The organism is Nocardiopsis synnemataformans (assembly GCF_965343085.1).
In the GTDB taxonomy this organism is placed as follows: Bacteria; Actinomycetota; Actinomycetes; order Streptosporangiales; family Streptosporangiaceae; genus Nocardiopsis; species Nocardiopsis alborubida.
Genome location: NZ_CBDRFA010000048.1, coordinates 1 through 56980, shown reverse-complemented (window position 1 = coordinate 56980; position 56980 = coordinate 1). Strand labels below are relative to the sequence as shown.

The 56980-nt window shown below is 71.9% G+C and carries 49 protein-coding genes (1 of these 49 cut by a window edge); 25 read left to right on the top strand and 24 right to left on the bottom strand.

Annotated elements, in window-relative coordinates; all coding sequences use genetic code 11:
• Both ACSIH6_RS25065 and ACSIH6_RS25060 read left to right on the top strand, forming a co-directional pair.
• Positions 1-659 carry the 3' end of an RHS repeat-associated core domain-containing protein gene (locus ACSIH6_RS25065; protein ID WP_435110762.1) on the top strand. 2569 nt of this gene lie to the left of the window's left edge, so the window shows 659 of its 3228 coding nt (coding positions 2570-3228); its start codon lies off the left edge, out of view; it ends in the stop codon at positions 657-659.
• Between the two features lie 1052 nt (positions 660-1711).
• Positions 1712-3100, top strand: coding sequence for an FG-GAP repeat domain-containing protein (locus tag ACSIH6_RS25060; RefSeq protein ID WP_435110761.1), 1389 nt, complete (start codon positions 1712-1714; stop codon positions 3098-3100).
• A gap of 102 nt (positions 3101-3202) precedes the next feature.
• Here the strand turns inward: ACSIH6_RS25060 and ACSIH6_RS25055 are convergent, their stop codons facing one another.
• Both ACSIH6_RS25055 and ACSIH6_RS25050 read right to left on the bottom strand, forming a co-directional pair.
• Positions 3203-4588 carry an LCP family protein gene (locus tag ACSIH6_RS25055; RefSeq protein ID WP_435110760.1) on the bottom strand — a complete coding sequence of 462 codons (1386 nt, stop codon included), beginning with the start codon at positions 4586-4588 and terminating at the stop codon, positions 3203-3205.
• A gap of 168 nt (positions 4589-4756) precedes the next feature.
• Positions 4757-5656, bottom strand: coding sequence for a helix-turn-helix domain-containing GNAT family N-acetyltransferase (locus tag ACSIH6_RS25050; RefSeq protein ID WP_435110759.1), 900 nt, complete (start codon positions 5654-5656; stop codon positions 4757-4759).
• Positions 5657-5751: 95 nt separating this feature from the next.
• Between ACSIH6_RS25050 and ACSIH6_RS25045 the strand changes: the two genes are divergently transcribed.
• From ACSIH6_RS25045 to ACSIH6_RS25035, 3 genes are read left to right on the top strand one after another with little or no spacing between them, the layout of a single operon-like run.
• Positions 5752-7236 (top strand): FAD-dependent oxidoreductase, encoded by a 1485-nt coding sequence (locus ACSIH6_RS25045; RefSeq protein WP_435110758.1) that lies wholly within the window; start codon positions 5752-5754, stop codon positions 7234-7236.
• A gap of 44 nt (positions 7237-7280) precedes the next feature.
• Positions 7281-8465, top strand: coding sequence for an MFS transporter (locus ACSIH6_RS25040; RefSeq protein ID WP_435110757.1), 1185 nt, complete (start codon positions 7281-7283; stop codon positions 8463-8465).
• A 50-nt stretch (positions 8466-8515) separates the two neighbouring features.
• Positions 8516-8764, top strand: a complete 249-nt coding sequence (locus tag ACSIH6_RS25035; protein WP_435110756.1) for an NAD(P)-binding protein — start codon at positions 8516-8518, stop codon at positions 8762-8764.
• 100 nt (positions 8765-8864) lie between these two features.
• On the opposite strand, the gene arsB is transcribed toward ACSIH6_RS25035, so the two are convergent.
• Together arsB and ACSIH6_RS25025 are read right to left on the bottom strand one after the other, a co-directional pair.
• On the bottom strand, positions 8865-9947 hold the full coding sequence (arsB, locus tag ACSIH6_RS25030; RefSeq protein ID WP_435110755.1) for an ACR3 family arsenite efflux transporter: 1083 nt from the start codon (positions 9945-9947) through the stop codon (positions 8865-8867).
• On the bottom strand, positions 9947-10231 hold the full coding sequence (locus tag ACSIH6_RS25025; RefSeq protein ID WP_435110754.1) for an ArsR/SmtB family transcription factor: 285 nt from the start codon (positions 10229-10231) through the stop codon (positions 9947-9949). The genes arsB and ACSIH6_RS25025 overlap by 1 nt, the downstream gene beginning before the upstream one ends.
• Positions 10232-10489: 258 nt before the next feature.
• Between ACSIH6_RS25025 and ACSIH6_RS25020 the strand changes: the two genes are divergently transcribed.
• Complete coding sequence (locus ACSIH6_RS25020) at positions 10490-10909, top strand: arsenate reductase ArsC (protein ID WP_435110766.1); 420 nt, start codon at positions 10490-10492, stop codon at positions 10907-10909.
• Between the two features lie 36 nt (positions 10910-10945).
• Here ACSIH6_RS25020 and ACSIH6_RS25015 read toward each other — a convergent pair whose 3' ends face one another.
• Both ACSIH6_RS25015 and ACSIH6_RS25010 read right to left on the bottom strand, forming a co-directional pair.
• Complete coding sequence (locus ACSIH6_RS25015; RefSeq protein WP_435110753.1) at positions 10946-12379, bottom strand: glycosyltransferase; 1434 nt, start codon at positions 12377-12379, stop codon at positions 10946-10948.
• Entirely contained in the window at positions 12376-12537 is a 162-nt protein-coding gene (locus ACSIH6_RS25010; RefSeq protein ID WP_150256259.1) for an LPXTG cell wall anchor domain-containing protein, read from the bottom strand. The genes ACSIH6_RS25015 and ACSIH6_RS25010 overlap by 4 nt, the downstream gene beginning before the upstream one ends.
• A gap of 493 nt (positions 12538-13030) precedes the next feature.
• Here ACSIH6_RS25010 and ACSIH6_RS25005 point away from each other — a divergent pair, with 493 nt between their 5' ends.
• Positions 13031-14191, top strand: a complete 1161-nt coding sequence (locus ACSIH6_RS25005; RefSeq protein WP_435110752.1) for an undecaprenyl-diphosphate phosphatase — start codon at positions 13031-13033, stop codon at positions 14189-14191.
• A gap of 169 nt (positions 14192-14360) precedes the next feature.
• On the opposite strand, the gene ACSIH6_RS25000 is transcribed toward ACSIH6_RS25005, so the two are convergent.
• Positions 14361-14615: a hypothetical protein gene (locus ACSIH6_RS25000; protein ID WP_435110751.1), complete on the bottom strand. Its 255-nt coding sequence runs from the start codon at positions 14613-14615 to the stop codon at positions 14361-14363.
• Between the two features lie 719 nt (positions 14616-15334).
• Here ACSIH6_RS25000 and ACSIH6_RS24995 point away from each other — a divergent pair.
• From ACSIH6_RS24995 to ACSIH6_RS24970, 6 genes are all read left to right on the top strand, one after another.
• Positions 15335-15559: a hypothetical protein gene (locus tag ACSIH6_RS24995; protein WP_435110750.1), complete on the top strand. Its 225-nt coding sequence runs from the start codon at positions 15335-15337 to the stop codon at positions 15557-15559.
• A 505-nt stretch (positions 15560-16064) separates the two neighbouring features.
• Positions 16065-16868, top strand: a complete 804-nt coding sequence (locus ACSIH6_RS24990) for an ABC transporter ATP-binding protein (protein ID WP_435110749.1) — start codon at positions 16065-16067, stop codon at positions 16866-16868.
• 14 nt (positions 16869-16882) lie between these two features.
• Positions 16883-17728, top strand: coding sequence for an ABC transporter permease (locus ACSIH6_RS24985; protein ID WP_435110748.1), 846 nt, complete (start codon positions 16883-16885; stop codon positions 17726-17728).
• 9 nt (positions 17729-17737) lie between these two features.
• On the top strand, positions 17738-18847 hold the full coding sequence (locus tag ACSIH6_RS24980; RefSeq protein WP_435110747.1) for an ABC transporter substrate-binding protein: 1110 nt from the start codon (positions 17738-17740) through the stop codon (positions 18845-18847).
• Positions 18848-18989: 142 nt separating this feature from the next.
• Positions 18990-20084 (top strand): LLM class flavin-dependent oxidoreductase, encoded by a 1095-nt coding sequence (locus ACSIH6_RS24975; RefSeq protein WP_435110746.1) that lies wholly within the window; start codon positions 18990-18992, stop codon positions 20082-20084.
• Between the two features lie 269 nt (positions 20085-20353).
• Positions 20354-20689: a DUF2795 domain-containing protein gene (locus tag ACSIH6_RS24970; protein ID WP_150251172.1), complete on the top strand. Its 336-nt coding sequence runs from the start codon at positions 20354-20356 to the stop codon at positions 20687-20689.
• A gap of 74 nt (positions 20690-20763) precedes the next feature.
• Here ACSIH6_RS24970 and ACSIH6_RS24965 read toward each other — a convergent pair whose 3' ends face one another.
• Both ACSIH6_RS24965 and ACSIH6_RS24960 read right to left on the bottom strand, forming a co-directional pair.
• Positions 20764-21021 (bottom strand): type II toxin-antitoxin system RelE family toxin, encoded by a 258-nt coding sequence (locus ACSIH6_RS24965; protein WP_435110745.1) that lies wholly within the window; start codon positions 21019-21021, stop codon positions 20764-20766.
• Positions 21018-21284 carry a type II toxin-antitoxin system Phd/YefM family antitoxin gene (locus ACSIH6_RS24960; protein ID WP_435110744.1) on the bottom strand — a complete coding sequence of 89 codons (267 nt, stop codon included), beginning with the start codon at positions 21282-21284 and terminating at the stop codon, positions 21018-21020. The genes ACSIH6_RS24965 and ACSIH6_RS24960 overlap by 4 nt, the downstream gene beginning before the upstream one ends.
• A 113-nt stretch (positions 21285-21397) precedes the next feature.
• On the opposite strand from ACSIH6_RS24960, the gene ACSIH6_RS24955 reads away from it, so the two are divergent.
• The 3 genes from ACSIH6_RS24955 (at position 21398) to nhaA (ending at position 26123) form a co-directional block, all read left to right on the top strand.
• Entirely contained in the window at positions 21398-22894 is a 1497-nt protein-coding gene (locus tag ACSIH6_RS24955) for a PucR family transcriptional regulator (protein ID WP_435110743.1), read from the top strand.
• A 427-nt stretch (positions 22895-23321) separates the two neighbouring features.
• A complete protein-coding gene (locus ACSIH6_RS24950; protein ID WP_435110742.1) occupies positions 23322-24638 on the top strand; it encodes an MFS transporter in 1317 nt (438 codons plus the stop codon).
• Positions 24639-24854: 216 nt separating this feature from the next.
• Positions 24855-26123 (top strand): Na+/H+ antiporter NhaA, encoded by a 1269-nt coding sequence (gene nhaA, locus ACSIH6_RS24945; RefSeq protein WP_435110741.1) that lies wholly within the window; start codon positions 24855-24857, stop codon positions 26121-26123.
• 307 nt (positions 26124-26430) lie between these two features.
• Here the strand turns inward: nhaA and ACSIH6_RS24940 are convergent, their stop codons facing one another.
• Positions 26431-27981, bottom strand: a complete 1551-nt coding sequence (locus ACSIH6_RS24940) for an SLC13 family permease (protein WP_435110740.1) — start codon at positions 27979-27981, stop codon at positions 26431-26433.
• A 245-nt stretch (positions 27982-28226) separates the two neighbouring features.
• Between ACSIH6_RS24940 and ACSIH6_RS24935 the strand changes: the two genes are divergently transcribed.
• Positions 28227-29171, top strand: a complete 945-nt coding sequence (locus ACSIH6_RS24935) for a TAXI family TRAP transporter solute-binding subunit (RefSeq protein ID WP_435110739.1) — start codon at positions 28227-28229, stop codon at positions 29169-29171.
• Positions 29172-29174: 3 nt separating this feature from the next.
• Here ACSIH6_RS24935 and ACSIH6_RS24930 read toward each other — a convergent pair whose 3' ends face one another.
• A complete protein-coding gene (locus ACSIH6_RS24930) occupies positions 29175-30560 on the bottom strand; it encodes a sensor histidine kinase (RefSeq protein ID WP_435110738.1) in 1386 nt (461 codons plus the stop codon).
• 4 nt (positions 30561-30564) lie between these two features.
• Positions 30565-31242: a response regulator transcription factor gene (locus ACSIH6_RS24925; protein WP_435110737.1), complete on the bottom strand. Its 678-nt coding sequence runs from the start codon at positions 31240-31242 to the stop codon at positions 30565-30567.
• An 817-nt stretch (positions 31243-32059) separates the two neighbouring features.
• On the opposite strand from ACSIH6_RS24925, the gene ACSIH6_RS24920 reads away from it, so the two are divergent.
• Positions 32060-32257, top strand: coding sequence for a DUF397 domain-containing protein (locus tag ACSIH6_RS24920; protein ID WP_435110736.1), 198 nt, complete (start codon positions 32060-32062; stop codon positions 32255-32257).
• Between the two features lie 43 nt (positions 32258-32300).
• On the opposite strand, the gene fxsT is transcribed toward ACSIH6_RS24920, so the two are convergent.
• The 6 genes from fxsT to ACSIH6_RS24890 form a co-directional block, all read right to left on the bottom strand.
• Complete coding sequence (gene fxsT, locus ACSIH6_RS24915) at positions 32301-36848, bottom strand: FxSxx-COOH system tetratricopeptide repeat protein (RefSeq protein WP_435110735.1); 4548 nt, start codon at positions 36846-36848, stop codon at positions 32301-32303.
• Entirely contained in the window at positions 36845-38023 is a 1179-nt protein-coding gene (locus ACSIH6_RS24910; RefSeq protein WP_435110734.1) for an ATP-binding protein, read from the bottom strand. Before ACSIH6_RS24910 ends, fxsT begins: the two co-directional genes overlap by 4 nt.
• Positions 38020-39657 carry a hypothetical protein gene (locus ACSIH6_RS24905; RefSeq protein WP_435110733.1) on the bottom strand — a complete coding sequence of 546 codons (1638 nt, stop codon included), beginning with the start codon at positions 39655-39657 and terminating at the stop codon, positions 38020-38022. Before ACSIH6_RS24905 ends, ACSIH6_RS24910 begins: the two co-directional genes overlap by 4 nt.
• Positions 39654-40589 carry a trypsin-like peptidase domain-containing protein gene (locus ACSIH6_RS24900; RefSeq protein WP_435110732.1) on the bottom strand — a complete coding sequence of 312 codons (936 nt, stop codon included), beginning with the start codon at positions 40587-40589 and terminating at the stop codon, positions 39654-39656. Before ACSIH6_RS24900 ends, ACSIH6_RS24905 begins: the two co-directional genes overlap by 4 nt.
• 242 nt (positions 40590-40831) lie before the next feature.
• A complete protein-coding gene (locus ACSIH6_RS24895) occupies positions 40832-41272 on the bottom strand; it encodes a DoxX family protein (RefSeq protein ID WP_435110731.1) in 441 nt (146 codons plus the stop codon).
• 188 nt (positions 41273-41460) lie between these two features.
• A complete protein-coding gene (locus tag ACSIH6_RS24890) occupies positions 41461-41967 on the bottom strand; it encodes a MarR family winged helix-turn-helix transcriptional regulator (RefSeq protein ID WP_435110730.1) in 507 nt (168 codons plus the stop codon).
• 430 nt (positions 41968-42397) lie between these two features.
• Between ACSIH6_RS24890 and ybiA the strand changes: the two genes are divergently transcribed.
• On the top strand, positions 42398-42967 hold the full coding sequence (gene ybiA / locus ACSIH6_RS24885; protein WP_435110729.1) for a riboflavin biosynthesis intermediates N-glycosidase: 570 nt from the start codon (positions 42398-42400) through the stop codon (positions 42965-42967).
• Between the two features lie 195 nt (positions 42968-43162).
• Here ybiA and ACSIH6_RS24880 read toward each other — a convergent pair whose 3' ends face one another.
• Positions 43163-44782, bottom strand: coding sequence for a serine/threonine-protein kinase (locus ACSIH6_RS24880; protein WP_435110728.1), 1620 nt, complete (start codon positions 44780-44782; stop codon positions 43163-43165).
• A gap of 546 nt (positions 44783-45328) precedes the next feature.
• On the opposite strand from ACSIH6_RS24880, the gene ACSIH6_RS24875 reads away from it, so the two are divergent.
• Positions 45329-45571, top strand: coding sequence for a hypothetical protein (locus tag ACSIH6_RS24875; RefSeq protein WP_435110727.1), 243 nt, complete (start codon positions 45329-45331; stop codon positions 45569-45571).
• A gap of 45 nt (positions 45572-45616) precedes the next feature.
• Here ACSIH6_RS24875 and ACSIH6_RS24870 read toward each other — a convergent pair whose 3' ends face one another.
• Complete coding sequence (locus ACSIH6_RS24870) at positions 45617-46375, bottom strand: SDR family NAD(P)-dependent oxidoreductase (protein WP_435110726.1); 759 nt, start codon at positions 46373-46375, stop codon at positions 45617-45619.
• A gap of 128 nt (positions 46376-46503) precedes the next feature.
• Between ACSIH6_RS24870 and ACSIH6_RS24865 the strand changes: the two genes are divergently transcribed.
• Positions 46504-47457, top strand: a complete 954-nt coding sequence (locus ACSIH6_RS24865) for a helix-turn-helix transcriptional regulator (protein WP_435110725.1) — start codon at positions 46504-46506, stop codon at positions 47455-47457.
• Positions 47458-47837: 380 nt separating this feature from the next.
• Positions 47838-48488, top strand: coding sequence for a TetR/AcrR family transcriptional regulator (locus ACSIH6_RS24860; protein WP_435110724.1), 651 nt, complete (start codon positions 47838-47840; stop codon positions 48486-48488).
• Positions 48489-48584: 96 nt separating this feature from the next.
• On the opposite strand, the gene ACSIH6_RS24855 is transcribed toward ACSIH6_RS24860, so the two are convergent.
• The gene (locus ACSIH6_RS24855; RefSeq protein WP_435110723.1) at positions 48585-49889 is read right to left on the bottom strand and encodes a L,D-transpeptidase; all 1305 of its coding nucleotides are present in this window, start codon (positions 49887-49889) and stop codon (positions 48585-48587) included.
• Positions 49890-50199: 310 nt separating this feature from the next.
• Here ACSIH6_RS24855 and ACSIH6_RS24850 point away from each other — a divergent pair, with 310 nt between their 5' ends.
• A complete protein-coding gene (locus ACSIH6_RS24850; RefSeq protein ID WP_435110722.1) occupies positions 50200-50523 on the top strand; it encodes a DMT family transporter in 324 nt (107 codons plus the stop codon).
• Positions 50520-51134 (top strand): TetR/AcrR family transcriptional regulator, encoded by a 615-nt coding sequence (locus tag ACSIH6_RS24845; RefSeq protein ID WP_435110765.1) that lies wholly within the window; start codon positions 50520-50522, stop codon positions 51132-51134. Before ACSIH6_RS24850 ends, ACSIH6_RS24845 begins: the two co-directional genes overlap by 4 nt.
• On the opposite strand, the gene ACSIH6_RS24840 is transcribed toward ACSIH6_RS24845, so the two are convergent.
• The gene (locus ACSIH6_RS24840) at positions 51073-51894 is read right to left on the bottom strand and encodes a DUF6597 domain-containing transcriptional factor (protein ID WP_435110721.1); all 822 of its coding nucleotides are present in this window, start codon (positions 51892-51894) and stop codon (positions 51073-51075) included. The two genes, ACSIH6_RS24845 and ACSIH6_RS24840, sit on opposite strands and share 62 nt — an antisense overlap.
• A gap of 120 nt (positions 51895-52014) precedes the next feature.
• On the opposite strand from ACSIH6_RS24840, the gene ACSIH6_RS24835 reads away from it, so the two are divergent.
• Positions 52015-52566, top strand: a complete 552-nt coding sequence (locus ACSIH6_RS24835; protein ID WP_435110720.1) for a TIGR03086 family metal-binding protein — start codon at positions 52015-52017, stop codon at positions 52564-52566.
• A gap of 210 nt (positions 52567-52776) precedes the next feature.
• On the opposite strand, the gene ACSIH6_RS24830 is transcribed toward ACSIH6_RS24835, so the two are convergent.
• Positions 52777-54780, bottom strand: a complete 2004-nt coding sequence (locus tag ACSIH6_RS24830) for an ABC1 kinase family protein (protein ID WP_435110719.1) — start codon at positions 54778-54780, stop codon at positions 52777-52779.
• A 286-nt stretch (positions 54781-55066) separates the two neighbouring features.
• Positions 55067-56704, bottom strand: coding sequence for a D-alanyl-D-alanine carboxypeptidase/D-alanyl-D-alanine endopeptidase (gene dacB, locus ACSIH6_RS24825; RefSeq protein ID WP_435110718.1), 1638 nt, complete (start codon positions 56702-56704; stop codon positions 55067-55069).
• Positions 56705-56980: the final 276 nt, after the last annotated feature.

The window sequence follows — 56980 nt, the reverse complement described above, 5'->3', positions numbered from 1 at the left end:
CCAACGGCGAGCTGATCTCCATGGTGGCCTGGGACGGCAACGAGCGGTTCCACTTCACCACCGACCACCAGAACACGGTGCTCGCGATCACCGCCGAAGGATCCGAAGCCGAGAGCCCGGACGTGGTCTATGACTACACGCCCTTCGGTGAGCGGTCCGTGGACGCCTCCGACCAGAGCCGGGCGGCGTCGCTGAACCCCTTCGGGTTCACCGGCGCGTACCAGTTCCAGGACGGCACGGTGCATCTGGGATACCGGTTCTATGACACGAACACGCTCAACTTCACCCAGCCGGATCCGTCCCGGCAGGAGATGAACAACTACGCCTACGGCATGGGCGACCCGATCAACAACACCGACCCTCTCGGACTGATGTCGGCCTCCGAGGCGGGCAACCTTGGCGCGGCGCTTGCCGGGCTCGGCTTCGCCGCCGTCGCGGTCTCCTGTGGCATAACCATCGCGTGCGCCGGAGCGATGATGGCAGCCGGTGCTGTTGTTGGCGCCGCAGGAGGAGCCGCAGGTGCTGGTCTAGCAGGAGGGTCAGGCAGCCAAGTCGCGCAGTCCGCTGCCTGGGGAGCCGCAGGTGGCGCCCTTACCGGGCCGCTCCCGCCTGGTCCTGGTATGTGGGGCGGGCTGGCTTTCAACCTTCTTACGGCATAGGTGCCTCTGGAGCGGGGAGGCTGGTAGAAGACTCACTCGAAAACCAGCCTCCCCGCTACGGACATGAAATGGATGCGTACATGCAACAAGAGCGATCAAGGTTCGGTCGTATGATGACGGCGCTCGCTACCAGCCCGTTTCTCACACCGAAAGCTACTGGCGAGCGCCTGACCGAGAACTCCTCCATCAAAGACGTGCGAACCATGGCTGTCATCCCCTTGATGGCTGTACCCCCGCTCGCGGCGCTTGGGCTGATGTCTGTCTACTGGAGAGACAGCATCGCAGGCGGAGTTCTGAGTGTCGTCCTTATTGCATTCTGTGTTCTCTTGATGTCTGCCCCAAAATGGTATCTACTTTTCAAAATGAAAAGAAGGCGGAGATGATAGCTGGGACTTGGAGGGCTTCTGCTTTCAGGATCGGCAAGGCGAATTCTGGGCGGACGCGCAAGGGGTCGCATGCCTCGTATTCGTGAGAAAGTCCAGATGATGGGCACTGGCTAAGCCAGAGGCGCGAACGGAGGGACGCGTGTTCCATCGGTCATCACCTGATTTCATCGAACGATTGGCCAGGGCCAGGTTTCTCCTTCCAATGGGGTACAAGGAGTTTCCGGGAAATCCCACCAGTCACGACTAGCGAACTCTCATCATCGGTCTGATCTTGGTTCCGTTGATGATGCTTGCGGTGGCTGTGTGGACTGGGCTGTCCGGCCAGGAGAACCCGGCGATCGGGTTCACCGTAATGGCTGCCGTCTTCTCTGTTATTTGGATACTTCCAAAAGTCATTCTCTGGGCGCGTGTGCGCAACCGTGGCCAAGGAAACGAAGTGCCAAGTAGATAAAAAATCTTGCCTCCACTCTGGCGCAAACCTGGATATATCTTTGGAGGCGCCAGGGGAAGTGATTGTGCGATTTTGGCGTCATTTGGTTTTCTCTGTCTTTCTGGTGGGCATTGAATTAACCTCCATGGTCGGGCAATGGCTTTGGAATGTGATCTAATTTTTAGCGTATTGGGATTGTCCGTATCCGAGTTCTCGTGTCTGCATTAAGGAATACAATGAGGAAAGTTCTTCCTTCTGCTGCTGCGGCCTCCACCGTGGCCGCTTGTACCGCACTGGTCCTCCCCCTGGCCGTCAGCGTCGCGCATGCCGGAACCGCTCTTCCCAACGATGTGGACGGGGACGGTTACGCGGACCTGCTCGTCGGCGCTCCCGAAGGAGTGGGCGGCAACGGTGTACGTGGCGGCTACGTCGCGGTGGTTCCCGGCGGGTCGGGCGGTGTGGACACCGGCGCGGGCTCGCGGGTCGACCAGGACTCGGACGGAGTTCCCGGCTCACCGGAGACAGGCGACCGGTTCGGCGAGGTGCTGCGCTCGGCCGACGTGGACGGCGACGGCTACGCCGACCTGATCGTCGCCGCCCCGGACGAGGACGTCGAGGAACACACCGACGCCGGTCTGGTCCAGATCGTCTTCGGCTCCACTAACGGGGTATCCGAGACCGCGATCGGTCTGCACTCGCCCCGCCAGGAGCGGGGTGACACCGGCTTCGGCCATGCCCTGGCGGTCGGTGACCTCGACGGCGACGGCTACGTCGACGTGGCCATCAGCGCCCAGGACCACGTCGTGGTCCTGTCGGGCCGCGCCGACCTGAGCGAGGCCGATGACCCCTCGGTAAGCGCGTTCTTGGCCACCCCCAGCCCCGGGGACACCGTCCAAGCGGTGGAGACCGCTGACATTGACGGCGACGGCCACCTGGACCTGGTGGTCTCCAGCTCCCGCCAGGGCGAGGACGAAGCGGGAGATGTGTCGGTGTTCTCCGGTTCGGCCGACGGCCTGACCCCCCGACCGCTCAACGAGCCCCTCACCCTGGACGATTCCACCGCAGTGATCGCAGCCGGAGACGTCAACGCGGACGGCTACGCCGACGTGGTAGCTGCACCCGGCAACGGTCATACCACCCGGATCCTGGCGGGCTCGGCTGAAGGCCTGGCCACGCAGGGCACCGAACTGGACGAAGAGCTGGGCTCTGACGCGGTCGCTGTGGGCGACATCGACAACGACGGCTACGCCGACATCGTGCTGGGAGACACCACCGTGCAGGCCTCCGGCGGCGGGGCTGACGCGGGCGGGGTGGACGTGCTCTACGGCGGCCCGAACTGGCTGGACGGGCGCGAGCAGTCCCTCACCCAGGACTCCCCGGACGTGGCGGGGGTGTCCGAGGCCGGGGATGAGATGGGTGCGGAGGTGACGTTGATCGACGTGAACGGTGACGGGTACCGGGACCTGGTGGCCGGAGTGCCGGGGGAGAACACCGGCAACGGTGCCATCACCCTGCTCTACGCCACCGCCGACGGCCTCACCGGACAGGGCTCGCTGACCTTCGGCGGCGCCACACTGGGGTTGGACGGGACCGGCGCCGAGTTCGGGCGGGGGCTGTCTCAGTAGACCTCTGTTTGCTGGAGCAAAGTGAGTTGTGGCTCCTTGCCCCGAGTCGCTGCCAGAGCTTTTGCCGACGAGGAGCACCTCACCCGACGGTGAGAGCACCCCTCAGCACACGGCTCCGTCCTCGGCCGCGGACGCGGTGTCCAGTCCGGCCAGCGCTCCCGCGTCCCCGTCCTCACCGGAGTGGGAACCGGAACCGGAGTCGGCGAACCCGTCCCAGTCCTGCGGCACCATCACCAGCTCCAGTTCCCCACCGAGGCCAGCGGCCTCCTCCAGCCGGGCATTGGCGAGTACCGAGGCCAACTCCTCGGCATGCGCCCGCTGGTCGGGGCCGTGGTAGACCGTGGTGACGGCGGGAACGCCCTCGGCGGGGTCGCCGACGCCGGTGACGTCGAATCCGCGTTCTCCGAGGAGCGACCCGACCTGGCCCGCCAGACCGGTCACGCCCGTGCCGTTGACCACCCGCACGGACACGTCCGCGGGCTCCACGGCGGGCTCCTCCGGGTCGGCGGGCCTGTCCTCCTCCGCGGGCTCCTCTGCGCCGTCGTCGCCCTCCTCCCCGGGCAGCACCTCACCGGCGGCCACCGCGGCGAAGAGCTCACCGGCTTGGGGTTCCTCGGGTTCCACCTTGTACTCGTGGGTCAGGGAGTTCACGACCGGCACCATGACCATGGTGACCCGGCTCAGGTCGACCTCGCGCATGGCGATGGCCAGCTCCGCCATCTTGTCCACCGTGAACCCGTCGTCGGTCACCATGCTGTCGGTGACCGAGCCCAGGAAGTCGTAGAGGGTGGTGGGGCTGGACAGGGTCTCACCACTGGTGACCTCGCGCAGGATGGCGCCGATCAACCGCTGCTGGCTCTGGATGCGCCCCATGTCGTCCTTGAACTCGGTGCTGTCGCGGGAGCGGGCCAGTCCGAGCGCCTCCCGGCCGCCGAGGGTCTGCACTCCCGCGTCCAGTTCCAGGTGGGCCTTGGGGTCGTCGATCGGCTCGGGAATGCACAGTTCGACGCCGCCGAGGGTGTCCACGATGGTCTCGAACCCGGCGAAGTCCACCATCACCATGTGGTCCAGGCGGATGTCCGTGGTCTTCTCCACGGTGTTGCCCAGACAGTCCAGACCGCCGTAGGACGCGGCGTGGTTGAGCTGCTGCGGACCGCCGGGCCATCCGGAGGACCCGTCCACCGGCTCACACGGGGGGATGTCCACGATCAGGTCACGCGGCAGGTTGACCATGGTCACGGCACCCCTGTCCACGTTGACGTTGACGACGACCAGGACGTCGGGACGTCTGCCCTGGGACTCGTTGTCCCCGCCGAGCAACAGGATGTTGTGGACCCCCTCCACCTGGTCGGGGCGCTCACCCCAGGCGTCGGTGTCGACCTGCTCGGTCTCGATGCCCAGGGCGTCGCGGTAGCCCGCGTAGGCGGTGAGGCTGCTCGCGATGAGCAGACCGGTCGCTCCGCACGCCGCCCACTGGCCGAGGGACATTCCGCTGTTCCCGAACCAGGCCGGAAAAGCTTTTCTGGAAACCACGAGCAACCCGGTATTCGTTGTGGACGAGGGCGAGTCCGACCAGCGGGGTGGGGTGCGCTGCCGGGGCCAGGCGGGCGAGCAGGTCGGGCTCCGCATGCCGCGGTCGGCGTCCGGGCCCCGGGGTCAGGCGGGTGAGCAGCCCGAACCGTCGGCGCAGGGGACCTCGCCGGGCTCGACGCCCTCCTCGGGACGCCGCCGCTCCAGCAGAACGGTGTCGCGCCAGACCCCGTGGTGGCGGGCGACGCGCTCGCGCACGCCCACGGTGCGGTAGCCCGCCTGGTGGTGCAGGGCCAGGCTGGCGCGGTTCTCGGGGAAGATCGAGGTCTGCAGGGTCCACAGTCCGGCAGTGTCGGCCTCGGTGACCTGCCGGTACAGCAGCGCCTTTCCCACGCCCCGGCCGCGCGCGCCCTCGGCGACGTAGACCGAGGTCTCGGCCACCCCGGCATAGACCTCGCGGACGGAGACGGGTGAGGCGGCGGCCCAGCCCACCACGGCCCCGTCGAGTTCGGCGACCCAACGGTGCCCCGAGACCCACTTGTTCTCCAGGTCCTCGACGGCGGGCGCCTCGGTCTCGAAGGTGGCGTGGCCGGTGGCGATGCCCTGGGCGTAGATGCGGTGCACCTCGGGCAGGTCGGCATCGGTCATGGCGCGGGTGGTGACGTCGGCGGGCAGGTCGGTGGGGCAGCACGGCCGCGCGTTGAGCATCCCCATGACGGCGTCGGCGGCGTGCGGCAGGCCCGTGCAGCAGGCCGGGTTGACCGCCACCCGGGTGGAGGTGCCCACCTTGGTGAGGGTCACGAACCCGACGTCGGCGAGCTTGCGCAGGTGGTGGGAGACCGTGGGCTGGCGGACCTCCACCATCTCGGCGAGCTGTCCCACGCTGACCGAGCCGGGGGTGGTGGCGATGGCGTGCAGGAGCTGGACGCGCATGGGTTCGGCCAGGCAGGCGAACCAGGCGGCGTAGGTCTCGGCGTCGGACTGGGGCAGTGCGGGTGCGGTGTGCTCGGGCTGCGTCACGGTCATGCCTCACATTATCGACCATCATCTATGGTTGCGTCCATCGGTGGGTATCGATAGAGTCCCGTTCCATAGACACCAGTCGATGAAAGAGGTGTGTCATGGGCGATGAGCGTCCCGTCGTGGTGATCGGAGCCGGACCCGCAGGACTGGCGGCAGCCGCGGAGCTGGTCGCACGCGACCTTCCGGTCCTGGTCCTGGAGAAGGGGGACTCCGCCGGGGCGGCGGTGGCTGAGTGGGGGCACGTGCGCCTGTTCTCGATGTGGCGCGACCTGGTCGCCCCGGCGGCGGAGAGGCTGCTCACCACCACCGGCTGGCAGCGCCCGGACGACGCGGGCTACCCGACCGGCCGCGAGTGGGCCGAGGCCTACCTCGCTCCCCTGGCCGAGGCCCTGGGAGAGCGGGTCCGCTTCGGCGCCGAGGTGACCGGCGTGAGCCGCCTGGGCCGGGACCGGGTCGTGGACACCGACCGCGAGAAGCAGCCCTTCACCGTGCGCCTGCGCACCGACCGGGGCGAGGAGCGGGTCCTGGCCCGCGCGGTCGTGGACGCCTCGGGCACCTGGGCCTCACCCAACCCGATGGGCGGCGACGGCCTGCCCGCGCTGGGCGAAACCGCCGCGGCCGCACACCTGACCCACCGTGTCCCCGACCTGGCCGACCCCGTCGTCCGCGCGCGCCACGCGGGCCGCACCACGGCCGTGGTCGGGCGCGGGCACTCGGCGCTGACCGCCCTGGCCGACCTGGCCGCGCTGGCCGGGGAACACCCGGGAACGAAGGCGGTGTGGGTACTGCGCCGCGAGGAGATCGGTGACGCCTTCGGCGGCGGCGCGGCCGACCAGCTGGCCGCACGCGGCGCCCTGGGACAGCGGGCGCGGGCGGCGGTCGAGGCCGGGCACGTCGAGGTGGTCACCGGATTCCGTACCGCCGAGGTCCGCACGGAGCGGGACGGGCGTCTCGTGCTGGTCGACGAGGACGGCCGGGCGCTGGAGCCCGTGGACGAGGTGGTCGCCCTCACCGGGTTCCGCCCCGACCTGTCCTTCCTGTCCGAGGTCCGTCTCGGCCTGGACCCCGCCCTCCAGGCGCCGGTGGAACTCGCCCCGCTCATTGACCCCAACCAGCACTCCTGCGGCACCGTCTACCCCCACGGCGCCGCCGAGCTCTCCCACCCGGAGGAGGGGTTCTTCCTGGCCGGGATGAAGTCCTACGGGCGCGCCCCGACCTTCCTGGCCCTGACCGGCTACGAGCAGGTGCGCAGCATCGCCGCACACCTGGCCGGGGACCACGAGAGCGCGGCACGGGTGGAGCTGGTCCTGCCCGAGACGGGGGTGTGTAGCGGCGGAGGCCTGTCCGAGGCGCCGGACGCGGCGGCCGGGAGCGGCGGTTGTGGACCCGTACCCGAGACCGCGCAGGAGCCCGCGAAGCAGGAGGGCGGCTGCTGTGGTGACCTGGCGGTCTCCTCGGCTCCCCTGCTCTCCCTCGAGCGGCAGGCGCCCTGCGCTGAGGAACCCGCCCAGGTGGATGGTGGTTGCCGCGGAGGGGCCAGCGCCCAGGAGGCCGAGCTGACCGCTTCGGCCCGGCAGCAGTGACGTCATCGACCGATCGTGTCCTCAGCGGTGCCCCGGCCGCGCAAGTGGCCGGGGCTCGCCGGGGCCTGGTGGCCCTGTGCGTCACCGTCACCACCAGCTACGGGGTGCTGTTCTACGCCTTCCCCGTCCTGGCTCCGTCCATCACCGCCGACACCGGATGGTCCCTGACCACGGTGACCGCGCTGTTCTCCGCCTCTCAGGTCATCGCGGGACTGGTGGGTATCCCGGCGGGGCGCTGGCTCCAGGCCCGGGGCCCGCGCCCGGCGATGACGGCGGCGGCCCTGCTCGCGGCTCCCGCCGTGGCCGCCATCGCCCTGGCCCCGAACCCGTGGATCTTCGCCGCCGGCTGGCTGGTGGCCGGAGCCGCGATGGCCGGACTGTTCTACCCTCCGGCCTTCGCCGCCCTGACGCACTGGTTCACCGAGGGCCGGGTGCGCGCCCTGACCGCGTTGACCCTGGCCGCCGGGCTGGCCAGCACCGTCTTCGCTCCCCTGACCGCGTTCCTGGAAGGAGCCTGGGGGTGGCGTGGTGCCTACCTGGTGCTCGCGGCCGTGCTCCTGGTCGTGGTGGTGCCCCTGCACGCCTTCGCCCTGCCACGAGGCTGGAGCTCAGGAGGTGTCGGACACCGGGGCGACCGGGGGCAGAGCGCGCGTGCCGTCGTGCGCGGTCGGGCGTTCTGGGCTTTGACGACGGCTCTGGCCCTGGGGTCCTTCACCGTCTACGCGGTCGTGGTCAACATCGTTCCCCTGCTGGAGGAACAGGGCTTCGGCACGACGGAAGCGGCCTGGGCGCTGGGTGTGGGCGGTGTGGGACAGGTGCTCGGCCGCCTGGTCTACGCGCCCCTGGAACGGTGGGCCGGCCCGGTGGCGCGCGCCGTGGCCGTGCTGGGTGCCTGCGCGGTGACCACCCTTCTCCTGGCACTGGCACCGGGACCCTTGGGGCTGGTCCTGGCCATCGCGGTGCTGGCGGGTATGGCACGCGGCATCCTCACCCTCCTCCAGGCCACCGCGGTGTCCGATAGGTGGGGAACGGAGCACTACGCCGCCCTCAACGGCCTCATGCACACCCCGCTCATGCTGGCCATCGCGGTCGCGCCCTGGGCGGGCGCCGCCCTGGCCGGTCCACTGGGCGGCTATCCGGCGGCGTTCGCGGCGCTGGGAGCCCTGGCGGCACTCGGCGCGCTGACCGCCCTGGCCACCCGCGCCGAGCGGGTTCCCACCCCTTCCTGAACCTCCCCCTGTGATGGGTGCGTCCTCACACGAACCAGGGAACCCTCGTCATGGAAGACGTTCCCCTCGCCGTCATCGGCACCGACCAGGCGGGCCTGGCCACCGCCTGGGCCGCCAACCGGCGCGGTCTGCGCCCCCTCGCCTTGGAGGCGGCCGACCGGCCGGGTGGCTCGTGGCCGCACTACTACGACAGCCTGCCCCTGTACCCACCCCCGCTTCTCCTCGGCCGCCCTGCGCGGAGTCGGCCGGGACGGGACGCCCGTCACGTCGTGCGGCGGTTGCTCGGCCGGTCGCGGTGACCGGCCCCGGGTCCGTCCCCGACCGGACGGATCCGGGGCCGGAGCGCCGGAGTCCGTGCGGGTCCGCGGTCAGGGGCGGGCCCGCGCGCTCCGGCGACCCCTACCGCCGCGCCGGCGCGAACCGCCTGCGCCAGGCCAAGGACACGTACACCAGCCCCACCAGCACCGGCACCTCGATCAGCGGACCCACCACCCCGGCCAGGGCCTGGCCCGAGGCCACCCCGAACGTGGCGATGGCCACCGCGATGGCCAGTTCGAAGTTGTTGCCCGCCGCCGTGAAGGCCAGCGTGGTGGTGCGGCCGTAGTCCATCCCGATCGCCTTGCCGAAGGCGAAGGTGCCGAACCACATGATGACGAAGTAGGCCAGCAGCGGCACCGCGATGCGCACCACGTCCAGCGGCTGGCTGGTGATCCGGTCCCCCTGGAGGGCGAAGAGCAGCACGATGGTGAACAGCAGGCCGTAGAGCGCCCACGGGCCGATCCGGGGCAGGAAGTTCGACTCGTAGCGCTCGCGGCCCATCCGCCGCTCGCCGATCCGGCGGGTGAGGAACCCCGCCGCCAGCGGGACGCCGAGGAAGATCACCACGTTGAGCGCGATGAGCCAGGGGGAGGCGTCCAGTCCACCGGTGTCCAGACCCAGCCACCCGGGCAGCAGGTCCAGGTAGAACCAGCCCAGCAGGCCGAAGACCAGCACCTGGAAGACCGAGTTCAGCGCGACCAGCACGGCGGCGGCCTCGCGGTCGCCGCAGGCCAGGTCGTTCCAGATGATGACCATCGCGATGCAGCGCGCCAGGCCGACGATGATCAGGCCGGTGCGGTACTCGGGCAGGTCGGCCAGGAAGATCCAGGCCAGCGCGAACATCACCGCGGGGCCGACGACCCAGTTCACCACGACCGAGGAGACCAGCAGCCGGGTGTCGCGGGTGACGGTGTCCAGGCGGTCGTAGCGGACCTTGGCCAGCACCGGGTACATCATGACCAGCAGGCCGAGCGCGATGGGCAGGGAGATCCCGCCGACCTCCATGGCGGCCAGGAAGGCGTCCAGTCCGGGGACCAGGCGCCCCAGGCCCAGGCCCACGGCCATGGCGAGCAGGATCCACACCGCGAGGAACCGGTCGAGTGTGGACAGCCGACCCGCGACCGGGGGGTCGGTGGTTCCGGCGGCCCTGTCGGCGGCGGACATCAGCAGGGCCTCCTGTTCGCGGCGGCACCGCTGGAGCGGGCGGTGGCGGCGAGCCCGGCCAGGGTCTCGGAGAGGTCCTCGATCCGGTCCGGGCACAGCCGGTAGTAGGTGAACCGGCCGCAGGGCTCGGTCTCCACCACCCCCGCCTCGCGCAGGATCCGCAGGTGGTTGGACAGGTTGGTCTGGCGCGCCCCGGTCTCCTCGACCAGGTGCGTCGTACACAGGGTCTCCTGGGCGAGCAGGGTCACGATCCGCAGCCGGAGCGGGTCTCCCAGAGCCCTCATGAGGTCAGTATCGACTGATATCAGCATCCACTGATAGTATCCCATCAGTTGTTGCTGATAAGTCGTCGGCCTCCCTCCCCCTCCCGGGGAATCGGTTGACATCCGGGCCCGACGCCTTTTCCTTCCCCGCACGCACACGCGACCGCGGCGGGCCGCCCGGGCGGCCCCGAGGGAATTCGGGTCCTCTCCTCCGGCCGCGCGGGATCCGGTTCCCGGCGGCGCACGTCCACCACCGAGAAGAAGCAGAGGCGAATGACCATGTCCAGTCCCGCCAAGCCGTCCGTCCTGTTCGTGTGCGTCCACAACGCGGGCCGCTCCCAGATGGCCGCCGCCTGGCTGTCCCACCTGGCCGGGGACCGCGTGGAGGTCCGCTCCGCCGGGTCCGCGCCCGCCAACGCGCTCAACCCCGCCGTGATCGAGGCCATGGCCGAGGTCGGCGTCGACATCACCGGCCAACAGCCCAAGATCCTCACCGTCGAGGCCGTCGAGGCCTCCGACGTGTGCGTGACCATGGGCTGCGGCGACACCTGCCCCATCTTCCCCGGCAAGCGCTACCTCGACTGGACCCTGCCCGACCCCGCCGGACAGGGCGTGGCTGCCGTCCGCCCCATCCGCGACGAGATCAGGGAGCGCGTCGAGGAACTGATCGGGGAACTCTCCCCTGGCGCACGGCCGTAGACGTGTCCGGCGGACCCGCGCCCCGCGGGCCCGCTCTCACGCCGGGCGGCCTCGGAGGGCCACCTCGACGCCCTCCCTGGTCCCCCAGCGGGCGATCCTGCGGCACGTCAGCATCGCGTAGAGGTACAGGGGCCGCAGGACGACCAGGCGCCACAGCGCGGCCAGCGGCGAGAGCAGGTACAGCAGGAGCAGGTAGCCCCCGGACTCATCGCTCCTGCGGACGGTGAACAGCCGCAGGGCCATGATGTAGTTGATCGCCAGGCCGATCTGGAACGCGGCGGCGGCGATGGTCCCCCACTGCTGGCGCAGGCCGTCGTCCAGCAGGATGAGCAGCGGGAGCGCGTAGGACAGGACCAGGTGGAGGTACTCGGTCACCGTCCCCCAGAACACCACGCCGCCCACCGGCATGTACCGCAGCCACCACAGGTGGCGCACCGTCGTCCCTCGCATCCAGCGCAGCTGCTGGCCGAAGTAGTGGCGCAGCCGCTCCGGGACGAGGGTGAAGACGATCGCGGACGGCTGGTGCACCGTGTCGCCCCGGAGCAGCGCGTAGAACGTGAGCATGGAGTCGTCGTTCATCTGCATGGGACGGCCCCAGAAGTGCTCGTTCTCGTACGCCCCCGCGCACGCGCGGACCGTCTCGGCCCGGTAGAAGGCCAGCGTGCCGGAGTTGATCGTCACCCGGCGCAGGACCGACTGGGCGCTGCGCAGGCCGCGGGTGAACGGCAGGTAGAGCACGCACGTGAGCCTGGTGAGCAGGCCCGCCGTCCTGTTGAGCACCAGGACGTGACCCGCCACCGACTGCACCTCCGGCCGGGCGAAGGGCGCCAGCCCCTCCCGCACGGCGCGGCGGTCGAGCACCGAGTCGCTGTCGAGGGTGACGAAGACGTCCGCGTCGTCCTCGGCCAAGACGTGCATCTGGGCGAACCGCTTGCCGCGGTTCTCGGTGCGGTCCCAGGTGGCCTCGACCCCCAGTTCGGCCGCCCGGGCGAGGAACCAGTCGCGGATCCCGTCGTAGTCCACGGGCCGCCCGGTGGACTCGTCCACGGACCCGTCGTCGACGACCCGCACGCGGTCCACCCGGCGGCTCTGCGCGAGGACCGAGCGCAGGCACGAGCGCAGGATCAGCGGGTCCTCGTTGTAGACGGGGATCTGGACGGTGACGGTCAGCGCGTCCAGCGCCTCGTGCTCCTCGGGCGTGGCCCGGATCGGCCGCTCCAGCCAGGCCAGGGGCGCCCACCACAGGAGCAGGAACGAGGCGAGCCACACCACGGCCAGGCTCGCCTCGGAGCCCCCGGCCACGCCGACCACGTGGAGCAGCCCCCAGACGGCGAACCCGCAGAGCGCGATCATGCCCAGGAACGCCGTCACGCCGGGTCTGGCGCACCTCGCGGTGGGCAGTGGTGGATCGTCCCGCGAGCCCTCGGCCCACGGGTCCCGGTCGTTTCCGGTGGCGAGGGCAGGACTCATCGCTCCAGCGGCCCCCGGTCCCGGCGGAAGGAAACACGGACGAGCAGCGCTCCGGCGACCACCAGGAGGAACCCGGCGACGACCAGCCAGAGGTAACCGGTGGCGAGCCCGGTCACGGCGAGCGTCCCGCCGGAACTGGCGGCGTATCCGTAGGGCATTGCCTTTTCCTTACGGTCGTGTGAGGTGACGACACATGTCTCCCACGTATCGGCCCAGGATCCAAAAGGCAATCGGCCCCGAAGGGCAAAGACTTGACCATGTTCCCCGGCCGCGCCCGAAGAACTCGTCATGTCCGCCACCCGTGATTTCTCACGACGAAGGCGCGTTTACCGGATTGTTCCCCCAGCCCGGCGGCGGACCGGAGAACTCCGTGCGCGATTCCCTTTCCGGTGTGTCCGGAGGCCGTCGACCGGTACGGTCCGCGCCCCCGCCCGTGTGCGCGCGCCCGTCCGGCCACGGAGGCGGGGCGGCGGCGTCCTTCGTCCCACGGCGATGCCACGCCGACCCGGAGTACTCAGTAAGCTTCCTGGACCACCCCCTTTTTTTCCCGAGCGCGCCCCCTTTTCCCCGAGCGCGCCCCCGCCGTGCCCTGTCCACCGTCGCCGCGTCCCGCCGAGGGAGGCGACCGAAGCAGCTGGAGCAGACTCTGCCGTGTCCCTCTTCGAAGCAGTCATCCTTGGCCTCGTCCAGGGACTGACCGAGTTCCTCCCGATCTCCTCCAGCGGACACCTGCGCGTGGTGTCGGCTCTCTTCGGGTGGCCCGACCCCGGCGCCGCCTTCACGGCCGTCAGCCAGATCGGCACCGAGCTGGCCGTGGTGATCTACTTCCGCCAGCGGATCTGGGCGATCCTGTCCACGTGGACCAGGTCGCTGGTCAACCGCGAACTGCGCAGCGACATCAACGCGCGCATGGGCTGGTACGTCATCCTGGGCTCCATCCCCATCGTGGTCCTGGGTCTGCTCCTGGAGGAGCAGATCGACAGCGTCTTCCGCGACCTGCGTCTGATCGCGCTGAACCTCATCATCTTCGGCGTGATCCTCGGCATCGTGGACAGGTACTCGCGCAAGCACCGCGCCCTGGAGGACCTCAACATCTCCCGCGGCATGACCTTCGGGCTGTTCCAGGCGCTCGCCCTCGTCCCGGGCGTCTCCCGGTCGGGCGGCACCGTCACCGGCGGCATGCTGCTCGGCTTCAAACGCGCGGACGCGGCCGAGTACGCCTTCCTGCTGGCGCTGCCCGCCGTCTTCGGCTCGGGCCTGTACAAGCTCACCGACATCGGTGAGAACGAGTACGCCGGGTGGGGCGCCACCATCGTGGGCACGCTCATCGCGGGTGTCGTCGGTTTCGTGGTGATCGCCTGGCTGATGCGCTTCATCTCCACGCACAGCTTCATGCCGTTCGTCTACTACCGCGTCGGCCTGGGCATCCTCGTCCTGGCCCTGGTGAGCTGGGGCGCGCTCGACCCGCAGGGCGGCGCGGACGCGCAGCCCGCCGAGAGCGAGATCGTCAGCGAGCAGGAGACGCCGGGGGAGGAGCCCGAGCCAGTGACCGACACCGAGGCCGGCACCGAGACCGACCCCTCCTCCGAGACGGCCGCGGAGCCGTCCGGAGCGCCCTCCGAGGAGCCCGTCCCGACCGTCGACCCGGTCACCGGCTGGGAGATCGACCCCGAGGTGGGGCTGCCGCGCAACCCCGAGACCGGGCTCTACCACGACTCGGACCTGGGCATGGACGTGGACTACGACCCGGTCACCGGCCTGGCCACCAACCCGGTGACCGGTGAGACCTACGACCCCAAGGCGGCCGGTTAGGGGGCTCCGCCCCCGGAGGGCGCGGTCCCGGGCACCCGTCGGCTGAGGCCCCCGCAAGGGGCCCTCCGTCCGGGACACGGCGGATGTCCGCCGCCCAGGAGCACGGCGGGGGTCCGCCCCGCCCGCGAACACGGAAGGGGACCGGTGGTCAGCCGCCGGTCCCCTTCCGTCACCCGCCGAGGCTCCGCACCGCGGTGTCCAGCCGCCGCGCGAGGGCCTCGATCTCCTCCGGCCCCGGTCGCGCGCCGCCGCGCTCCGCCAGCAGGTCCGCGCGGCCGATCACGCGCAGCGCCCCGCGCACGCGCGGGTCTTCGAGGTCGGCCTCCTCCACGACGTCGGCCCGTCCCTCGTGGACGACCAGCACCGGGTCGCCGTCCTCCGTACTCAGCAGCCGAGCCACGTGCTCGGCACGGACGATCTCCACCGCCGCCTCCTCGCGTTCCTCGTGCGACGCCTGCCATCCCCGTCTGCCCGGGGGACGGCCCCGGTGAACATGACGGCTCCCCGCGGCCCCGGATCCATCGTCGGCGCGCCGTGAAAACCGCGCCCATTCCGCGGCGCCTATCATCACCGGGTGAACAACGGCCGCCATCGGTCCACTGTGCGGACCTCCGCGCGGTGAATCGGAGTTGTCCGAACGGCGTTCTCACGGGAAATTACCGGGCTTTTTCTCCCCGATACCCGCTTCGACCAGGGGATACGTTCATATCCGCGCTCCCCGGGGAGCGCGTGCGGACGCCGACCGCACCGAGAGGACCTACCGGAACGGGACTTCGGTCACGAGTTCGGCCCGGGAAAGACCGATGTGAAGCACAACACGGAAGCTTCCCACAAAACCGCAGGTCACAGAGTCCACACCCTCCCCAGCCTGGGGCGCGCCGAGACAAGCGCGATGCCGCTGGGGCCCATGTGCACTAAAGTTTCCTTGCTATGGGGCATTCAGCGAGAAGTCCGTCATCGGGGGACATAATCCGATCGGCCCGGGAGGGTAATCCCGAGCTCACCAGGGCACTCTCCGCGTACCTGGGGGTCGATCTCGCCCCCCGGGAGTTCACCCTCGCGGACGGGACCCGGGTCGGGGTCGACTGCGCTGACGGCGGTCAGCCGACCGTCCTCGTCCAGTTCTCGCCCCTGCACGGGCCGATGAAATCGGCCCAGCGCAACAAGGTCATCGCGGACGCCTTCAAGCTGGCCTGGCTGCGGGACCGCCACTTCCCGGACGCACGCCCGCTCGTGGTGCTGGGTGAGCCCCTCGCCAAGCTCTTCGGGCGCGGCGCGTGGCTGCCCGTGGCCTTCGCCTCACACCGGATCGCGGTCGCCCTGGTTGACGACCGTCTCAGGATTCGGGCACTCGATATCAGTATGTGATCAACGCTTCATAACGCGTTAATCAGCAATCTCTAACGTTCGACACGTCAAGATTCCCGCGGGCCGTCGCCATGCTTGCTTCCACCCGCTCTCCATCGAAGGTCCTCGGGCACCCATGCCCGGAGACAGCCATCTGGAGGGTGTCCCATGGGCCTTCCCCATGCGGTCGTCATCACAAGCACTGTCGTCATAGCAAGCACTTCCGGCCCGCACACCGCCACGCCCCCCGGCGGCCCCACGACGCGCTCCGCGGCGCTCCCGCCGCGCTTCGCGCCCCGCTCCGGCTCCGTGCTGCCCGGCCCCCTCCTCGGTCGATGACGCCACACCCCCGTGACCTGCGTGCCCGCTTTTGCCCCTCCAGCACCCATTCACCGCCAGGACACGTCGTGCAATCATCCGATCACACATCCCGAGGAGAAGGTATGGCACGTCCAGCACGGCCGGAGACGGGCCGAGGGCCCGTGGCCCGGCGCACCGAACACGCGTACCGAAGGCGGGACGCCGCGTGAGCGACGACCGTATCGAAGTACGCGGACTCAGCAAGACCTACGAGGGCGGTGACCCGCACCGGCCCGCGCTCGACCGCATCGACCTGGACATCCCCCGCGGCGAGTTCGTCAGCCTGATCGGCCCCAGCGGTTGCGGCAAGTCCACCCTGCTGCGGGTGGTCGCCGGGCTGGAGGGCCACGACAGCGGCGACGTCACCGTCTTCGGCTCCACGCCCAAGCGCATGTGCGAGGCCAAGGCCGTGGGCCTGGTCCCGCAGACCCCCGCCCTGCTGCCATGGCTGAACGTGCGGCGCAACATCTCCCTGCCCTCCCGGGTCAACCGCCGGGCTGGCAGGGGCAGCGAGGACCCGGACCAGCTGCTGCGCATGGTCGGCCTGGACGACTCCGCCCGCAAGTACCCGCACGAGCTGTCCGGCGGCATGCAGCAGCGCGTGGCCATCGCCCGCGCCTTCGGCCTGCGGCCCGACCTGCTCCTGATGGACGAGCCCTTCTCCGCGCTGGACGAGTTCACGCGCGAGGCGCTTCAGCTCCAGCTCCTGAACCTGTGGGAGCGCATGTCCACGACGGTCGTGTTCGTCACCCACTCGGTGCGCGAGGCGGTCACGCTCTCCGACCGCGTCGTCGTGATGTCGGCCCGGCCCGGCCGGGTGCACGAGGTGCTGCCCGTCGACCTGCCCCGTCCCCGCGACAGGGCCGTGGTGACCGGACCGCACATGCACGTCCTGGAGGACCGGGTCCGCGCGTCCCTGCAGTCCGCGTGGGAAGCCGGAGCCGCCCCCGACGACCTCGTTCCCCTGTGAGAGGAGGAGAGACCATGGCCACCAGCACACCCGTCCGTCCCCGCCCCGGAGGCGAGGCGTCCCCGAAGCGCGGTGCCGCGCGTCGGCGCCGGTTCGGCCCCAGGCTCAGCGTGTGGCTGCCCACCGCCGTGGCGGTGGTGATCGTCGGCTTCGCCTGGTCGGCGACCGCCGAGGACCAGCCCTACCTCCTGCCTCCGCTGGCGGAGGTCGGGGGGATCCTGGTCGAGGACCCGCTGCTGTTCGTGAACAACGCCTGGGCCACCCTCAGCATCGCCCTGTCGGGCGTGGCCTTCGGCGCGGGCACCGCGTTCGTCCTGGCCCTGCTGATGTCGGAGATCCCGCTGCTGCGGCGCGCGGTCATGCCGCTCGCCGTCGTCCTGAACGTGACCCCGGTCATCGCGATCGCCCCCGCCCTGGTGGTGGCGTTCGGCTTCGGCATGACCCCCAAGGTCATCGTGACCGCGATCATCACGTTCTTCCCGGTGCTGATCAACGTGACCACGGGGCTGCGGTCGGTCTCCCGACCCGTCCTGCACGTCTTCTCCACCCTGCACGCCTCCCGCCTGGAGGTGCTGCTCCGGCTGCGTATCCCCAGCAGCCTCCCCTACACCCTCGCCGCTCTGCGGGTGGTGTTCCCCCTGTCCATCGTGGGCGCCGTGGTCGCGGAGTTCGTCGCCGCCGGGTCCTCAAGCGGGCTCGGCACGATGATCCGCAACTCGGCCGCGACCGCCCGGTTGGAGTACGTCTACGCGGCCGTCGCCTGTCTGGCCGTCATGGGCGTGCTGATGCTCGCACTCATCACCGTCCTCGAACGCAGACTGCTGTTCTGGCACGAGTCCCAGCAGCGCACCACCTCCTAAGGAACCCCCATGACCAATCCGCCCCACCGCCCCAGTCCCCGGCGCCAACGCTCCCTCGCGGCCGCCGCCGCGGCATCGGTCCTCCTCCTCACCGCCGCGTGCAGCGGAGGGGAGGCCGCCGAGGACGAGGACCAGGTCGCCACCGTCATCGACGAGGAGCGCTGCCAGACCAACCGCGACGCCGGGACGATCACCTACATCACCGGCTACCAGTACCAGGCCTCGGTCTCCATCCTGGAGGCCATCGCCGCGGACGCCCTCGGCTACTTCGAGGCCGTCTGCCTGGACGTGGAGATCCAGCCCGGCAGCGGCGACACCATCGGCAACTCCCAGCTGGTGTCGGCCGGCACCGCCCACTTCACCTCCCTGGGCAACGAGGCCGAGGTCCTCCAGGCCAACGACGCCGGGCACGAGGTCATCGGCGTCTCCACCTACGGGCACGTCCCGATCGCCAGCCTGCTGACCGGCACCGGCATCGAGGAGCTCAAGGACCTGGAGGGCACCACCCTCGGCCACAAGGGCATGCTCCCCGCGCCGCTGGAGGCCATGCTCGTCGCCGACGGCGTGGACATGGACTCCATCGACATCGTCGAGGTCGGCTACGACCCCAGCGTGCTGCCGCGCGACCAGGTGCAGGCGCTCACCGCGTTCCGCTCCAACGAGCCCTTCCTCCTGTCCGACATGGAGGAGGAGTACAACGAGTGGCTCCCCGAGGACTACGGGGTCGTGGGCTCGTTCGGCGTGATGGCCACCAACCCCGTGTGGGCCGAGGAGAACCGGACGGTGGTCGAGGACTACCTGCGCGCGATCGCCCAGGCCTTCGACTACTGCCAGGAGAACGGCGAGGAGTGCGTCGGCTACGCCGCCGAACTGGCCGAGGCCGGATACGACACCGAGCACAACCTGCGGATCTGGAACGCCGAGCAGCAGCTGGTGACCGCCTCCACGCCCGACGACTCCACCCCCGGCTACATCGACCTGGGCCTGACCGAGTCCGAGGGCCAGACCCTCATCGACAACGGTCAGCTGGACGAGCTGCCCGACCTGGAGCCCCTGTTCGACCCCCGCTACCTGGAGGCCGTGCACGTGGCCACCGAGGTGGACTGGCCCAGCGAGTAGGGCCGGACACGGCACACAAGCAGGACCGCGCGGCCCGGCGCCGCGCACCGGGCGCGTAGAGCGCCTGGGCGCGGCGCACGAGCCGTGCGGCGCACGGGCGACCGCGGTACGCGGCGCCCGAGAGTGGAATGAGGAGCCAAGGATGGCAGCAGAAGGCGGGCTTCCGGCCGCCGAAACCGAGTACGGCATCTTCCTGCCCATCGGCAACGGGGGGTGGATCGTCTCGGAGACCGCACCGCACCCGGAGGCGACGTACGAGTACAACAAGAAGGCCGCGGTCCTCGCCGACGCCTACGGACTCGACTTCGTCATGTCCATGGGCAAGTGGCGCGGCTACGACGGCGCGACCGACCACTGGGGGCGCACCCTGGAGTCGATCACGATGATGTCGGGGCTCGCGGAGGCCACCGAGCACGTCAAGGTGTGGGCGACCGTCCACACGAACCTGTTCCACCCGGCCCTCGCCGCCAAGATGTACACCACCCTCCAGGACATCAGCGGCGGACGCGCCGGGATGAACATCGTGGTGGGCTCCTACGTGGACGAGTTCGCCCAGATGGGCCTGTGGCGGGAGGACATCGGCCACGGTGACCGCTACCGGTACACCGAGGAGTGGACCAGCGTCCTCAAGCGGCTGTGGACCGAGGACTCGGTCACCCACGACGGCGAGTTCTTCAAGCTCGACGACTGCCGCTCGCGGCCGCACCCCGCTCCGGCGCCGACCCTGATCAGCGCGGGCCGCTCCGACACCGGCCTGAACTTCCAGGCGCGGCACTGCGACGGCTCGTTCCTGACCGCGGAGGACCTGCCCGGCCTGCGCGACGCCAGCCTCGACGTCAAGGAGCGCGCCCAGAAGGAGGGGCGCGGCATCAAGACGTACTCGATGCTCACCGTCGTCATGGACGACACCGACGCCGCGGCCGAGGAGCGGCGGCTGGAGTACGGGCGCGGCGCGGACATCGACGCGCTGGTCAACATGAAGCGGTCCTGGGGCCTGCCCCTGGACAAGGCCCTGTCGCTGACCTCCGAGCGGCCCGAGGACGAGGCGTTCCAGACGCCGTTCGTGACCGGGTCCCCGGAGACGGTGGCCGGACGCATCCGCGAGATCGTGGAGTACGCCGAGCTCGACGGTCTGATGCTGATCTTCCCGGACTACCACGCCGACCTCGCGGCGTTCGGTGAGAAGGTCATGCCGCTGCTGCGCCCCGGTGGGGGAACGGCCGCGGAGCAGGGCTGAGGCCCTCCGCCGCGGAGGTCTCCGGCCGCCCGCGGCGGTTGACGTGGGGTCGCTGCGGTGCGAAGTTCCCGCTCGGGGTTTCGCACCGTGGTGGCCTGGGGCCGCGGCGCCCCGCCGGACGCCGCGCGGGGCTCACGCCCCGCTCCCTCCGACGGTTGGGCTCCCCTCCGACCGGGTAGGCGACCCCAGTGTCCTCGCGGGTCAGGCGGTCCGCCCCCGGTGACCGGGGCGGAGCTGCCCGGCCCTCGCACGAGTCGGAGGGACTGACGATGAGCGTCAAGCGTGGCATCGAAGGGCTACAGGACGTCCTGGGGGAAGTGGACTTCCCCGCGGACAAGGACCGGATCGTGACGCACGCCCTGGACGCGGGCGCCGACGAGGAACTGCTCAGCGCCCTGCGGGCTATGCCGCCCGCCCAGTACAACGAGGCCAACGAGGTACTGCGCTCGGTGCCCCTGCCCCGCTCCGAGACGGACTCGCACACCGAGTCCGCCCGCGCGCAGCTGCGCAGGGAGCACGGCAAGCCCGGCATGGCCGAGTCGATGAAGGAGAGCCGCCCGGTCAACCCCATCGAGGAGGAGCTGGGCGAGAACCGCAAGTCCTGAGCCCCGCGCCGTGGTCCCGGTGCCCTGACGGGTCCCGGGACCGTGTCATGCACGGGCGCGGAGCGGGCGGGCCCTCAGTCGTACACGCCGGACCGGTGACCGACATGGACGACCCAGACGACCAGGCGGCTCTCCTCCACCGTGTAGATCACCCGGTGGTGGCCCACCCGGAGGCGCCGTACCTCCGGATCACCGACCAGAGCCGTGGTACCGAACCCCAGGGGATTGGTCTCCAGTTCGGTGAGCCTGCGGAACACGTTCATTGCCACGTTGCGGGGAAGCTTGCGCAGTTCCGCCCTGGCTTCGGGCCGAAGGACCGTACGGTAGCTCACTCCGGCCCTTCCATGATCTCGGCCATCACCTGTTCCATGGGGATACCGGGCTCGGGGTTGTCCATGCGCTCGCGGACCATGCGCAGGATCTCCTGCTCCTCGAACCTCTGGTAGCGCCGCAGCAGGTCGATGGAGACCACCGCCGCGACCTCTCTTCCCCGTCTGGTGATGACCGTGGGCGAATCCTCCCGATCCGCGCGGTCGACGACGTCGGCGATGTGGTCGCGCACCTGGCGAATGGACTCCACCTGCATTTCGCTCATGGAACCAATGGTGCACATGGTTCTGTCCGTACGCGTGGTTCCACCGCGTCCAGCACTCCGGAGGAAGGCGCACAATGGTGGAAACCCGTGCGAGAAGACCCCGGAGTACAACCGTGAGCGAGACCGGCCTGACCGTCAAAGCCCTGTTGAAGGCGCTGGACAAGGCCGTCCACGGACTCGCCGCCGCACCCCGGGGGCTCGGGGGCGTGGTCCGCTCGGTGGTCGTGGCCGGGGACGGCGCGCCCGTACCCGCCGGTGCGCTGGTCGTCGTCCCGCCCGGGGGCGCCGCCGCCCTGGCCGCACGCCCCGGACGGCTGGGCGCCAGCGCCGTGGCGGCCGTGGACGGGGACGCCGACGGGCTGCGCGGTCTGGGCCTGCCCGTGCTCTCCGTGGACCCCGCCGTCGGTACCGACGAGTTCGCCGCCCTGGCCCGGTCGGTCCTGGAGGCGGCCGCCACCGAGTCCGGCCACGGCGACCTGTTCTCCCTGGCCCAGACCGTCGCGACCCTGACCGGCGGCATCGTCAGCGTCGAGGACAGCGCCGGGCAGGTCCTGGCCTACTCCGCCTCCAGCGAGGGCGCCGACGAGCTGCGCAGGCAGACCATCCTCGGGCGCGGCTGCCCGGAGTCGTTCCTGGCGCACCTGCGCGAGTGGGGCGTCAACGAGCGGATACGGGACGGCGAGGTGGTCGAGGTCGCCGAACGCCCCGACCTGGGCGCCGCCCGCCGCCTGGTGGTGGGGATACAGGCGGGCGAGCGCGCGCTCGGCACCATCTGGGTGCAGGTGGGCGACAGGCCCCTCGCGGAGGCCAGCCCCCAGGTGCTACGCGGTGCCGCGCGCCTGGCCGCGCTGCACGTCATGCGCGCCCACAGCGAGGCGCGCAGCACCGGGCGCGACACCGAGGAGCTGGCCGTGGGGCTGCTCACCGGCGCCTTCGACACCGACGCCCTCGCCCGCCACCTGGGCGCCGACCCCACGACGCCGGTGGCGGTGGTCGCGCTCGCCCTGCGGGAGGGGGAGGTCGACCCGCCCTGGCGGCTGGACCAGGCCGCGGAGATCACGTCGGTGTACGCGGCGGCCTACCGCCGCGAGGCCCTGGTCATCCCGGCCTGCGGGCTGCTGTACGTGCTGGTCCCCGCGCCCTCGGGCCAGGCGCCCACCGCGTGGACGCGGGAGCTGGTGTCGGTGCTGCGCGAGAACCTGGGCACGCCCGTTCAGGCGGCGGTGGCGGGTGTGGCGCCGAGGATGCGCGCGGTGCCCTCGCTGAAGAAGGTCGCCAGTCGCGCCCTGGACGTGGTCGCGGACCGCCCCGAGCGGCTGGTGACCTCGTTCGAGGAGGTCCGTTCCTCGGTGGTGCTGCGCGAGCTGTTCGACGCCCTGGCCGACCACCCCGGGCTGCGCGACGACCGGCTCGACACCCTCGACGACGAGCAGCGCCGCTCCCTGTCCGCCTACCTGGACGCCTTCGGCGACGTGTCCGGGGCGGCGGAGCGGCTGCACGTGCACCCCAACACGCTGCGGCACCGGATCCGGCGGATCCGCGAGCTCACCGGGCTCGACCTGGACGACGCCGACCAGAGGCTCCTGGCCACGCTCACGCTGCGGGCGTGAGCCGCGGGCCGCGTCCGCCCCGACCGCGACGCGCGCGGCGGCCGCACCCCCGGCGGTCGCGTTCCGCCTGCCCGTGGCGCTCCCTCGGCGGTCGCGCCCAGTCCCCGACGCGTCCTCGGCGGTCGCACTCCGTCCCCGGCGTGGTCACCGTACGCCTCCCACCGGCGTCGCGCCGGCCCCTCCCAGGACACCGGCCGTTCCCGCCATGGTCGCGGTACGGCTCCAACGAGGTCTCCGGCCGGTCACGGCGGCCCTACCGGCGCGCCCCGGCGGGACCGGATTGTCCGAAGCGACACCGCGACGCCACCCATGTCGTCCGTTCGCACAACGGTGGCGCACGCCACCCGCGTCTAGGCTCCCGGCAATGTCCGCAGGCCACGCCCCCCCGGCCCGCGCGATCCCCGACATCCCACCAGGAGCCCTGCACATGAGTGTGGACACCGCACAGGCTCGGCCGCCGAGGGCCAAGGTCCTCATCGCCAGCCTGACCGGAAGCACGATCGAGTGGTTCGACTTCTTCCTCTACGGCACCGCCGCCGCCCTCGTCTTCGACGAGCTGTTCTTCCCCTCGGACGACCCGTTCGTCTCGCTGATGCTGTCGTACCTGACCTTCTCGCTGACGTTCTTCATCCGTCCGCTGGGCGGCGTGGTCTTCTCCCACATCGGTGACCGGATCGGCCGCAAGAAAACCCTGATCATCACGCTGTCCCTCATGGGCGGCGCGACCATGTTCATCGGCCTGCTGCCGACCTACGACAGCGTCGGGATCCTCGCCCCGATCCTGCTCATCGTGCTGCGGATCGTCCAGGGCCTGGGCATCGGCGGCGAGTGGGGAGGCGCCCTGCTACTCGCCTACGAGTACGCGCCCAAGAACCGGCGCGGCCTCTTCGGCAGCGTGCCGCAGATGGGCATCACCTCGGGCATGCTGCTGGCCAGCCTGGTGCTGACCCTGATGTCGTTGCTGCCCGACGACCAGTTCGCGGCGTGGGGCTGGCGCGTGCCGTTCGTCGGCAGCGTCCTGCTGGTGCTGCTGGGCCTGTGGATCCGCTCGGGGATCGACGAGACCCCCTCGTTCAAGAAGGCCAAGGAGGAGGGCGAGGTCGCCAAACTGCCGGTGGTGGAGACCTTCCGGTTCCACTGGCGGGCCGTGCTGGTCGCCGTCGGCGCCAAGGTCGTGGAGACCGCCCCCTTCTACGTCTTCGGCACCTTCGTGGTGAGCTACGCGACGGGCACGCTGTCCTTCGACAACACCACCGCGCTCAACGCCGTGACCGTCGGGGCGATCGTGGCCACCGTGTGCATCCCGATCGCCGGACGCCTGTCGGACACCTTCGGCAGGCAGAGGGTGTACCTGGTCGGCGCGGTGCTGCTGGCCCTGTTCATCGCGCCCTACTTCCTCATGCTGGGCACCGGCAGCACGTTCATGCTGATCCTGGCGACCGTGATCGGGCTGGGCGTCCTGTGGGCGCCGGTCACCGCCACCATCGGCACCCTGTGCTCGGAGATCTTCTCCACCCGGGTGCGCTACACGGGCGTCACCCTGGGCTACCAGATCGGCGCTGCGGCCGCGGGCGGCACCGCCCCGCTGATCGCGACGTGGCTGCTGTCCCGGTTCGACAACTCGTGGGTGCCGGTCGCGGGCTACCTCGTCTTCACCGCGGTGGTGTCCATCGTCGCCGTGTCCCTGGCCGGACGGGCCTCCAACGCCGAGGAGAGGCACCTGGCCGCCGCAGAGGAGGACTGACGGGCGCCCTCTCCGGACGTACGGCACGAGGGGGTGACCGACACCGCCCCCTCACCAGCCCCCTCCCCCCGACCTCCCCCGGAACGGACACACAGCCCCTGGACTGGACATTCGTCCCATCTTCCGCGAGCATGGGCGAGGCGCGCGCCCGCGTCTAGGTGTGCCGGGAAGACTGGTCGGCGAGTCCCTGTCAGTCATACGCCCGGAAAGTTGCACATGAGCATCGACCCGATTCTGCGCTCTGAGCGCCCCGGCCCGCTCTCACGGCTGGCCGACACCCTGCGCAGCGACAGTGTCGGCGGTTTCCTGCTGATCGGCGCCGCGGTCCTCGCTCTCGTCTGGATCAACTCGCCCTTCGGCGAGGCCTACGAGAACCTGCGGGCGATCACCTTCGGGCCCGAGTCCCTGCACCTGAACCTGTCCCTGGAGACCTGGGCCGCCGACGGCCTCCTCGCGGTCTTCTTCTTCGTCGTCGGCAACGAGCTCAAACAGGAGTTCGTCCACGGGGAGCTGCGCAACCCCCGGCGGGCCATGCTGCCGATCGTCGCGGCGATCTGCGGCATGATCGTGCCCGCCGCGATCTACGCCGCGATCAACTTCACCTCGCCCGACACCGTCCACGGGTGGGGCATCCCGATGGCGACCGACATCGCGTTCGCCCTCGCGATCCTCGCGGTGGTCGGCCGCGGGCTGCCGCCCGCGCTGCGGACCTTCCTGCTGACGCTGGCGATCGTGGACGACCTCGGCGCGATCATCGTCATCGCGGTCTTCTACACCGCGGACATCAACTTCCTGCCCATGGCGGTGGCCGCCGCGGGCCTGGCGCTCTTCTGGTACCTCCAGCGCGGCAAGGGGCTGGCCGCCAGGCTCAACGCGTCCGTGGTGCCCAACTGGCTGGTCTACGTACCCCTGGCCGTGGTGATCTGGGTCCTGGTCCACGAGAGCGGCGTGCACGCGACCATCGCCGGTGTGGCGATGGGTCTGCTGATGCGCACCAGCAAGCTGCCCGGTGAGCGCCACGACCCGAGCCACGGCGTGGAGCAGCTGCTGCGCCCCTGGTCCGCGGGCCTGGCCCTGCCGATCTTCGCCTTCTTCTCCGCGGGCGTGGTCTTCGACGGCGTCGGCGAGGTCCTCACCGACACGGCGGCGCTGGGCATCATCGCGGGCCTCATCCTCGGCAAGGTGATCGGTATCGCGGGCGGCTCCTGGCTGACCACCAAGGTCACCAGGGCCGAGCTCAACCCCAGCCTGAAGTGGATCGACATCGTCGGCATGTCGCAGCTGGCCGGTATCGGGTTCACCGTGTCCCTGCTGATCAGCGAACTGACGTTCGCCGACGACCCGGGGCACCTGGCGCACGCCAAGACCGGCGTGCTGGTGGCCTCCGCCATCGCGACCCTGCTGGCCGCGGTGATCCTGGGCGCGAGGGCGAGGCACTACCGGAAGCTGGCCCGCCAGAGCACGGCGGGCAAGGGCTCCGAGTAGGAACACGGCGGCGGCCCGTCTCCCCGAGCGGGGAGGCGGGCCGCCGCCGTGTGACGCGGGGCGGGACCTCGAGGGAGGGACCAGCTCCCTGCGGCAGAAAGCCACGCCCCCGGGGGGTGAACGACCACCGGACGTCCTGCCCCGCTCCCGGGGTGAGCCGCCCGGTTCCCCGCCCCTGAGAGCGCACCGCCGCCAGCCGGCGCTCCACGCCCTACGCGGCTGCGGGAGGCGGGAGGCGGGAGGCGGGTCAGTACAGCGAAAACGGGCGACCCCCTGGACCAGAGGGGGCCGCCCGCGTCGCGTACTCCTACAAACTGACGCCCAGGACCCAGCTGACCAGGGTGTACATCGTGGCCAGGACCAGGAACAGCGCGATGAGGTTGAGCCACACACCGCCGCGCATCATCTGGCCGATCCGCACGTGGCCGGAACCGAAGACGATCGCGTTCGGCGGTGTGGCCACCGGGAGCATGAAGGCCATCGTCGCGGCCAGGGCCACCGGGATCACCAGGGACAGGATGTCGATCTGCATGCCCACCGCGACGCCGCCGAGGATGGGCAGGAAGGTGGCCGCGGTGGCGGTGTTGCTGGTGAGCTCCGTCAGGAAGAGGACCAGCCCGGCCGCGACCAGGATCAGCACCCAGGTGGGCACTCCCGCCAGGACGGCGACCTGGCTGCCGATCCAGGTGCTCAGGCCGGACGCGGTGAACTGCGCCGAGATGGCCAGGCCGCCGCCGAAGAGGAGCAGGACGCCCCACGGCAGCTGCACGGCGGTCTCCCAGTCCAGCAGGCGGGTCCCGCGCTTGACCGGGATCAGGAACAGCAGGACCGCCACGGTCATCGCGATACCGGCGTCGCTGACGCTGGACAGCCACGGCAGGAAGTTGTCGGCCAGGACCGGGACGAAGATCCAGGAGAGCGCCGCGAAGGCGAAGACCGCCAGCACGAGCTTCTCGCCGCGCGCCATCGGGCCCATCTCGGCGAGCTCGGAGCGGATGAGGTCCTGGGCGCCCTTCACCTTCTTGACCTGCGGCGGGAAGACCTTGATCAGCACGAACCAGGCGATGAGCATGAACACCGCGGCCAGCGGCAGGCCGACCAGCATCCACTCGCCGAAGCCGATGTGGATGTCGTGGGCCTCGGCGAGGTAGCCGACCATCAGCACGTTGGGCGGCGTGCCGATGATGGTGGCCACCGAGCCGATGGAGGACGAGTACGCGATGCCGAGCATGAGCGCGGTGGCGAAGTTCGCGTCGGTTTTGCCGTCGCGGAACTGGGTGATCAGCGCGACCACCGAGAGGCCGACGGGCAGCATCATCACGGCGGTGGCGGTGTTGGACACCCACATCGTGATGAACCCGGTGGCGATCATGAAGCCGCCGATCAGCCCCGCGGTGTTGGAGCCGACCTTGGAGACGATGACCAGGGCGATGCGCTTGTGCAGGTTCCACTTCTGCATCGCCAGGGCGAGCATGAAGCCGCCCATGAACAGGAAGATGGTGTCCGACCCGTAGGACGAGGCGACGTCCCCGACGGGGGTGCCCTCCAGCAGGACGGGGAAGAGCACCAGCGGCAGCAGCGAGGCGATCGGGATCGGGATCGCCTCGGTGGCCCACCAGATGGCGATGAACGCGGTCACCGCGGCCACCGCGCGGCCGTTGGCCGACAGGACCGTCTCGCCGTCCTCACCGTCGGCGAGGGGCATCGGCATGTCCGGCATGAGGAAGTAGACCAGCAGCCCGACCAGCGGGCCCGCGATCAACCCGATGACGCGCGAGGGCGAACTACCTCTGGCGGTTCTGCCGTCCTGGGTGGGGGATGCGGTGTCGGGCGCGTCGACACCCTTCTCGGACGCCATGGGTTCCTCCTGTTGTGGGTCACCGGGGAGTGACACTGGTCTTACCGTCGGGTTTCTCCCCGATTACCCCGAATTGATACAGCGATGGTGTGGGTCTCTTTCGCGCGTGTTCAAGATCTCAACGAAGATTTGAGAATCCTCTGACATTTCGGAACCGTGGGTGGACTCCCTGGGACACGCGGTGAGCATGTGCAAGGTGTGACAGGTGGGGCCTGAACCGCCGCTCCCTGGCCTAAGCTGCGGGTATGCATGGACCGAACCGGCGCACCGCCCTGAGGGGGGCCGCGGGCGCGCTCGCCGCCGTCGCGCTGGGCGGTTGCGCGTGGCGCGATCCCTCTCCCGCCCCGGCGTCGCTCGTCGTGGCCACGGGCCCGGCCGGGGCCGTCTACCGGGAGATCGGCGCGGAGATCGCGGCCCTGCTGGACGCCCGGCTTCCCGACACCCGGGTGGGAACCGTCGAGACCGGCGCCTCGCACGACAACCTGCTGCTCATCGACGCGGGCGAGGCCCACCTGGGCCTGACCAGCCTCGACGCGGTCCTGGGCGGCGAGGCGGCCGACACCGGTCCCTTCCGCGCGATCGGACGCCTCTACGACAGCTTCCTGCACCTGGCGGTCCTGGACGCCTCTCCCGTGCGCTCCCTGTCCGACCTGGAGGGCCGCCGCGTCTCGGTGGGCGCGGTCAACTCCGGCACCGAGTTCACCGTGGCGCGGATCATCGAGGAGACCGGGCTGGCGATGGAGGACGTGCGCCTGGACCAGGCGGCCTCCGCCGACGCCCTGGGACGCGGGGAGATCGACGCGATGTTCTCCCTGACCGGACTCCCCACTCCCGCGGTCGCCGACCTGGCCCGCGAGCACGTGACGCGCCTGGTCGACCTCGGGGACGTCGCGTCCGCCATGGCCGAGGCCCACCCCGAGAGGTACTTCCCCGCCACCATCCCGGCGACCACCTACGAGGGCGTGCCCGCCTGCCCCACCATGTCCATCCCGAACCTGCTGCTGTGCGCGGCCGACCTGCCGGACGACCTGGCCCACGTCGTCGCCGACACCGTCTACACCGGCGCCGCGCGGATCGCCGAATCCCGCCCCGAGGCGGCGCAGATCAACGTGCGCACCGGCATCTCGACCGGTGTGGTCCCCCTCCACCCCGGGGCCGCGCGCTGGTACCGGGACAACAAGCCCTCGTGAGGCTCAGTCCGCGGGCGGCAGCGTGATGGTCACGCCGAAGCCGGGCCGCCCGCCGGGCAGGCCCTCTCCCAGCTCCAGTTCCCCTCCGGCCTCGCGGACCAGGTCGGAGACGATCGCCAGCCCCATGCCGGTCCCCTCGGTGTTCTGCTGGCGGGGCGAGCGCCAGAAGCGGTCCAGGGCGGCGCCGCGCTCCTCCTCCGGGAGCCCCTCCCCGTCGTCGAGCACGCTGATCCGCGCGGGGTCGCCCGCGGAACCCCGCACCCGCACCCGGGTCCCCCCGGACAGGCGCAGGGCGTTGCTCACCAGTTCGTCGAGGATGCTGCCCAGGCCCCCGGCCGGGGCGCACACCCGCAGCCCGGCGGGGACGTCCACGGTCACGGTGATCCCCCGGGCGTCGCCCAGGGCGCGCCAGCGTTCCACCCGGGTCTCCAGCAGCTCGGGGACGTCCACGGCCTCGGTGCCCGTGACGCTCTCCAGGCGCGTCGCGGCCAGCAGGGAGTTGAGCATCCGGTGCATGACCGTGGTCTCGTCCACGGCCACGGCGTGTGCCTCCCGGGCCTCCTCCGAGCTGAGGTAGGGCGCGAGGTTCTCCACCGCCAGGCGCAGGCTCGCCAGGGGGTTGCGCAGCTGGTGGGAGGCGTCGGAGACGAAGGAGCGCTGGCGCTCCAGGGCCCTGCGCACCACGTCGACCATCGTGTTGAAGGACTCGGTGAGGCGGCGCAGCTCCGGAGGGCCCTGCTCGGCGTCCACCCGCACGTCCAGGTCCCCCGAGGCGACGGCGGTGGTCGCGGCGTCGAGTCGGCCGATGGGGCGCAGGACCCAGCGCGACAGCGGCAGCGAGGCCGCCACCAGGAGCGCCAGGGGCACCAGGCTGAGCAGGGCGAGCCATCCCCAGGAGCCGAGGATGTCGGCGCCGAGCTGGTCGGTGGGGGCGGCGACGATGACCGCCCCGGTCACCTCGCTGTCGCGTCCGATGGGCTCGGCGACCACGAGGGGGTCGGACTCCCAGGGCCAGACGGTGGTCGGAGGGGCGGGGCGCTCCCCGGCCAGGGCGATGGTGAGGGTCTCCGGTGAGCCCAGTTCCGCGAGCACGTCGCGCTGGTGCGTCGTGCTGCCGGACCCGGCGATGATCTCGCCGTCGGTGGCGACCACGACCACCGGGATGCCGTAGAGCGCCTCGTAGCGGGCCATCTCCTGGAGGAGCGCCTCCGGTCGGTCGGCCTCCAGGGCGGTGCGGGCCAGGGCGGCGAAGCGGCCCGCGTCCCCCAGGCGGTCGACGTAGACCTCCTGGGTGAGCTGCTGGGCGATGACCGTCCCCAGGGGGATGACCGCCGAGGCGACCAGGACGAACGCGGCGGGGAGCAGGATGGTGAGCAGTCTGCGGAGCACGGGTTCAGGACCGGTCGAGGAGGTAGCCGACACCGCGCGCGGTGCGGATCTGCACGGCGTGGCCGAGCTTGGCGCGCAACGAGCCGATATGGGTGTCCAGGGTCCTGGAGGAGGTCTCCCAGGCCGTGCCCCACACCTGGTCGAGGATCTGGTCGCGGGCGACCACCGACGGGGAGCGGGAGGCCAGGAGGGCGAGCAGGTCGAACTCCTTGCGGGTCAGCTGGAGCTCCGCGCCGCCGACGCTGGCCGCGCGGGAGCCCGGGTCGACGGTGAGCTCGCCGATCCTGAGCGTGGGCTCCTCCTCCGCGGCCTCGGCCCGCGCGGCGCGGGTGCGGCGCAGGACCGCGTCGATGCGGGCGAGGAGTTCGGCGACGCCGAAGGGCTTGACCACGTAGTCGTCGGCGCCTGCCCGCAGGCCGCGCACCCGGTCGCGCTCCTCGCCGCGGGCCGTGACGGCGATGATGGCGGTCTGCGGGCGGTCGCGGAGTTTGCGGAGCAGGTCGATGCCGTCGGCGTCGGGGAGGCCGAGATCGAGGAGGACGACGTCGGCGGGCGGGGCGCTCAGGGCCCGTTCGGCGGTGGCGACCCTCTGGACGTCGAAGGACGCCGCCCGCAGGGCGGTCACCAGTCCACGGGCGACCCGGTCGTCGTCCTCGACCACGAGAATGCGCATGTCCAGCATGTTAGGCAGTGTTGGCCCCGGTCACGGCACGCCGCCGGGTTGCGCCCCGGCACCGGGCACCGGGCACCGACCCCCGCGGGGGCGTTCGCCGCCCGTCGGCCGCGCGGCGCGGGGATCCGGGCGGCCCGGGGCCCGGTCGCCATTTCCGCGGCCATAACACCGCGGCCGGAATTGCGTCCGCACCGAGGCACCCGCTTCCCCCGGAGCGCACACGGCGAACGCAAATCGGGTCGCCCCGGGCGCAACACCCGGACCCCGAGCCGCAACGGGAACGGAAAGGGATCGGAGTCACGGACCGACCGCGGGCGCCCTTTTCCCGCACGCGATTTTCCCCGGACCGGGGAGCACGGTAATCTCCCCTTCGCCCCACGTCCCCTCCCCGGCGGGCGTGCCCGGTGGCACTTCCCGGGAGGGGACCGCTCCCGCGCGCCGAACGGCGCCGAGCCCGCATCCCCTGCGGACACGGGCTTTGCGCGCGCCGGACCGGGAAAGGACCGCACTGGCGCCTCCCCCCGCCGGGCACCGCACGGGTCCGGTGCCTCCCCAACCGAAGCGGAACCGCTTCCCGGCGTATCATTCGCGTCTTTTTACGGACCATCCGGAGAACGGCCGCGCCCGGACAACATGAATACCACTCCAGTGGGCATGTACAAGTCGGCCCCTGTCACCAACCGAATACATAACTGAACCGGAGTCGGACCCGATCGCACTTTCAGAACTGCTCGGGAAACAGGAGCGACCAATGGTGGAACTGAGAGAATCGAGGCCGCCGCGTGCGTAGCGACAACCAGCGGGGACAGAGCGGACGGGAGTACCCGTGAGAGGACTGGGACACGAACCCGGTCGGTGGCGGACGTCGAGCTACAGCGGTGGCGGCAACGGCGACTGCGTCGAGGCCGTACTGGGCGCACCGCGGACGGTCGGCCTACGCGACTCCGCGCACCCCGCCCACGCGGAGCTCGTCCTGCCCGCGCACCAGTGGGTCGCGCTGCTCCGGCTCGCCGGGCACCGCTGAACGGCGCGGTCGGCCCGGGGAGCGCGCCCCGGACCGCGACCGGTCACATCTGGGCGAGGTAGATGTCGGCGTCCCCCCGCACGGTCCTGCGGAGGCTGAGCGTGGCGGGGTGGTCCGACCCCATCACCTCGCGGTAGCCGTCCTCCACGGCGACGAACTCGGCCTCGACGTCCTCGCCCTGGGCCCTACGGTCCACGAGCAGGTTGCGGCGTGCCAGCAGGGTCAACGGATGCGACGTTCCCAGGGCGCTCTCACAGCCGCGCAGCGCCTCCTCGTCCCGTTCCCGGGCACCGGCCGCGTCGCCCATGAGGAAGTGGTCGTTGGCCAGGTTCACCAGGCAGGCCAGGGTGCTGGGGTGGTGGGCACCGAGCCGGTCCAGGAACAGCTCCAGGGAGCGCTCGTCCAACTGGCGGGCCTCGGCCGCCCTGCCCAGGCGGCGCAGGATGATCGCCCGGTTGACGTCGGCCGCGCCCACGTAGGGGTGGCGTTCGCCCAGGAGCTTGACGTAGCGCTCCCCCGTGGTCTGGGCCAGCTCCAGCGCCTCGTCGTGCTGGTTGACCGCGCTCAGGGACATGGAGTGCACCAGAGCGGCGTACATGGTCTCGTTGTCGTCCACGCCGTGCTTGACCCGGAAGCGCTGCCAGGCGCGCTCCGACAGGGCGAGCGCCTCCCGGTGGTGGCCGACGCGCCGGCGCATGACGGCCAGCGTCCGCTGGTTGCGCAGGACGCGGTTGTCGTCCTCCCCGATCAGGCCGATGGCCCGCTCGACCTGGTGGGCCTGGATCTCCTCGGCCTCCCGGTAGCGACCCTTCTCCATCAGGGCCTCGGCGTAGCCGTTGTTGGTGCCGAGGGTGCGCGGGTGGTCCGGGCCGAAGACGGCCTCCAGCCGGGCCAGCGTGTCGCGGTACTGGTCGGCGGCCGCCTTCGGGTCGCCGCTGAGCAGGAGGTTGAAGGCGCGGAAGTGGGCGGTGACCAGGGTGTGCGGGTCGTCCTCGCCGAAGAGGCGCACCCGGCGGTGGTAGGCGTCGGCCGCCGCCGTCAGCGAGTCACGGAACCGGCCCAGGAAGCGCAGGGTGCGGATGTGCTCGATCTCCGCCTCCAGGGTCTCGGGGTCCTCGGGGTTCTGCGTCTCGCGCAGGGTGCCCAGGGTGGCCTCGCACAGCGCGAGCGCCTGCTCCAGGTACCCCTGCCCGCGCATCGCCGTGGAGATCTGGATCGCCATGCCCAGGGTGGAGGGGTGGTTCTCGCCCAGCTGCAGGCGCCACCACTCGTGGGCGGTCTCGCCCAGGCGGCGGGCGTCGTCGAACTCCTGGCGCAGCGACGCGACCCGGCACATCTGGACCACCAGGTTGCGCGCCCAGGGGTCGGTGCAGTTCCACAGTTCGGAGGCCCACACGTGCGGCAGCAGCTCGGTGTAGCGCTGGGAGGCGTCCACGGCCACCACCTGGAGGTCGTTGCGGCCCAGCAGCTGGTGGGCGCAGTGGCGCATCTCCTCGCGCTCCTCGTCGCTCATCGGCGCCTGGACGGCGCGCTGCACCAGCCGGTGCAGGGAGACGGTGTTGCGCTGGTGGTCGATGTGGGCGAGGCTGTTGCGCCCGATGTCGCGGATCGCCATGCCGAGCCTGGCCGGGTCCTCCAGGGCTCCGCGCAGCTCCGCGGGGCCCTCGATGCCCCGGGCGAAGTTGAACAGCGTCCGGGGGATGGGCGCCGTCGCCATGAAGGAGCAGAGCTGGAGCAGCTGGAGCGCCGCCGGGTTGGTGGTGGCCAGCCGGTCCAGGGACACGTTCCAGGCGGCGGCGACGGCCACCGGGTAGGCGCTGTCCACCGGGCGCAGGAGGTCGAGCATCTCCTGGCTCTTCTCCGCGAACTGGCGCAGGTACTCCTCGGTGGCCATCCCGCTCTCGTGCAACCACACGGCGGCCTGGTTGAGGGCCAGCGGCAGGTCGCCCAGCTCGTGCGCCAGCTGGTCGGCCTCCTCGTCGGACAGCGACGCGGGTCCGCGCCGTTTCAGCAACTCGATGCTCTCGGCCCGGTCGAACTCGCGGACGGAGAGGTAGGCGTCGCCACCCCGCACCGTCCAGCTGGAGTCCCGAGAAGTGATGATCACGTGGCCCTCGCCCCCGACAGGAAGATACTGATCCAGTTCGGACCGGGCCTGCGCGTTGTCGAAGACGAGGAGCCAGCGCGGGTAGCCCACGCCCTGGCGCAGCGCCTCCAGGACGTTCTCCAGGACGTGTCCGCTGCCCGCGCCCGCGCTGTCCAGCCTGAGCCTGGACGCGAGGACGGAGAAGCTCTCCCGCAGCTGGTTGCTGTGGGCCGCGGGGATCCAGCAGATGAGGTCGTAGTCGGACGCGTACCGGTACAGGTACTCCTTGGCGAGCTCGGTCTTGCCGACCCCCGACATCCCGTTCAGGGCGGTGATGACCTGGCGCCTTCCCTTGAGGAGCTGTCCCCGCAGCGCGGAGAGGAGCTCCTCGCGCCCGGTGAAGGCGCTGTTGCGGCGCGGAACCTGGACCCAGACCGCGTTGAGCGGTCGGCCACTCGTGGACGATCGGGACGTACGACCGCTGGACTGGTCGCCAGATTCTTGCATCATATCCTCATTTGACAGTTTTGTGGCCATATGAGTTTCTTTCCCCGACCGTTCATAAAAGGGTGTTCTGTTCCGCGCCTTCCAGCCGTTGTTCCCGCCCACACGCGCAGATCCGGAAACCTTCGGTAATACTAGACCAGTGGGCGACGGCGTACCCGCCTTCTGCGTTTCCTGTGCACCGCGGGTCGCACCCGTCCCGGAGATGTCGGCGTATTCCCTGATCGGTTCGGCGTAACGCCGGGTGAGGGCCGCGCTCTCCACCGCGGGGAGCATGGAATTGGCCCAGTGGTGGGACACCCGCGTCCTTTTCGGGAGATCGTCGTGCCTGCCCCGCAGCATGAGGCGCAGGGCGTCGAACCAGGGGTCCACCCACCGCAGGCGCTCCGCCGCCAGGCCCAGCACCCGGCGGATGTCGGAGACCCGGCCGCCCAGTGACAGCAGGGCCCGCCGGACCCCCGGGCGAAAGTCCCACCCGACCGGCCCGTCCTCCTCACCCCAGCCGCCGCCCCCGCGCACCAGCCCGCTGAAGAAGACCTCCGTCAGCTCCGAGGGCGTGGCGCGGCCGAGCACGTCCTCGCAGACCGCCTCCACCAGGCGCGGGTCCAGCGGCACGGCGGCCAGGGCCACCGCCAGGTCGAACGCCTCGGGGCTGGCCAGCTGCCGGAAGCGCCGCGCCTCCCGTTCGGCGTCGAACTCGGTTTCCCACGCGTCCGGCGCCTCGGCGGAACCGGGGTCCTCCCCCGCGGGGAACCGCGCGGTGTGCGCCCACAGGCGCCCGCGGCCCCGCCCCATCGCGAAGACCGACCAGTCCCGGATCGTTCGGGGGTCCAGCGGCAGCACGGGCACGAGCGCCCCCTGCGCGCGCCCCTCCTCCTCCGGGTCGGTGAGCGTGCGCTCCCGCGCGTACCGGGTGTTCGCGGCGCAGGGACCGGCGGCCCGGGGCGCGCCCAGCTCCATGGGGGCGGTGGCGATGGCGCCGCGCCGCCACAGGCGGGGCTGGAGCAGGTGGAGGATCGCGACCGCGCCGCGGCCCGCGGCCGCGGCGACCCAGTCCTGGAATTCGCGGTCGCGCCAGGCGCCGCCGAGCCCGTCGGTGAGGAACAGGACCACGTGCGCGCGGCCCCCGCCGAGGCGGCCGGGGCGTCCGTGCCCGTCGCACAGCCTGGGGCTGCCGGTGCGCCCGGAGTCGAAGTACAGGGAGGCGACCTCGCGGAAGATCCCGCCGGAGCGCGCGAGCCGGACGAACTCGGCGGCCAGGCCGCGCTGGAAGGCCATGGTGACGCCGTCGTCGACGAGGAGGGTGAGGTCCACCGCCCGCTCCCGGCGCGCGCACGGCTGCGGCACCACCGGGACGCCGACGCCCTCGCGCTCGTCCTCGGACCAGTGGAGGCTGTCCAGGAGAGCGCGCGCGTAGTTGCGCGCGGTGCCCTCCGGGTCGATGCCGTCCGGCCGTCCCCGGGGCTCGGTGAGGTGGAAGGGCGCCAGCGCCGCGACCAGTTCCTGGCGCCGGTGCAGGACCGGCTGGACGAACCCGTGGGGCTCCGTCGGCGGCCTGTCGTCCTCCGGGTCCCGGCGCTCCCGCGGGGGTGTCCGCTCCCGGCCGGGTGGCGGGCCCGGGGACCGCTCACGAGGGTTGTGCCCGGTGGCGGAACCGCTCCCAGCGACCGCTGCCCCGCTGGCGGGGAGCCCCGGGGACCGGGCGGTCCCGGCGTCCGTGCCGGGCGGCGGGCAGGGCTGCGCGGTCCCCGGCGCGTCCGTGCGGGGCTTGGCCCCCCGCGGGGGCGTGCCGGAGGCGGAGGCCTCCCCGGGCGGCGGCCCGCCGGCCGGCGGCGCCGGGAAGACCGGCCGTTCGCGGCGTGCGGCCTCGGCGCGCGCCTGGAGGACCGCCAGGTGGAGCGCGTCCGCCCACTCCGTGGCGGTGAGGCCCCCCGGGGAACCGCCCGACCGGTCGCCGGAGCCCCGGGGGCGGTCGTCCCCCGGCTGGTGCGCGGGGCTCATCCCGGGGTTTCCGTGAGGCGGTGCCAGAGCAGGTCGGAGAGGTGGCGGACCTGTTCGGGCCCGGGCTCGCCCTGCCCCATGGCGCCGACCAGGTGCACGGCGTTGAGCAGCTGGTCCACGGCGAGTCCGTGGCCGTCGGCGCTCCTGCGCAGGAACTCGGTGACCAGGGTCCGCGTACCGGTGGGCGGATCGCCGTCGAAGTGCCCGGCCACGGCGGCCACCAGCTCGTCCTCGTCCGGCAGCCCCATCCGGACCGGGATGCAGCGGCGCAGGAAGGCGGGCGGCAGGTCCCGGTCGTCGTTGCAGGTCACCACCGTGACGGGGAAGGCCGAGCACAGGACCTCGCCGCGTTCGACCACCGCCGTGCGGCCGGGGTCGTCGGTGGCCACCCGGATCGCCCCGGCCACGTTGGCGAGTCTGCCCAGCTCGGGGACGGTGTAGCCGCCGTTCTCGAACAGGTCGAGCAGGTCGCCGGGCAGGTCGAAGTCGCCCAGGTCGAAGTCGTCGACCAGGAGCACCCGGGGCAGCCGGGTGGGCAGGAAGGCGGTGCCCAGGGGCCCCAGGGTGAGGTAGCGGCCGATCGACTCGGCACTGCTGCGCAGGTGGGCGTCGGTCTCGGTGCCGTCGGCGCTCGCGTAGCGGCGGTCCCGGGCGCCCCGGGCCCGGTTGCGGGCGTTCTCCAGGTTGAGGTCGTGGATCTGGGTGAGGGGGTCATAGGCGTACAGGCCGTCGCGCACGGTGCTGCGGCTGGTGACGGCCCAGCGCAGGACGCGACCCAGGCCCAGCTCACGGGAGATCTGGTGGGCGAGGCTGGACTTGCCGATCCCGGGCGGGCCCACCAGCAGCAGCGGTCGGCGCAGGCAGATGGCCGCGTTGACCTTGTCCAGCAGCTGGCGGCGGTGCGGCCCCAGGGGGATGGGAAAGCTCCAGGGCCGGACGGGACCCAGGTGGCGCTCGCTCTCGGCGGCGGGCTCCGCGGCCCGCGGCCCCGGGTCGTAGAGCGGGGGGTCCGCGCCGCTTCCGGCGGGGTCCGGCCCGCCGCCGTAGGCGCGCCACCGGGGAGGCGGGGGGAGCTGGGCGGCGAGGTCCAGGTGCGGGCGGGGCTGGCCTGTGCCGTGGAAGACCCACCACTCCGGCGCGGGGCTGGTCGATCCGGGTTCGGCTGGTGTGGTCATGGCAGGCCCTTCGAGCCGCGCCCAAGGGGGGCTGTCGGATGCTGTGGGGGGGTCATCGGTCTGGGGGCGGGCAGAACCGGAAGGGTGTCGTGGTAGAAGACGGCGACCTCGAAGCTTTCTTCGATGTACCCGGTATCGTCCGGGGAAACGCATCCGGAACGCGATTGGTGGAGCGCCTTGGGAAGCGCCCGTATTCTTTCGGGTGGCACCATCACCTCCCGCCCCACCTTTCCCAGATTGAGCCACGGACTTGCCCCCGGGCCATTATCGGCGGAACGCCAAACCACGACCGGAACTCCGATCATGAGCGCCGACCAGACCGACATGTGGCATTCGTCCAGATGGGAGGGAACCGAGAGGGCGACGATCCTGTCGTCCTGGAGCCGTTCGGCCAGGGGCTCGCGGTAGGTCCGCCCGCCCCTGCGCCTCCTCTTCCCGGCCTCGTGCGCGGTGTCCAGGTGCAGCACCTCGCACGCGCTCGCGAGCCCCTCCCACCGGCGGGCGCACGTCCGGCGGGCCTGCGCGGTGTCGCCGCGCGCGGGGTCCACCAGTTCCTCCGCCCGGTAGACCACCTGGGCCCGGGAGCCGAGCCTGCGGTCGCCCTCCCCGGCCTCCTGCCAGCGCTCGGCCTCCAGGCGGCGGAGCAGGTCCAGCCGTCCGACCAGCTCGACCCGCACGCCCTCGTGGTAGCCCGTGCGGTGGTCCACCTCCAGCAGGGTGAGCAGGCCCCCGACGTGGGCGCCGATGCGTTCGGCCTCCATGTGCGGGGTGTGGCCGTGGCCGCAGAAATCCGGGGCCCTGTCCCGCCTCTCGCTGAGCACCGTCCAGTACTCGACGTCGTAGCGGTCTCTGCTCTCGCCCTGGGTGACGTGCACGACGAGCCGGGCGGGCGCGCGCGGCCCCGGCGGGGCGGCCGTGCCCTCTCGCCGCCCGCCGCCCCAGAGCAGGAGCAGGTCGGCGCAGTCGCGCAGCGGGACGGTGCAGGGCAGCAGGGCGCAGAACACCCGCAGCGGGAGTTCGACGCCCTCGGGCACGGTCATCTCGGCCAGGTCCACGAGCCGGTCCCAGGCCGTGTGCGGCGGTGCCTCGGCCGGGGCGAGCCGGTCGGTCCGAGCGGCCTCGAAGGCCTCCGCCACCAGTTCCGGGGAGTGCTCCCCCAGTTCCCGGCGGACGAGGCCGACGTCGGCGTCGGTGGTCCCCTCGGGCAGGAGGCGGCACAGCTGCTCCCACTCCTCGGCGTGGACCAGCGGCTCCGCGGCCCGGGCCGCCGCCAGCGAGCTGCGGCCGTGCTCCTCCAGGTAGAGGATCCAGCGCACGAGGCAGCCCAGGCGCACCTGCTCCCGGCAGAGGCGGACCAGGTGGCGGGCGAACTCGACCGCCGAGCCCTCCAGGCGCAGGTTGCGGCGGACCCGGTTCGGCAGCTGGTAGGCCAGCTGCTCGCGCGCGTCCGGGAGGAGGACGCACCTGAGCGCGCACAGGGCGTCGACCAGTCCCTCCACCCCGCCGTCGGCCGGGACCGGCCGCCCGGCGCCCTCCGGGAGGAGCCGCCCGCCGGGAGGGAGCCGCCCGCCGTCCGGTGGCGGCCGTCCCCCGATCGGGGCCGGGTCCCCCGCCGTGGTCGTCGTCTCGCTCACCCGGGCGGGCTCCCCAGGAGCGGGGCCGCGGCCTCGCGGACCCGGAGCATCCCCGCTCCCCCGTCCTCCCTCGCGTCGAGGAGGGCGAGCACCTCGTCGAGGAGTCCGTACTCACCGTGGGCGAGGGAGACCAGCTGCGTGGCGAAGGAGAGCAGGTCCTGGTCGGCGCGGAGCCTGCGGCGCAGCCGGGGGTCGAGCGCGACGTACAGGTCCAGGCGCAGGTCGGGCAGGAGCAGCGTGCGCAGGTCGGTCATCGCCCTGGCGGTACGCGTGAGCGCCTCCCGCCCGCCGTTCACCGCCGCGTCCGCGGCGGTCCGCTCGGTCGGCCACACCCGGGGGATCGCCTCCATCGGAATCATCCAGCCCGCCCTACCGCTGCCGGTCGCCTCGCAGAGCAGGCCGAGGAGGGCGTTCTCCCTCTCCTCTCGGACACCGCTGCCGCTGAAACCCGGCAGGACGGTGAACCCCGCGCGGGAGTCGACGTCGATCTGGACGTAGCCGAAGCGGCTGCCCCCGGTTCCGGTGGTCCGCCCGGTCACCCAGAGGCCGTTCTCGGCGCGGGGGAAGCCGAGGACGCGGACCCGGTCGCCGACGCGGTACCTCCCGGGGGCGGCGGGAGGGGCCGGGGCGGGCCGGTCCAGGCGCAGCACCGCCGCGTCCCAGGGCGCGGAGTCCTCCCACCACCAGCCGTCCGCGGCGACCGTGGCGGCGGCCTCCCAGCCCGGGAGGCCGCGCGGGGCGTCCAGGCGTACGGCGCTGCCGGGTCCGGCGGGGGCGCCGGACCCGGCTACGGCCTCGCGGACGACGTGCGCGCAGGTGATCGCGTATCCGGGGGCGACCAGTACCGCGGCTCCGTGCAGGGCCGTGCCACCGCGGTCGGTGACGCGCAACTGCCAGTCGGGGGCGAGTGGACGGGGGGCCAGGTGGGACACGGTGCTCCCGTTCGGCGGGCGGGGCGCACGGGACGGGCCCGGGCGCGCGGTCCCGCTCAGTGTTTCGGGTGCACCGAATTCTACCTGCCGTTCATGAAAATCCGTTGTCGTGAAGGAGAGCGAAAGGGCTGGGTGTTTTTTGTGAGGGGAAAGTGCATTTCGATAAACAAGTTAAGAAGAAAAGGGGGGTGCGCGGTACCCGAGCCGTCCGCCTCCGGCGACGGGCGGCCCGGACACACTGGTCAGGAGGCCGGTACCGGTTCAGGGGTCCGGCGGCGGGGGCGTCCCCACGGCATGAGGCGGTCCACGGAGAGGCGGCCGCCCGCGAACCCGAGGGCCAGGGCGACGGCGCCGAGGACCAGCACGAACTCGAAGCCGCCGACCAGCGGGTCGCCGACGTGGGCGAAGAAGTAGGCACCGGCCATCATGAAGGCCAGGAGGAGCCCGGCCAGCGGCAGGGCGAACCCGATGATGAGGGCCAGCCCGGCGCCCACCTCGATGCTCGCGCCCAGGAGCGCGGCGAACTGCGGGAAGGGGATCCCCATGGACGCGAAGCCCTGGGCGGTGCCGTCGAGGTCGGACATCTTCGGCCAACCGTGCGCGATGAAGACGACGCCGACCACGACTCTGGCGAGCAGCGCGGTGACGTCCCCCAGACGGGACACGAGCGGATTCTCGGTCATAGCGGTTCCTGTCTCTGTGAGCGGGTAACCCAGGAGGAGGTCGTGGCCTCGCACCGTTGCTTGAGACTACAACCTTTTCCTGGGAAAGCAGATGATAGTACGCATCCACCCGGACACATAGAGTGCCAATGAGGGATATTTCTCCCCCTCGGCGTCCGCCCTGGTGAGAGCGGACAACAGAACGCGACTCAGTCCTGGCGCACCGTACCGGTCGGCCCCGTGTACCGCGGCTCCTCACCCTCGGGGTCGAGCACGTCGAGCATGGACTCAGCGATCCCCCGCAGCTGCTTGACCTGGTCGTCGGTGAGCGCGTCGAAGAGCACGCGCCGGACCTCGTGCACGTGACCCGGAGCCGCCCGGCGCAGCACCGCCATACCCTCCGGGGTGAGTTCGGCCAGGGTGGTGCGCCGGTCGCCCGGGCGCTTGGACCTGCGGACCAGGTCGTCCTCCTCCAGGCGGGCGACCGCGTGGGAGAGGCGGCTGGGCGAGGAGCGCAGCCGCCTGGCCAGGTCGGTCATCGTCATCACGCGCTCGGGCGCCTCGGACAGCTTCACGAGGATCTGGTAGTAGGCGTGGGACATGCCGGAGTCCTGCCTGAGCTGCCGGTCCAGCGCCCCCTCCAGCAGGTGGGTGGCGGCCAGGAAGGCCCGCCACGTCTGCTGCTCGCCCTCGTCGAGCCACCGCGTCTCGGCCATCGGGCCCGTGCCCCCAGGAGTAACTTGAGAGTTCAACTGTGATCTGGTCAAATATCCCATCTCCCGGCCACCGGAGGACCGCCACGGCGCGGCGGCCGACGCGCGTGCCGACCCCGCGCCTCGGCCACGGGGCGCCATCGCTGGCGGACGGCACCGAGTGGACCCGCCAGCCGGCCGACCGAGCCGGTGGCGTCACCCGCCCGAGCACGGTCCTCGTGCTGTCGGCGCGCTGGGAGAACGCTCCGCCCACCGTCGGCGCCACGACGGACGGGGTCCCTCTGACCTACGGCTTCCGGGGTTCCCCGCAACGCTACTACGGAGTCACATACGCCGCCCCGGGTACGACCGCACCCGCCCAAGGCCCCAGCGGCGGCCATCGCACACCCGCGCGGCGCCGCGTGTGTCGGTACCGCCTGGAACACTTCCCCCCATGACGGACACACGTGATCCCGCGGACGCGCGCACTGTCGAGGAGCTGGTGGCCTCGGAGGGCGGGGCCGGGTACCTGTGCTTCTGGGGCCACCAGCCGCCCGCCTCCGGAGGCGTGTCGGCGAGCTGCCTGTCGCAGTGGTGGCCCGCCGACTTCACGGTGGAGGGGGTCGGCTACCGCACCGCGGAGCACTACATGATGGCCGCCAAGGCCCGCCTGTTCGACGACGCCGAGGCGGAGGAGCGGATCCTCGCGGCGGGCCACCCCCGGGACGCCAAGGTGATCGGCCGCCAGGTGCGCGGCTTCGACGAGCGCGCGTGGGAGGCGGCCCGCTTCGGGATCGTGGTCGAGGGCGGCCTCGCCAAGTTCGGCCAGAACCCGGAGCTGCGCGAGTTCCTGCTCGGCACCGGCCGACGGGTGCTGGTGGAGGCCAGCCCCCGCGACCGGGTGTGGGGCATCGGACTGGGCGCCAGGAACGACGACGCGCGGGTCCCCGAGCGCTGGCGCGGCCTCAACCTGCTGGGGTTCGCCCTGATGGAGACCCGCGCCCGCCTCGCGGCGGCCCCGTAACTCCAGGTCCGGTCTCCGCCGGACCAGCGTCCGGACCGGGCGGGGACGGGGCGTCGGCCAGAGGCGCTACTGGTGTGACGCAAGGGCTCTGACCTGCGATGATCTTGTACTTATAGCGCGGTTGGGCGCTCGAACCTCGCTATGAGTACAAGAAGCGTCACGGCGGAGGGAGCACGAACCTCCGTGGTCACGGCGCTAGCAGACCGGGACCTGGGGGTCGTCGCGCGTGCGCGCCCCCGGGAGCCAGCCGGTGGTGGCGCCGGCGGTCACCCGGTACATGGTGCTGGTGCTCGTCCCGCTCTCGTCCGTGACGGTGACGCCGTTCGGGACCAGGCACGACGTCTGGAGGACGTCGCCGTGCCACACCTGGCCCGCCCGGTTCCCGGGGTCGGCGTAGGGGGCGTGGGGGTCGTGGACCAGTCTCAGGCCGCACTCCGGCGCGCGCGAGGTCTGGCAGGGGCCCTCGGCGTTGAACACGGTCAGCGGCACCGTCGGCGGCGGCGCGGGGGCCTCCGGCTCGGGCTCCTCCTCCGGTTCCTCCGTCTCCTCGGGCTCCTCGCTGGGCTCCTCCGACGGTTCCTGGCCGGGTTCCTCGGACGGCTCCTCCGAGGGCTCCTCGGTGGGCTCCTCGCGGGAGACCGGCCCTGGGACGCGCTCCTCCTCCGAGGGCTCCCGCGCGACCGTCTCCGTCTGCTCCTCCTCGCCCGAGAACCACGCGGCCATGGGCAGGTTCTCCCAGTCACCGCCCAGGGCCACCCCGCCCGCGACGAGCCCCGCCAGCAGTACCAGGGCGCCGAGGGCGGCCCCGGTGAGGGCCAGGACCCGCCTCCCGCCCCGGCCCTCACCGGTCGCGGGGATCTCGTACTCGCGCTCGGCCCCCGTCCGCACACCGTGCCAGTCGCGGTCCAACACCCCGGCGGTGGCCGCGGCCGCGGTCCCCACGTCGCGGATCGGCGCGATGGCCCGGCCTGGGGAGGCCGTCTGGACCACGCCGTGCACCAGTTCCAGCGCGGTGGGGCGGTCCGCCGCGTGCTTGCTCAGCGCGCGCAGCGCCAGGTCGGCCAGGGGACCGGAGAAGCCGTCGGTGTCGGGCGGTGAGTCGAGCACCCGGTGGGCCACCGCGGCCGCGTTCCCCGTACCGAAGGGCGGGCGTCCTGTGGCCGCGTACACCACCAGCGCACCCCAGGCGAACACGTCGTCGGAGGTGGAGACCGGTTCACCGCGGTAGTGCTCCGGGCTGATCCACCCGGGCGAGCCGCTGAGCATCCCGGTACGGGTGATGGCCGTCTGGTCGATCGCCCGCGCCACGCCGAAGTCCAGGACGCGCGGGCCCTCCGGCGAGAGAACGATGTTGGAGGGCTTGAGGTCGCGGTGCGCGATCCCCGCCTCGTGGATCTGTGTCAGCGCCTCGGCCACCCCCACCGCCAGGCCGCGCAGCAGCTCCTCGCCCAGCGGGCCGTGCCTGCGCAGGTAGTCGCTCAGGGTCATGCCGCGCACGAGCGGTGTCGCCAGCCAGGGCCGTGCCGCCTCGGTGTCGGCGTCGAGCAGCGGCACGGCGCAGGCGCCGCCCACGCGGCCCAGCAGGTCCACCTCGCGCGCGAAGCGGGCCCGGAAGTCGGCGGCCGACGCGTACTCGGGGTGGATCAGCTTGACGGCCACGAGCCCGCCGCCCTCGTCCCGCGCCGCGTACACGAGTCCCATCCCGCCCGCGCCCAGCCGTTTGAGCAACCGGTAGCGCCCGATCCGGACCGGGTCGTCCGGGGCCAGGTCGGCGACGGTCGTGGGCAGGAGCACGGTGAGGGAGCCTGTGGACACGGAGGGGAACCTCGCTCATTCGGGGCGGGGTGGTGTGAAGGGGAGGGCACACGGAGCAAAGGTGCCCTACGAGGGTAGTGGAGTCCCGCACGTCGCGACCTCCCCAAGCACCGAGGGGCGGCCCATGCCTCCCCCTCCGTAGGGCCCGCGGGCCGCCACCGAGTCCGCACACGGACCGAATCAGGCGTATCGCGTGCGGTGTGTCGCTATCCGCCCATTTTTCCGAATCGCATCCCGCGATCACCGTCGGATCACCCGGATTTCATCCGCCGTATCTGTGGTTACGGCTCCGGCGCGCCCACGACAGGAGTAGAGTCCAGACCGCGGACAGCATGGTGCTTCCGGCACCCGCACCCGTTCCCCGGAGCACTCCGGGTCTCGGCGTTCCCGCCGCCACCCGTCAGACGCTCGCGCGGCCCGACCACGTACGCCCGCCGCACGCTCCGGGAGACCGGTTCCCCCACGCGCACCCGCCGGTGCCGCGCGCGGTCCGGGAACGCACCGTCCTTCTTCCATCCAGGACGAACCACACTCCAGGGACTTCCCATGGCCTATTACCGCATCCAGTTGCGCGACGGCTCCAACCACACGCTCCAGGCGGTGCGCATGCGCACCGACGCGCGCAGCCTCTACCTGGAGGAGCGCACCGCCGGGGCGTGGACCGAGGTGTTCTCGAACCCGATCACGGAGGTGGAGCGCGTCCAGCGCCGCTTCACCGAGAACGACGGCACGTGGACCTGGCTGAGCGAGCACCTGCCCGCTCCCGTCGGCGGCGTCCGGGCCTGGTGAGGCCCGGCCGGGCGGAGGCGATCCGCCCGGCCCCCGGTGCCACCGCTACCAGGGCAGGACCCCGTAGCTCTCCGGGCCCTCGGCCGAGGCCAGGTGGCCCCAGAGCACCCCACTGGGCCCGTCCCCGGGCAGGGTGGCCAGGTGCAGGCTCACCCGCGCGCCCTGCTCCGCAGTGCGCGTGCCCGTGTTGCCGTTGAGGTCGGTCCCGCAGAACCCGGGGTTGGCGGCGTTCACCTTGGCTCCCAGGGGCGCGAGGGCCTTGGCGTACAGCGCCGTCACCATGTTCACCGCCGCCTTCGAGGCGGGGTAGCCCGCGTTTCCCTCCATCGCGAAGAACGGGCTGTCCGGGTCGGTCATCGTCCCGATCGAGCCGATCTCGCTGGACACGTTGACCACCCGCGCGGCCTCCGAGCGGCGCAGCAGGCCCAGGAACGCGTCGGTGACCGTCACCGTGCCCACCACGTTCACCTCCAGCGTCCGCCGGAGCGCGGCGGGGTCGGTCTCGCCGATCCCGCCCCGGCCCAGGGCCACACCCGCGTTGTTGACCAGCACGTCCAACCGTCCGAACTCCTCCTCCACCCGCGCGGCGGCGGCCCGGACACTCCCGGCGTCGGTGACGTCCAGCGCCAGCGCGCGGACGTCCACGCCCTCCTCGCGCAGGGCCTCCTCCGCCTCGGCGCCGCGTAGCGCGTCCCGGAACCCGGCCAGCACCGTCATTCCCTCCAGTCCCAGCAGTCGCGCGGTCTGGAATCCGATTCCCTTGTTCGCCCCCGTCACGAGGGCGATCCTGCGTGTCTTCGTCATGGGTCCCACCGTGGAGGAGCCCGCGAACGCGTGGAAGGAACAGCCGAGGCTGGTATCAGCGGTACCACTGTCAGGAAGGCTTTCCTGGGGCACTCTGGAGGGGAGACCACAACGAGGAGGCGCGTGCGATGGTGGACCGTGGGGAACTCGCGGCGTTCCTGCGCGACCGGCGCGGCAGGATCGGCCCCGGCGACGTCGGACTGCCCGACACCGGGCGCCGCCGCACCCCGGGCCTGCGCCGCCAGGAGGTGGCCCAGCTCGCCGGGATGTCGGTGGAGTACTACGTACGGCTGGAGCAGGCGCGCGGCCCCAATCCCTCACGGCAGGTGCTGTCGGCGCTGTCGCGCGCCCTGATGCTGAACGCGGACGAGCGCGCCTACCTCTTCCACACGGCCGGGGCCGAGCCCCCCGTCACCCGAGGCCCCAGCCGCGAGGTCTCCACAGCGGTGCGGTACCTGCTCGACGGCCTGACCACCACCCCCGCCTACGTGCTGGACGCCAAGTACGAGGTGCTCGCGTGGAACCGGATGGCCACCCACTTCATCGGGGACATGGCGGCGCTGCCCGAGGGGCGGCGCAACATCATCGAGTGGATGTTCTCCCAACCGGAGGACGACCCGCACTGGGACGAGCCGAACAACGTCTGCTTCACCCAGCACTCGGTGGCGGACCTGCGCGCCGCCTACGCACGCTACCCGGGCGACCCGGACATCACCCGACTGGTCACCACCCTGCTGGGCACCTCGCCGAGGTTCGCCCGGATGTGGGAGTCGCGCGAGGTGCGCAGGCGGCGCGGGTTCCGCAAGAGGGTGGACCACCCGCTGGTGGGACGCCTGGAGTTCGAGTGCCAACTGCTCCACGTGCCCGACACCGACCAGCGGGTCATGGCGTACTGCCCCGAGCCCGGATCGGCCACGGAGCGGTCGATGGCGCGCCTGGCCGCCGAGTTCCCGACGCCCGCGCTCGACCGGGTCCCCCCGTTGTCCACGCCGTTCGGCACGGCGCCCTGCGGCCCGGGCGGGCCGGTCGAGACCCCGCCGCCCGCCGTGGGGTACGAGGTCCGCCCGGTCCGGCGTCCGTGACGGAGGCGGCGCGGCGGATCAGCGTGCCTTGACGTCCTCCTCGGGGTGAACCCGAGGATCCCCACCATCTCGCGGTCGGGGGCGCGGTACACCTCTCGGTGTCCGCTGGTTCCTGTTCCACTCCCAGGTGCCCCACTCCACGGGGCGGTGGTCCTACCCAGCCTCCGCAGGCGTTTCGACTCTCCACTGCGACGCGGGCGTGAAGGCCTGAAGTCACGAGCCCCTGACCCTGTGACGTACGTCTCTCCAGCGGGAGCTCAACTTACTTAACATTCATTAAGCAAGAGGGGCGGGGAAAGCTGGATACCGTGGACGACGGGCCCCCGACCCCCGCATGGGCCCGGAGTACCCGACGGGGTGCAGGAAGTGGAGAGACCAGGATGAGCGAGACGACCCCGGCGCCGGACACCCGCGCCTCCTCCGGCGCCGAGGCGCCAGCGCCGCGGAGGCGGGTGAACCGGCGCGAGCAGATCCTGCGCACGGCAGCCGACGTGTTCGCCTCGCAGGGCTTCCACAACACCTCGCTGGCCGACATCGCGGCGACGCTCAGCATCACCCCGGCGGGGGTCCTGCACCACTTCGGCTCCAAGACCGACCTGCTCACCGCGGTCCTGGAGCTGCGCGACGACACCGACCCGGCTCCGGAGGGCAGCCGGATGCTGGACCACCTGGTGGCGACCGCCGGGCGCAACGCGGAGCGGCCGGGGACCACGCAGCTGTACGCGGTGCTGTCGGCGGAGAGCGCCACCGACGAGCACCCGGCGCAGGAGTGGTTCCGGGACCGCTACACGGTGCTGCGCCGGGAGATCGGGGACGCCGTGCTGGACCGGCTGGGACCGGGGCACCGGGAGGCCGCGGACACGCCGGGGCCGGACGGGCACACCCCGGCGGAGGCCGCGGCGTCGGCGGTCATCGCCGTGATGGACGGGCTCCAGGTGCAGTGGCTCCTCGACCCGGGGGCCGTGGACATGGCCTCCGTCACCGAGTTGGTGATCGACTCCGTGGTGGCCCGGTTGTCCCGGCAGGACTGACATCCACAGGGGCATCCGGGGCGGTCCCGCGTCCGGCGGGGCGCGGCGCCCGGGGACGGGCGGGACGGCCGCGCCCCTCCGGCGTTCTCCGTGCGTTTACTGCTCGCCGTGGACGGAGCCGGGGGTGCCCGAGCCGTCGGTCACCTGCGGCTCGCCGGTCGCGCTCTCGGCCAGCCACTCGTCCCAGGACTTCTGCCAAAAGCCCCAGCCGTTGTCCCACTCGAACTCGCGGTCGGTGCCGGTGGTGTCCAGGATGTCGCCCATGAGGGTGTTCTCGAAGAACCACCGGGCGTCGTCCATGCGCAGGTTGGTGCAGCCGTTGGAGGTGTTGGCGCTGCCGATGCTGCCGTTGTAGGAGGCCTCGTGCACGAACTCGCCGCTGTTGGAGGTGCGGACGGCGTACTGGACGTCCACGTTGTAGGCGCCGGGGGAGTCCTCGGGGATGCCCACGGTGGAGGAGTCCATGGTGATGTGCTCGTAGCGCTCCATGAGCACGTGGGTGCCGCTGCTCGTGGTGTCGAAGCGGCGGTTGGCCTTGCCGTTGCTCACCTCGATGGTGCGCTCGTGCTCGCCGTCGACGGTGATCACCATCTCGTGGTCGGGCACGTGCATGGTCGCGATCAGTTCGCGGCCGATCTCGAAGTCGATGCGGTGGTTGCTCACCCCGTAGACGCCCTCGGAGGCCTCCACGCCCGCGAGGTGGAGGTCGACGCTGACGGCCTGGTAGGGCTCCCAGTACTCCTCGGGGCGGAAGACCGCGGTCGAGTCGTTGGTCCAGTTCCAGGCGCCCTGGATCTCCTGCTCGGAGACGACCTCCATGGAGTTCTCGACCTGCGCCTTGTTGGTCACCGGCAGGTCGAAGTTGATGACGATCGGCATGCCCACACCGACGGTCTCACCGGAGACGGGGTAGTTGGACGCCAGTTCCAGGCGCTGCCCGGCGACCGCCTCCAGGGTGGTGAACTCCTGGACGACCTCGGTCTCCTCACCGGCGTCGTTCTCGGCGGTCGCGGTGACCACGATCTCCGCGCCGGGGCGCAGGTTCCAGTCGCTGACCCACTCGGTCGCGTCACCGTTGAGGGTGCCGGTCATCGCGTAGAGGTCGGGGTCCTCCGCCTCGCCCCCGCCCTCCGCCGCCGCCTCGGTGGTGACGATCTGCTCCACCTGGACGTCCGTGATGACACCGCTCTCGGCGGTGACCCGGACGGGGGAGTTGGGCGCGATCTCCTCGGCACCGCTCTCGGGGGTGATCACCAGTTCCGCGGGGTCGGCCCCGGCCGCCTCGGTGCCGCCGCTCTGGGTCTCGGCCTCACCTGACGTGCAGGCCGTGGCGGCCAGCGCCAGCGCCGCCAGTCCGATACCGAAACGACGTGCCACCGCCGGAGGTGTCTTGCCCGTCACGTCTGGTTACCTCCATGTCATGCCTGAAACGCCATCCACGCAAGTAGGACGCGCACCCACCGAAAAGGTTCTGAAATCTCATGCATCGGTATAGAGCGGTTATCTGGGACGTGGGGCGCGGGGGAAGCCGGAACCGAAGACGATACACCCCGGGGGTACACCTCGATTCCCTACGGGTATGAGGTTACGGCCATCCATAACCGGCCTTGGACACCGGGGCGGCCCTCCCCCTAGAATCTTGTCCGAACGCTCAGGTTTCTTCTCCGGAGGAACCTGGTCAAACGCCCAGTTCTCTGTCGGGGGGAACGCCGTGCCGTGGCTCTGGCTGGCCGGAGCGATCATCGCCGAGGTGATCGCCACCACCTCACTCAAGCTCTCCGAGGGCTTCAGCCGCCCGCTGCCCTCGGTCGTCGTCGTGGTCGGGTACGTCGCAGCCTTCCTCATGCTCAGCCAGTCCCTCACCCGGGGCATGAACCTCGGCGTGGCCTACGGCGTGTGGGCGGCCGTGGGCATCGCGCTGGTCGCGGTGATCGGCACCCTGCTCTTCGGCGAGTCGCTCACCTGGGTCCAGGTCGGCGGGATCGCGCTGATCATCGCGGGGGTCATGGCCCTGGAGCTGGGCGGGCGGCACTGAACGGCCGAGACACGGCGCCCGTCGGCGAGGACGTCGCCGACGGACGCAGACGCAAGGGCGAGCGGCGCCGCCGACAGCTCCTGGACGCCACCATGCGCGTCATCGAACGCGACGGCGTGGCGGCGGTCAGCCAGCGGCGCGTGGCCGCCGAGGCCGGGGTGCCGCCCAGCACCGTCACCTACTACCACTCGACCGTCGACGACCTGCTCGTGGACACCCTCACCCGGGTCAACGACACCTACGTGGCCGCCCTGGCCGCCGTGCCCGACGACGCGGACGCGGCCCTGCGCGCCCTCGCCGGGATGATCGCGGTGGGCTCGGGCCCCGAACGGGCCCACGTGATGGCCGAGTGCGAACTGTTCCTGCTCGCCGCGCGCCGTCCTGCCCTGCGCCCGCAGATCGAACGCTGGAACCGGGCCGTGGACGACTTCCTGGCGCCCCATCTCCCCCACCCGGAGGCCCGGGCGGGCGTGGGCGCCGCCATCGACGGCCTCTTCGTCCGGGCCTGCGCCGACCCGGACCTGACGGCCGAGGACGTGTACCGCACGCTCAGCCGCCTGGTGTCGCGCGTGCCGCGTAGCGCGCGGGAGGGGTCCCCAGAACGGCGGTGAACTCCCTGGTCAGGTGGGACTGGTCGCTGAAGCCGAGTTCGGCGGCCAGGCTCCCCCAGTCGGGCACCGCGCCCCTCCGGGCCCGCTCGGCGGCCTCGTGGAGCCGGTACCTGCGGATGACCGTCTTGGGACCGAGGCCGACGTGGTCGGCGAAGCGGCGCTGGAGCAGCCGCACGCCCATCCCCTCGCGCAGGGCGAGCCCGGACACGTTGACCACCGAGGGGTCGGCGGCCACCCGCTCCACGACGTCGCGGGCGTCCTCCGCCGGGTGGCGGTCCGCGGGGAGCAGCGCGGCCAGGGCGCGATCGACCCCGGCCATGAGGGCGAGGGGATCGGGCGGCGCCGCGCCGTCGAGGGCCCCGTCCGTGCCGAGGGCGCCGAACACCTCCGACGCGGGGAGGCTGGCGTCCACGATCGTGTTCATGGGCCCGCCGAGGAACGGGCGGAAGCCCGCGGGCCGGAACATCACCCCGAGCGCCCAGCCCCGGCCCTCCAGGCGGCGTTCGGTCACCTCGGTGGTGGGGCCGTGCACCGTCGCGGTCCCACCGGTGAACACCAGGTTCACGACGGGGTGGGCCAGGACCCGCTGGGTGTGGGACTCGCGGCCGGTCAGGTTCCACGAGGCCAGCCAGTAGCGGTCCACGAAGCGGGCCACCCGCTCCGAGGGCGCGTGCCGGTCCAGGCGGAACCGGGTCAGCCCGGCGGCCGGGTCGAGGATGCCGCGCGCGTCCCCCTCCACCCCCACGGAGTACGGTCTCACGGCACCAGGGTAGCCCTCCGCTCCCGAACACACGTGCGGTTCGTCGCGTTTGTTCAAGACGGGACGCGGTCGCGGGGGGCAGGATGGCGGACACCGAGAGACCCGAGGGGAACACCGATCATGAGCGACATCTCCGAACGCTACGCCCGCCTGTCCGAGGACTTCGCCGGGACGGTGGCGGCCGTCCCCGCCGACCGCTGGTCGTCGGCGTCCCCCTGCGAGGGGTGGGACGCCCGCGGCGTGGTCCGCCACGTGGTGGACACCCAGGGCATGTTCCTCGGACTGGTCGGCCGCGAACTGGGCGACATCCCCTCCGTGGACGAGGACCCCCGCGCCGCCTGGGACGCCGCCCGCGCGGTGGTCCAGGGCGACCTGGACGACCCCGGGCGCGCGGACACCGGGTTCGACGGGTTCTTCGGTCGCACCACCTTCGCCGAGGCGGTGGACCGGTTCCTCAGCTTCGACCTCGTGGTGCACCGCTGGGACCTGGCCCGGGCCACCGGCCGGGACGAGCGCCTGGACCCCGGCGACGTCCGGTGGGCACACGAGGCCACCGCCGCCTTCGGGGAGCACCTGCGCGGCAGCGGGGTCTGCGGGCCCGAGCTCACCCCGCCCGAGGGCGCCGACGCCCAGACCCGGTTCCTGGCCTTCGTCGGCCGCCGCGCCTGGTAGCGGCCCCACGCCTCCCCGCCCCGGGAAGCCGGTGCGAACCCCTGGGGCGGCGGCACGGCCGGGCCGCCTCGGACGCCTTTCCGGGGCGCATGCCCGAACCGGGTGACCGCGGACTCCGAGGTGTCCGCGAAGCCCTCAGGGACCAGCGCTCCACCGAGCTCCCCGTGTACCGTTCCCTCCTCTTGGGGGACCAGCGCGCCACTCCCCCTCCTATCCCCTCCCCCGGACACCGTCGCGGGAGACGCCCACCAGCAGCCGCAGGACCAGCAGCCCGGCCACCGCCAGCAGCAGCCAGGCGACGGCGTTGAGCGCCTGCGCCCGCGCGGACATCTGCGCCCAGTCCACCTGGGGGCCGTCGGTGACGTTGAACAGGCCCACCGACATCAGCCCGGTGGCCACCGCCAGCACGGTGAGGACGGCGCGGTGCGCGATCGTCTGGACCAGGTCGCGGTCCTCCGGGTGCGCGAACGGCCGCACCCGGACGGTGAACCGGCCCTTGTGCAGCTGGTCGGTGATCCGGTCCAGCCTGCGCGGCAGGCGGCGCAGCGTGGGCAGCATCGCCGCCAGCTCGCCCATCGCGAGGTCGTGCAGGCTGCCTCCGCTCAGCTGCTCCGACGCGCGCGCCTCGGCGAACCTCCGGGCCTCGGTGACCGTGTCGAACCCCGGCGACAGGTGCACCAGCGTGCCCTCCAGGGTGGCCAGCGCACGGAAGACCGCGGCCAGCTCGCCCGGCAGCGACAGACCGAACCGGGTGACGATGAGCAGCAGCTCGGTGAACATCCGCACGCTGACGGTCATCCCCCGGTGCAGGTAGCGCGCCATGAACTGGCCCAGGGCGCGCCGCAGCCGCTCCTCGTCCACATCCGAGGAATCAGTGACCACGTCCAGCAGCGTGTCGGTGAGCAGCACCGCGTCCGACCGGTCCAGGGCCAGCAGCATCATCTGGAGCGACTCTCGGGTCCGCCCGTCCAGGCGTCCCACCGAGCCGTAGTCGAGCAGCCCCACCCCGCCGTCGTCGAGCAGCAGGATGTTGCCCGGATGGGGGTCGGCGTGGAAGACCCCGTGGAGCATCACCTGTTCGAGCAGGCAGGCCAACAGGGTCGAGGCGAGCCCGTGCCCGTCGGCCCCGGACAGGTCCGCGCTGCCGATGGGCACGCCGCGCAGACGCTCCATGACCAGCACGCGTCTGGAGGTGTAGGACTCGTACACCCTGGGGACACGCACCGGGGACCCGTGCGCGGCCTCGGAGACGGCGGCGATGTTGGCCGCCTCCACCTCGAAGTCCAGCTCCTCCCGGAGCGCCTCGGCGAACCCGTCGGCCAGGTCGACCACGCCGATCGCCGGACCCCACCGGGTGGTGGCCTCGAAGCGCAGCGCCAGTCGGCGGATGATGTCGAGGTCGCGGTGCACGACCGGGCCGATACCGGGCCTTTGCACCTTGACCACCGCCTCCTCCCCGCCGCGCAGCCGCGCGGTGTGCGCCTGGGCGATGGAGGCGGCCGCGAGGGGCTCTTCGGAGAAGTCCTCGAACACCTCGTCCAGCGGACGGCCCAGCTCGCTCTCCACGGTCGCGCGGATCCGGTCCGCGGGCACCGGGGCCGCCTCGCTGTGCAGCCTCCCCAGCTCCGTCACGAACGCCGGGGGCAGCAGGTCGCGCCGGGTGGCCAGCACCTGGCCGAGCTTGACGAAGACCACCCCCGCCTCCTCCATGGAGCGGGCCAGGGAACGGGCCAGGCGGCGTTGGCCGGAGGCGTCCCCGCCGTCCTCCCTGCGGCCGGTGACGTAGCCCCACAGCCCGTGTCTGGCCAGGATCCACGTGATCTGGCGGTAGCGGCGCATGCGCCCCGACCAGTCCAGGACCGCGCGTGCCATCTGGACCGGGCGCAGCCGGGTACCCCGGGGGAGGGCGAGTTCCAGGGCGACGAAGACCAGCATGGCGGCGGCCGCCGAGAGCAGCAGCACGGCCTGGCCGAACCCCGCGGGCGGCCCCGACTCCCCCGGAACGACCTCCGCGATCCGCCGGAGGGAGCCGTAGTACAGCAGCGCCGTGGCGACGCCGCCCAGCACCATGCCGAGAGAGCCCGCGAGCACCAGCCGCGGTGCGCTGAAGGGGACGCCCATCATCCGGCTGGCCAGCACGCCCAGGCCGATCAACAGGCCGACGAACACGAGCAGGGACAGGACCTGGCCGATCCCCTCGCTGATGTAGGACACGATCGGAACGCTCTCTTTCCGGGGGCTCCGCGCGGGCGGAGGAGGCGATCAGGGGTGCGACGCGGATCGTGTGGCGGGAGGAGGCGGCGTCGTCCTCTCCAAAGATGCCACCTTCGGAGCCGGAGCGGCGAGGCCCGTCCACACCTGTGGAAAACCCGGAGGGCCACGGGGAGGCTCCCCGTGGCCCTCCGGACCGGTTCACTGCGCCTCACGCGCGGACGCCCCTGAGCGCGAGCGGCGCGCGGACCGGGCGGCGGACCCGCCGCCCGGTCCGTCCGTCAGCGGATCAGCAGGTCAGCTCCCAGGAGCACTCCAGCTCACCGCTGGGCTGGGTCGGCGCGCTCTGCGACCGGACGCTCACCGGCGCCTGGTGGCCCAGGTACTCGGCCAGCCGGACGGCGATCGCGTCCTGCACCGGCGTGGGTGCCGGGCCGCCGTAGCCGTTGTTGACGACGCTGAACACCAGCCCGTCGCCGCCGTCCTGTCCGGCCACGTACCCGGACAGAGCGCTGATGCCCGTCATGGTGCCGGTCTTGGCGGAGACGGCGCCCGCGGCGGCGGTGCCGCCCATGCGGAACCTCAGGGTTCCTCCGGTGAACGGGTCGCTCTCGCCCGCCACCGGCAGCGAGTCCGCCCAGATCCCGTGCCAGGACGCGTCGCGCGTGCTCACGAGCAGGTCCACGACCGTGTCGGAGGTGACCAGGTTGCCACGGGACAGGCCCGAGCCGTCGTTGAGGACGAGGTCGGAGGTGTCCACCCCCAGCCCGGACAGGGACTGCTCGACACCGGCGAGCCCGGCGTCCCAGCTGCCCTCACCCGCGACCTCCCGGCCGATGCTCTTGACGAGCATCTCGGCGTGGCCGTTGTTGCTGAACTTCATGAAGGGGACCATGATCTCCGCCAGCTCGGGAGACTCGTGGTCGGCCACCAGCCGGGCGCCGTGGCGTCCTCGCTCGGGCGCCTCGCCGGACTCCACGCCGCCCTCGACGGTGACGCCGTGCCGCTCCAGCGCCTGCGCGAAGAGGTGCCCGGCCAGGCCCGCGGGCTCGTCCACCGTGCGCAGGGCGGTCACGGGGGCGGCGTCCGCCGGGATCGTGCCGGTCACCGTGATGGTGTTGGTCCCCACGGGGCGGTCGACGACCACGCTGCTGGTGCCGCCCGGGGGGCCGGTCACGGCCTGGTTGTCGAGTTCGGCGTAGCCCTCGGCGGCGCCCAGGTCCACGGCGGCGGGCGCGCCCGCCGCGCCGGGGGTGACCACGACCTCGGTCACGCCGGTGTCGTGGCGCTCCCCGTGGGCGACGGTGAGGGCCGAGATCTGCGCGGAGTAGGCGTAGGGCTCGTCCTCGGGCCACCAGTCGTCCACGAGGCGCTCGGAGTCGAACCAGGTGTCGTCGGCGAGGACGTCGCCCCGCACGGTCCTGACCCCGGAGGCGGCCACGTCGGCGGCCAGCGCGTCCAGGTCCCGCTCGGACAGGGTGGGGTCGCCGCCGCCCACCAGGTACAGGTCCTCCACGGAGCGCCGGTGCCCGCGGCCCTCGGCCACGACCTCGGTGGAGAAGGTGTGGTCGGCGCCCAGGACGTCCAGGGCGGCCGCCGCGGTGAACAGCTTCATGTTGGACGCGGGCACCAGCTGCTCCCCGCTGTCGCGCGAGTACAGCACCGCGCCGGTGTCGGGGTCGGTGACGGTCACCCCGGACACCCCTCCCTCCAGGGACGGGTCCGCCAGGAGGGCGTCGATGTCCGCGCGCAGGTCGGTCAGGCGTTCTTCGGCGGCCGCCGTGTCGGCGTGTGCCGGGAGCGCGCCCAGCGGCGCCGCGACGAGCACGGGGACGGCCGCGAGGGCCGCGGTCCAGGTGGCGCGTCGCCGGGCAGGGGCACGGCGCCTCCCGACCGGGGGTTCACTGGGGGCGGTGGGGGTTCTCAACGGTGTGTCTCCTAGCGGTCACGGACACCAAGGGGCACCGCACCCTAACCCGCTGCGGATGCCCGGCACCAGCACCCCGGACGCGAGTCGAACACGTGGGTGACGCGTGGGGACTCCTGGACGCAGGTGACGGATGTGCACCCGAATCCGGTACCGGAGGAATTCCTTCGCGCACGGCGCGCGGGGGCCGGCGCGGAAGCGCGTTCTCCGCGTCCCCTCCCCCTGTGGACGCCAGCTCCCGGGGGCTTCTCCGGGGACTCCTCCACCCCCGCGCCC

Coding starts and splice junctions, on each gene's coding strand:
- ACSIH6_RS25045 (WP_435110758.1), top strand. CDS start 5,752: ATGGGCGATGAGCGTCCCGTCGTGGTGATCGGAGCCGGACCCGCAGGA.
- ACSIH6_RS25055 (WP_435110760.1), bottom strand. CDS start 4,588: ATGTCCCTCGGCCAGTGGGCGGCGTGCGGAGCGACCGGTCTGCTCATC.
- arsB (WP_435110755.1), bottom strand. CDS start 9,947: ATGTCCGCCGCCGACAGGGCCGCCGGAACCACCGACCCCCCGGTCGCG.
- ACSIH6_RS24985 (WP_435110748.1), top strand. CDS start 16,883: ATGGCCACCAGCACACCCGTCCGTCCCCGCCCCGGAGGCGAGGCGTCC.
- nhaA (WP_435110741.1), top strand. CDS start 24,855: ATGAGCATCGACCCGATTCTGCGCTCTGAGCGCCCCGGCCCGCTCTCA.
- ACSIH6_RS24835 (WP_435110720.1), top strand. CDS start 52,015: ATGAGCGACATCTCCGAACGCTACGCCCGCCTGTCCGAGGACTTCGCC.
- ACSIH6_RS24995 (WP_435110750.1), top strand. CDS start 15,335: ATGAAATCGGCCCAGCGCAACAAGGTCATCGCGGACGCCTTCAAGCTG.
- ACSIH6_RS24870 (WP_435110726.1), bottom strand. CDS start 46,375: ATGACGAAGACACGCAGGATCGCCCTCGTGACGGGGGCGAACAAGGGA.
- ACSIH6_RS24865 (WP_435110725.1), top strand. CDS start 46,504: ATGGTGGACCGTGGGGAACTCGCGGCGTTCCTGCGCGACCGGCGCGGC.
- ACSIH6_RS24950 (WP_435110742.1), top strand. CDS start 23,322: ATGAGTGTGGACACCGCACAGGCTCGGCCGCCGAGGGCCAAGGTCCTC.
- ACSIH6_RS24925 (WP_435110737.1), bottom strand. CDS start 31,242: ATGCTGGACATGCGCATTCTCGTGGTCGAGGACGACGACCGGGTCGCC.
- fxsT (WP_435110735.1), bottom strand. CDS start 36,848: ATGAGCCCCGCGCACCAGCCGGGGGACGACCGCCCCCGGGGCTCCGGC.
- ACSIH6_RS24875 (WP_435110727.1), top strand. CDS start 45,329: ATGGCCTATTACCGCATCCAGTTGCGCGACGGCTCCAACCACACGCTC.
- ACSIH6_RS25020 (WP_435110766.1), top strand. CDS start 10,490: ATGTCCAGTCCCGCCAAGCCGTCCGTCCTGTTCGTGTGCGTCCACAAC.
- ACSIH6_RS25035 (WP_435110756.1), top strand. CDS start 8,516: ATGGAAGACGTTCCCCTCGCCGTCATCGGCACCGACCAGGCGGGCCTG.
- ACSIH6_RS24860 (WP_435110724.1), top strand. CDS start 47,838: ATGAGCGAGACGACCCCGGCGCCGGACACCCGCGCCTCCTCCGGCGCC.
- ACSIH6_RS24970 (WP_150251172.1), top strand. CDS start 20,354: ATGAGCGTCAAGCGTGGCATCGAAGGGCTACAGGACGTCCTGGGGGAA.
- ACSIH6_RS25050 (WP_435110759.1), bottom strand. CDS start 5,656: ATGACCGTGACGCAGCCCGAGCACACCGCACCCGCACTGCCCCAGTCC.
- ACSIH6_RS24890 (WP_435110730.1), bottom strand. CDS start 41,967: ATGGCCGAGACGCGGTGGCTCGACGAGGGCGAGCAGCAGACGTGGCGG.
- ACSIH6_RS24975 (WP_435110746.1), top strand. CDS start 18,990: ATGGCAGCAGAAGGCGGGCTTCCGGCCGCCGAAACCGAGTACGGCATC.
- ACSIH6_RS24935 (WP_435110739.1), top strand. CDS start 28,227: ATGCATGGACCGAACCGGCGCACCGCCCTGAGGGGGGCCGCGGGCGCG.
- ACSIH6_RS25060 (WP_435110761.1), top strand. CDS start 1,712: ATGAGGAAAGTTCTTCCTTCTGCTGCTGCGGCCTCCACCGTGGCCGCT.
- ybiA (WP_435110729.1), top strand. CDS start 42,398: ATGACGGACACACGTGATCCCGCGGACGCGCGCACTGTCGAGGAGCTG.
- ACSIH6_RS25010 (WP_150256259.1), bottom strand. CDS start 12,537: ATGCCCTACGGATACGCCGCCAGTTCCGGCGGGACGCTCGCCGTGACC.
- ACSIH6_RS24960 (WP_435110744.1), bottom strand. CDS start 21,284: ATGAGCGAAATGCAGGTGGAGTCCATTCGCCAGGTGCGCGACCACATC.
- ACSIH6_RS25015 (WP_435110753.1), bottom strand. CDS start 12,379: ATGAGTCCTGCCCTCGCCACCGGAAACGACCGGGACCCGTGGGCCGAG.
- ACSIH6_RS24980 (WP_435110747.1), top strand. CDS start 17,738: ATGACCAATCCGCCCCACCGCCCCAGTCCCCGGCGCCAACGCTCCCTC.
- ACSIH6_RS24940 (WP_435110740.1), bottom strand. CDS start 27,981: ATGGCGTCCGAGAAGGGTGTCGACGCGCCCGACACCGCATCCCCCACC.
- ACSIH6_RS24895 (WP_435110731.1), bottom strand. CDS start 41,272: ATGACCGAGAATCCGCTCGTGTCCCGTCTGGGGGACGTCACCGCGCTG.
- ACSIH6_RS25025 (WP_435110754.1), bottom strand. CDS start 10,231: ATGAGGGCTCTGGGAGACCCGCTCCGGCTGCGGATCGTGACCCTGCTC.
- ACSIH6_RS24910 (WP_435110734.1), bottom strand. CDS start 38,023: ATGACCACACCAGCCGAACCCGGATCGACCAGCCCCGCGCCGGAGTGG.